The sequence below is a fragment of the Bradyrhizobium barranii subsp. barranii genome (genome assembly GCF_017565645.3).
Lineage (GTDB): Bacteria > Pseudomonadota > Alphaproteobacteria > Rhizobiales > Xanthobacteraceae > Bradyrhizobium > Bradyrhizobium barranii.
Map to the genome: position 1 here is coordinate 5,650,680 of NZ_CP086136.1, position 57,280 is coordinate 5,707,959.

General features: G+C 63.4%; 49 protein-coding genes and 3 pseudogenes (1 of these 52 running past the window's edge). 20 read left to right on the forward strand and 32 right to left on the reverse strand.

What is annotated here, in order from left to right:
* Positions 1-39 precede the first annotated feature (39 nt).
* The 7 genes from J4G43_RS27130 to J4G43_RS27160 all read right to left on the reverse strand — a co-directional run bounded on the left by J4G43_RS27130 (position 40) and on the right by J4G43_RS27160 (position 7,581).
* Positions 40-231 (reverse strand): hypothetical protein, encoded by a 192-nt coding sequence (locus J4G43_RS27130; protein ID WP_063983274.1) that lies wholly within the window; start codon positions 229-231, stop codon positions 40-42.
* A 203-nt stretch (positions 232-434) separates the two neighbouring features.
* Entirely contained in the window at positions 435-2,048 is a 1,614-nt protein-coding gene (locus J4G43_RS27135; protein ID WP_208086849.1) for an NAD(P)-binding domain-containing protein, read from the reverse strand.
* A gap of 621 nt (positions 2,049-2,669) precedes the next feature.
* On the reverse strand, positions 2,670-3,419 hold the full coding sequence (locus J4G43_RS27140; RefSeq protein ID WP_225005156.1) for a MarC family protein: 750 nt from the start codon (positions 3,417-3,419) through the stop codon (positions 2,670-2,672).
* Between the two features lie 177 nt (positions 3,420-3,596).
* Complete coding sequence (locus J4G43_RS27145; protein WP_166096581.1) at positions 3,597-3,773, reverse strand: hypothetical protein; 177 nt, start codon at positions 3,771-3,773, stop codon at positions 3,597-3,599.
* A gap of 49 nt (positions 3,774-3,822) precedes the next feature.
* Entirely contained in the window at positions 3,823-4,173 is a 351-nt protein-coding gene (locus J4G43_RS27150) for a phasin (RefSeq protein ID WP_071913875.1), read from the reverse strand.
* A 27-nt stretch (positions 4,174-4,200) separates the two neighbouring features.
* Positions 4,201-5,064 carry an alpha/beta fold hydrolase gene (locus J4G43_RS27155; RefSeq protein ID WP_208086850.1) on the reverse strand — a complete coding sequence of 288 codons (864 nt, stop codon included), beginning with the start codon at positions 5,062-5,064 and terminating at the stop codon, positions 4,201-4,203.
* Between the two features lie 9 nt (positions 5,065-5,073).
* Complete coding sequence (locus J4G43_RS27160) at positions 5,074-7,581, reverse strand: alpha/beta hydrolase (protein ID WP_208086851.1); 2,508 nt, start codon at positions 7,579-7,581, stop codon at positions 5,074-5,076.
* 132 nt (positions 7,582-7,713) lie between these two features.
* Here J4G43_RS27160 and J4G43_RS27165 point away from each other — a divergent pair, with 132 nt between their 5' ends.
* The 5 genes from J4G43_RS27165 (at position 7,714) to J4G43_RS27185 (ending at position 11,100) form a co-directional block, all read left to right on the forward strand.
* Positions 7,714-8,640 (forward strand): alpha/beta fold hydrolase, encoded by a 927-nt coding sequence (locus J4G43_RS27165; protein WP_208086852.1) that lies wholly within the window; start codon positions 7,714-7,716, stop codon positions 8,638-8,640.
* Positions 8,637-9,233: a hypothetical protein gene (locus tag J4G43_RS27170; RefSeq protein ID WP_208086853.1), complete on the forward strand. Its 597-nt coding sequence runs from the start codon at positions 8,637-8,639 to the stop codon at positions 9,231-9,233. Before J4G43_RS27165 ends, J4G43_RS27170 begins: the two co-directional genes overlap by 4 nt.
* A 92-nt stretch (positions 9,234-9,325) precedes the next feature.
* Positions 9,326-9,973, forward strand: a complete 648-nt coding sequence (locus tag J4G43_RS27175) for a CoA transferase subunit A (protein WP_063983266.1) — start codon at positions 9,326-9,328, stop codon at positions 9,971-9,973.
* A gap of 4 nt (positions 9,974-9,977) precedes the next feature.
* On the forward strand, positions 9,978-10,628 hold the full coding sequence (locus tag J4G43_RS27180; RefSeq protein WP_208086854.1) for a 3-oxoacid CoA-transferase subunit B: 651 nt from the start codon (positions 9,978-9,980) through the stop codon (positions 10,626-10,628).
* Between the two features lie 13 nt (positions 10,629-10,641).
* Positions 10,642-11,100, forward strand: coding sequence for a MaoC family dehydratase (locus J4G43_RS27185; protein WP_208086855.1), 459 nt, complete (start codon positions 10,642-10,644; stop codon positions 11,098-11,100).
* Between the two features lie 6 nt (positions 11,101-11,106).
* On the opposite strand, the gene fabI is transcribed toward J4G43_RS27185, so the two are convergent.
* The 4 genes from fabI to J4G43_RS27205 are packed head-to-tail and all read right to left on the reverse strand — an operon-like array spanning position 11,107 to position 16,326.
* Positions 11,107-11,895 carry an enoyl-ACP reductase FabI gene (fabI, locus tag J4G43_RS27190; protein WP_071913861.1) on the reverse strand — a complete coding sequence of 263 codons (789 nt, stop codon included), beginning with the start codon at positions 11,893-11,895 and terminating at the stop codon, positions 11,107-11,109.
* Positions 11,892-13,106 carry an acetate/propionate family kinase gene (locus J4G43_RS27195; RefSeq protein WP_208086856.1) on the reverse strand — a complete coding sequence of 405 codons (1,215 nt, stop codon included), beginning with the start codon at positions 13,104-13,106 and terminating at the stop codon, positions 11,892-11,894. Before J4G43_RS27195 ends, fabI begins: the two co-directional genes overlap by 4 nt.
* 5 nt (positions 13,107-13,111) lie before the next feature.
* Positions 13,112-14,074 carry a phosphate acetyltransferase gene (locus J4G43_RS27200; protein WP_208086857.1) on the reverse strand — a complete coding sequence of 321 codons (963 nt, stop codon included), beginning with the start codon at positions 14,072-14,074 and terminating at the stop codon, positions 13,112-13,114.
* A gap of 29 nt (positions 14,075-14,103) precedes the next feature.
* Positions 14,104-16,326, reverse strand: coding sequence for a DUF3141 domain-containing protein (locus tag J4G43_RS27205; RefSeq protein ID WP_208086858.1), 2,223 nt, complete (start codon positions 16,324-16,326; stop codon positions 14,104-14,106).
* A 152-nt stretch (positions 16,327-16,478) separates the two neighbouring features.
* On the opposite strand from J4G43_RS27205, the gene J4G43_RS27210 reads away from it, so the two are divergent.
* The gene (locus tag J4G43_RS27210; RefSeq protein WP_208086859.1) at positions 16,479-17,000 is read left to right on the forward strand and encodes a GNAT family N-acetyltransferase; all 522 of its coding nucleotides are present in this window, start codon (positions 16,479-16,481) and stop codon (positions 16,998-17,000) included.
* Between the two features lie 349 nt (positions 17,001-17,349).
* Here the strand turns inward: J4G43_RS27210 and J4G43_RS27215 are convergent, their stop codons facing one another.
* The 3 genes from J4G43_RS27215 to J4G43_RS27225 all read right to left on the reverse strand — a co-directional run bounded on the left by J4G43_RS27215 (position 17,350) and on the right by J4G43_RS27225 (position 20,817).
* Positions 17,350-17,673, reverse strand: a complete 324-nt coding sequence (locus tag J4G43_RS27215; protein WP_085401524.1) for a hypothetical protein — start codon at positions 17,671-17,673, stop codon at positions 17,350-17,352.
* 222 nt (positions 17,674-17,895) lie between these two features.
* A complete protein-coding gene (ilvD, locus tag J4G43_RS27220; protein WP_085401525.1) occupies positions 17,896-19,746 on the reverse strand; it encodes a dihydroxy-acid dehydratase in 1,851 nt (616 codons plus the stop codon).
* A gap of 201 nt (positions 19,747-19,947) precedes the next feature.
* Positions 19,948-20,817, reverse strand: a complete 870-nt coding sequence (locus J4G43_RS27225) for a VOC family protein (RefSeq protein WP_225005158.1) — start codon at positions 20,815-20,817, stop codon at positions 19,948-19,950.
* A 917-nt stretch (positions 20,818-21,734) separates the two neighbouring features.
* Here J4G43_RS27225 and J4G43_RS27230 point away from each other — a divergent pair.
* Together J4G43_RS27230 and J4G43_RS27235 are read left to right on the forward strand one after the other, a co-directional pair.
* A complete protein-coding gene (locus J4G43_RS27230; RefSeq protein WP_208086860.1) occupies positions 21,735-23,981 on the forward strand; it encodes a TOMM precursor leader peptide-binding protein in 2,247 nt (748 codons plus the stop codon).
* A gap of 95 nt (positions 23,982-24,076) precedes the next feature.
* A complete protein-coding gene (locus J4G43_RS27235) occupies positions 24,077-25,453 on the forward strand; it encodes a SagB/ThcOx family dehydrogenase (protein WP_208089424.1) in 1,377 nt (458 codons plus the stop codon).
* Between the two features lie 33 nt (positions 25,454-25,486).
* Here J4G43_RS27235 and J4G43_RS27240 read toward each other — a convergent pair whose 3' ends face one another.
* The 12 genes and pseudogenes from J4G43_RS27240 to pncA form a co-directional block, all read right to left on the reverse strand.
* Positions 25,487-26,347, reverse strand: coding sequence for an ABC transporter permease (locus J4G43_RS27240; RefSeq protein ID WP_208086861.1), 861 nt, complete (start codon positions 26,345-26,347; stop codon positions 25,487-25,489).
* Positions 26,344-27,273, reverse strand: coding sequence for an ABC transporter permease (locus J4G43_RS27245; RefSeq protein WP_014495224.1), 930 nt, complete (start codon positions 27,271-27,273; stop codon positions 26,344-26,346). Before J4G43_RS27245 ends, J4G43_RS27240 begins: the two co-directional genes overlap by 4 nt.
* The gene (locus J4G43_RS27250) at positions 27,273-28,265 is read right to left on the reverse strand and encodes an ABC transporter ATP-binding protein (protein ID WP_208086862.1); all 993 of its coding nucleotides are present in this window, start codon (positions 28,263-28,265) and stop codon (positions 27,273-27,275) included. Before J4G43_RS27250 ends, J4G43_RS27245 begins: the two co-directional genes overlap by 1 nt.
* A pseudogene (locus J4G43_RS27255) lies at positions 28,262-29,249 on the reverse strand (ABC transporter ATP-binding protein). Before J4G43_RS27255 ends, J4G43_RS27250 begins: the two are co-directional and overlap by 4 nt.
* Positions 29,250-30,887 carry an ABC transporter substrate-binding protein gene (locus J4G43_RS27260; RefSeq protein WP_208086863.1) on the reverse strand — a complete coding sequence of 546 codons (1,638 nt, stop codon included), beginning with the start codon at positions 30,885-30,887 and terminating at the stop codon, positions 29,250-29,252.
* A gap of 30 nt (positions 30,888-30,917) precedes the next feature.
* Positions 30,918-31,733, reverse strand: coding sequence for a sugar phosphate isomerase/epimerase family protein (locus J4G43_RS27265; RefSeq protein ID WP_063983251.1), 816 nt, complete (start codon positions 31,731-31,733; stop codon positions 30,918-30,920).
* A gap of 526 nt (positions 31,734-32,259) precedes the next feature.
* A complete protein-coding gene (locus J4G43_RS27270; RefSeq protein ID WP_208086551.1) occupies positions 32,260-33,603 on the reverse strand; it encodes an IS1380-like element ISBdi2 family transposase in 1,344 nt (447 codons plus the stop codon).
* 450 nt (positions 33,604-34,053) lie between these two features.
* The gene (locus J4G43_RS27275; RefSeq protein WP_225005160.1) at positions 34,054-36,603 is read right to left on the reverse strand and encodes a Ulp1 family isopeptidase; all 2,550 of its coding nucleotides are present in this window, start codon (positions 36,601-36,603) and stop codon (positions 34,054-34,056) included.
* A gap of 380 nt (positions 36,604-36,983) precedes the next feature.
* Positions 36,984-38,327 (reverse strand): IS1380-like element ISBdi2 family transposase, encoded by a 1,344-nt coding sequence (locus tag J4G43_RS27280; RefSeq protein WP_208086864.1) that lies wholly within the window; start codon positions 38,325-38,327, stop codon positions 36,984-36,986.
* A gap of 227 nt (positions 38,328-38,554) precedes the next feature.
* Positions 38,555-40,588 carry an NAD(+) synthase gene (locus J4G43_RS27285; RefSeq protein ID WP_208086865.1) on the reverse strand — a complete coding sequence of 678 codons (2,034 nt, stop codon included), beginning with the start codon at positions 40,586-40,588 and terminating at the stop codon, positions 38,555-38,557.
* 151 nt (positions 40,589-40,739) lie between these two features.
* The gene (locus tag J4G43_RS27290) at positions 40,740-41,855 is read right to left on the reverse strand and encodes an alpha/beta fold hydrolase (RefSeq protein WP_208086866.1); all 1,116 of its coding nucleotides are present in this window, start codon (positions 41,853-41,855) and stop codon (positions 40,740-40,742) included.
* A 16-nt stretch (positions 41,856-41,871) separates the two neighbouring features.
* Positions 41,872-42,498: a bifunctional nicotinamidase/pyrazinamidase gene (pncA, locus tag J4G43_RS27295; protein WP_208089426.1), complete on the reverse strand. Its 627-nt coding sequence runs from the start codon at positions 42,496-42,498 to the stop codon at positions 41,872-41,874.
* Positions 42,499-42,755: 257 nt separating this feature from the next.
* Between pncA and glk the strand changes: the two genes are divergently transcribed.
* The 3 genes and pseudogenes from glk to J4G43_RS27310 all read left to right on the forward strand — a co-directional run bounded on the left by glk (position 42,756) and on the right by J4G43_RS27310 (position 44,385).
* On the forward strand, positions 42,756-43,742 hold the full coding sequence (glk, locus tag J4G43_RS27300; protein WP_208086867.1) for a glucokinase: 987 nt from the start codon (positions 42,756-42,758) through the stop codon (positions 43,740-43,742).
* A 139-nt stretch (positions 43,743-43,881) separates the two neighbouring features.
* A pseudogene (locus J4G43_RS27305) lies at positions 43,882-44,079 on the forward strand (hypothetical protein); the annotation flags it as partial.
* 150 nt (positions 44,080-44,229) lie between these two features.
* Positions 44,230-44,385: a hypothetical protein gene (locus J4G43_RS27310; protein ID WP_208086868.1), complete on the forward strand. Its 156-nt coding sequence runs from the start codon at positions 44,230-44,232 to the stop codon at positions 44,383-44,385.
* A gap of 95 nt (positions 44,386-44,480) precedes the next feature.
* On the opposite strand, the gene J4G43_RS27315 is transcribed toward J4G43_RS27310, so the two are convergent.
* Positions 44,481-44,858: a response regulator gene (locus J4G43_RS27315; RefSeq protein WP_208086869.1), complete on the reverse strand. Its 378-nt coding sequence runs from the start codon at positions 44,856-44,858 to the stop codon at positions 44,481-44,483.
* Between the two features lie 96 nt (positions 44,859-44,954).
* Positions 44,955-45,758 carry a Spy/CpxP family protein refolding chaperone gene (locus J4G43_RS27320; RefSeq protein ID WP_208086870.1) on the reverse strand — a complete coding sequence of 268 codons (804 nt, stop codon included), beginning with the start codon at positions 45,756-45,758 and terminating at the stop codon, positions 44,955-44,957.
* Positions 45,759-46,241: 483 nt separating this feature from the next.
* On the opposite strand from J4G43_RS27320, the gene J4G43_RS27325 reads away from it, so the two are divergent.
* The 6 genes from J4G43_RS27325 to J4G43_RS27350 all read left to right on the forward strand — a co-directional run bounded on the left by J4G43_RS27325 (position 46,242) and on the right by J4G43_RS27350 (position 52,394).
* Positions 46,242-47,582, forward strand: a complete 1,341-nt coding sequence (locus J4G43_RS27325; RefSeq protein WP_208086871.1) for an ABC transporter substrate-binding protein — start codon at positions 46,242-46,244, stop codon at positions 47,580-47,582.
* Positions 47,583-47,730: 148 nt separating this feature from the next.
* On the forward strand, positions 47,731-48,669 hold the full coding sequence (locus J4G43_RS27330) for a carbohydrate ABC transporter permease (protein WP_085399008.1): 939 nt from the start codon (positions 47,731-47,733) through the stop codon (positions 48,667-48,669).
* Positions 48,669-49,580: a carbohydrate ABC transporter permease gene (locus J4G43_RS27335; protein WP_063983243.1), complete on the forward strand. Its 912-nt coding sequence runs from the start codon at positions 48,669-48,671 to the stop codon at positions 49,578-49,580. Before J4G43_RS27330 ends, J4G43_RS27335 begins: the two co-directional genes overlap by 1 nt.
* A gap of 20 nt (positions 49,581-49,600) precedes the next feature.
* A complete protein-coding gene (locus tag J4G43_RS27340) occupies positions 49,601-50,701 on the forward strand; it encodes an ABC transporter ATP-binding protein (RefSeq protein WP_208086872.1) in 1,101 nt (366 codons plus the stop codon).
* A 34-nt stretch (positions 50,702-50,735) separates the two neighbouring features.
* A complete protein-coding gene (locus J4G43_RS27345) occupies positions 50,736-51,725 on the forward strand; it encodes a hydroxyacid dehydrogenase (protein WP_166341316.1) in 990 nt (329 codons plus the stop codon).
* 168 nt (positions 51,726-51,893) lie between these two features.
* Positions 51,894-52,394 carry a hypothetical protein gene (locus tag J4G43_RS27350; protein WP_071913817.1) on the forward strand — a complete coding sequence of 167 codons (501 nt, stop codon included), beginning with the start codon at positions 51,894-51,896 and terminating at the stop codon, positions 52,392-52,394.
* Here the strand turns inward: J4G43_RS27350 and J4G43_RS27355 are convergent.
* Positions 52,391-52,894, reverse strand: a complete 504-nt coding sequence (locus J4G43_RS27355; RefSeq protein WP_135213857.1) for a DUF1993 domain-containing protein — start codon at positions 52,892-52,894, stop codon at positions 52,391-52,393. The two genes, J4G43_RS27350 and J4G43_RS27355, sit on opposite strands and share 4 nt — an antisense overlap.
* A gap of 114 nt (positions 52,895-53,008) precedes the next feature.
* Between J4G43_RS27355 and J4G43_RS27360 the strand changes: the two genes are divergently transcribed.
* Entirely contained in the window at positions 53,009-53,791 is a 783-nt protein-coding gene (locus J4G43_RS27360; RefSeq protein ID WP_208086873.1) for a transporter substrate-binding domain-containing protein, read from the forward strand.
* 16 nt (positions 53,792-53,807) lie between these two features.
* On the opposite strand, the gene J4G43_RS27365 is transcribed toward J4G43_RS27360, so the two are convergent.
* Positions 53,808-54,701 carry an alpha/beta hydrolase family protein gene (locus J4G43_RS27365; protein ID WP_321576271.1) on the reverse strand — a complete coding sequence of 298 codons (894 nt, stop codon included), beginning with the start codon at positions 54,699-54,701 and terminating at the stop codon, positions 53,808-53,810.
* A 317-nt stretch (positions 54,702-55,018) separates the two neighbouring features.
* Here J4G43_RS27365 and J4G43_RS27370 point away from each other — a divergent pair, with 317 nt between their 5' ends.
* Complete coding sequence (locus tag J4G43_RS27370) at positions 55,019-55,906, forward strand: DUF2147 domain-containing protein (RefSeq protein ID WP_208086875.1); 888 nt, start codon at positions 55,019-55,021, stop codon at positions 55,904-55,906.
* A gap of 180 nt (positions 55,907-56,086) precedes the next feature.
* Positions 56,087-56,443, forward strand: coding sequence for a hypothetical protein (locus tag J4G43_RS27375; RefSeq protein ID WP_208086876.1), 357 nt, complete (start codon positions 56,087-56,089; stop codon positions 56,441-56,443).
* 141 nt (positions 56,444-56,584) lie between these two features.
* On the opposite strand, the pseudogene J4G43_RS27380 reads toward J4G43_RS27375, so the two are convergent.
* Positions 56,585-56,984 (reverse strand): annotated as a pseudogene (locus tag J4G43_RS27380) ((R)-mandelonitrile lyase).
* A 23-nt stretch (positions 56,985-57,007) separates the two neighbouring features.
* Positions 57,008-57,280: the 3' portion of a ribonuclease activity regulator RraA gene (locus J4G43_RS27385; protein WP_071913810.1), read on the reverse strand. 426 nt of this gene lie beyond the right edge of the window; the window shows 273 of its 699 coding nt (coding positions 427-699); its start codon lies beyond the right edge, outside the window; the stop codon is at positions 57,008-57,010.

Below are 57,280 nucleotides of genomic sequence, written 5' to 3' on the forward strand. Positions count from 1 at the left end.
GCTCAACATCATGCCTGACGTAAATTGATCAGCGTCCGATCAACGCCTTCCCTTCGCCCGCTTTCCGGACTTGCCACCTGTTCGTTCAAGTTTGCTAAGGGCGCTCTCGACATCCTTGATTGCCTTCTTGAGCTGCTTCTCGCGCTTTCCAAGAATGCTCTTGAGCTGTCTTCGCTGCTCGGCGGTCAATGTCGTAAAATCGATCACCTTCGTAAACGCGATGAAGGCCATTGCTTACCTCCCGATGGTGGTGGTCGTTAGGCGTGATCAATATGTGCAAGGCAGTGAAAAAAATATTCTCCAATATCATCGACCTATAGTCAAACGGCATTTCTTCCAGAAATACTCGATCGGCCTTCCGACCCACGGGCCCTCGTGGTGAGCGCGAGAGAAAGCGGTAGCAACTGACATCGCGCTACCACGCCGTCGTTATTTCACTTCCGCTTTTTGTTCTTGAGCCGCGCCGGTCGCGAGGTGCGCTTCGTGCGACCGAGTCGGGAAGACCTTACAGTCGGAGATTTCTCGTGGGGCCTTGATCGCTGCAACAAGGCGCGGAGCGTGGCAAACTGGCGTTGATCCAGCTGATTGGCGAAGCTCTCGAAATCAGTGGCGTCACTGCCAAGCTGGCTCAACCAGACAAATGCACTGTCCAAGGTGCGCAACTCAGGCGTCTGGTATGACAGCAGATCTCGGTAATAAGTTGCCGACTCCTCGCAAAACAGATCACGCGCGATGCCATTTACGAGCCGCCGCACTCCATATTTTATCCCCGTGATGGCCGCTCCTGATATTCCATGGCTCAGCATCGCTCCGAACGTAAAGTTGTGTAGCCCTCGCAGAAACGGAGCAGTGCCGCGGTGCCGCTCGGTGAATTCAAAGGCTTGGCCCAAATAGGGATAGCGCGCGAGGGCCTCGCTTTCCTCGCCTGATGGAGGCGTGAAGCGGTCGCGCCAAAGGGCTATTTGTTCAAAGAATAGGGCGAGCTCGGGACGCGCCGAGAGATCCGCCTCAACGCCGCTCGCAAAAATCATGAAGTCGAATTCGAATCTACGATTGCTGCTTCGAACCCTTGCAATACCGCAAGCTTCGTCGATGAAACTCCATCCGCAGTCGGGGTGCCAGGCGAAATTCTCAAACTCGCGGCATCGCCAAAAAGCGTCCTGTGTAGGCGGGACCGGAAGCTCCTCAAGAATGTGACGCATGAATCGCCAGCGGTCCAGGTCCGTCAGATCGCCGAAGTGGCCCAACATACCGGCAAAATTCATCCAAGTGAGTGGGTTGACCCGCGGCATCTCCGAACGGCGGAAGCAAAGGTCTACTCGCGCGGCGCCCGCCTCAAGTGCGAGAGCTGCGTTGTCAAAGGCGGATGCCCCGGCACCAAGGATACCAATGCGTTTTCCTGCAAGCTTGCGAAAATCGATATCATCGGCCGAATGTGCGTAAAGATCTGCCGACAAATGGGCGACCAGAGACTTAGGAGCGCCCCACCTGCCACTTCCCTCAAAGCCTGTCGCAAGAATGATCTTTCTTGCATACACCCGCTCAATTCCTTCGGAACGACGGAGATGGGCAAGGAAGATGCCATCCGCCGGCTCAATCAACATTAGTTCGACCTCGTTCTCAACCGGGAGGTCCAGGACGTCTCGGTACCAATCCAGATACGAGCGCCACACCTCCCGAGGGACGGTATCTATGCGACCCCATGCTCGCCGCCCAAATTTTTCCTCGTACCACGCCCGCACCGTTAGACTCGGGACGCCGAAATCAATCCCAGTCACCTCCTTCGGAGTCCGCAACCGTTCCATCCGAGCGAAGCTGCGCCAAGGTCCTTCGAAACCGCGCTGGCAACGATCGATGATCCTGAAGTTTGCTATGCGCTCAAGCCTCAAGCCGAACGCGATACCCAGCCCGCTCTGTCCAGCGCCGACAACCAGCACGTCCAAAACCGGCACTCCGTCCATAAATCGCGGGACGGTCCACTCCCGAGCCGGATAGTCCAAATAAGTAAGCTCGCGTCGAACGCGCTTCGTGAGTTGGGAGACGCTCATGGGACATTCCTGCCGCTGCGCTCTTGTTAGAAATGACTTTTGCCATTCGGCTTACTGTCCCATTACCACAGGTCTGATTGCAGAAAAATCGACCGCCCGACCGCCATTGGGTTTCGCACAGAGCGATTTTGGCCCGCAAGACAGCGGGCTATTATTCTAGCGCTCACTCAAATTCCGATCCGCTCGACGATCGAGCCATCAGTTGCCTCCGATCGCGAGATACGCAACATCGACAATCAACACGCCTATCGGTGACGGTCTGAGCGTCAATCGACTGAAAGACTCAGGCTAGCTCGCCCATCAGGCAGCCTCATAGCGGCACGCTTAGCCGCGTTCCTGACGAAGTCCCCTGCCCGCCCAATCGGCGTAGTGCCGAATTTGCGCGGGTCCATTCGTAGCTCGTCACCGTAGCATTGTACGCGAGCTCCGCGCGGATCGTCAGAATTTGCAATGGGTTCAACTTCTTGGCTGGCGTTGTTTGGAGGAGCGGTGACAGATTACTGACCGCGGCTTTTGACCGTAGGTTCGGAGGACAGTTTTTTTTCCTGAGGAATGGCTGGAAGGCTCAAACCGCTCGACGTAGAGCGCCAAACGCCGATGGAGACGGACTCTACCTGATCATCACCGGACCAACATCGGAGTCGCATTGGCCGATTGGTGTTGCGGTCCGCGTGTTTCCACCGATTGGATAGCGCGCGGAGCACTGTCCAATATGGACCGAGCGACCTCGGATACGCCGGTGAGGATGATCTGCACGCCGATGCAGACCAGTAGGAAAGCTGACAGTTTCGTCACCACGCTGGTGCCCTCCTCCCCGAACAGGCGCGCCATTGCGCTCGATTTCCGGTAGGCGTGATAGATCGCGGCAGTCACGGCGAACGCCACCAGAAGCGAAACGATCGATGACTGGAACATCGCGTCGAGGCTGCTGGTCCGGCTAATCCCGATCGCGATGGCTGTCGCGATCGTTCCCGGCCCGGTCGTCAGCGGAATTGTGAGGGGAAAGAAGGCCATGCGCTTCATGGTCGCATGATCAGGGGACGAGACCTCGTGAGGTCCGGCTGGGCCCGAGGGCGCGTGGAGCATGGACCAGCCTGTCGCTGCGACTACGAGGCCGCCGGCAATCCGAAGCGCCGGGATCGTCACGCCGAAGAAGTTGAGGATCTGGCTGCCCAGAAACAGCGACACCAGCAGGACCACGAAGGCATATCCAGCAACCCGCAGCGCAAGGCTCGCGCGCTCGTCTTCAGAAAGACCTCTCGTCTTGTCGAGGAAGATGAAGGCCAGTCCGTAGGGATTGATGATCGCGAACAGCGCGCCGAAGCCGAACAGGAAATCGGCAACGAGCCCCGATGTGGCGATATCACGCATGCTGCGCCCGCTCCGCTCTTCGGCTTACGGGCATGTGAAGCCGGGCGCTTTGAAATCGGCCAGATTGTCGAGCGTCTTGCGCGCAGAACCTCGAACAGCACGGCCGCCGACCAGCTGTTGACGACACTGGCCAGCAGCCGACGAAAAAACCGGGGCATCATCCGACGATACCGGATCTCACTTGTCCTTGCCGGGTGATCGCTCAAGACGCGATCTCTGCGCGCGCATGCGCTTGATCTCCTCCCTGAGCGCCTCAGCTTTTTCGTCTCGTTGCTCGCTCGCCGTTTCCAAGGGTTCGTCGCGAAGCAACTTCTGGAGTGCCTTTTCGACAGAAAGCTTGTTGGTCTCGGCCATACCAGACCTTTCTGACGCTACCGCGTCTGTCAGTACCGTGGTTGCAGTCTCAGCTCTTCGGACTGAACATGCCGCCGGCCGCCTTCATCGCCGCCTCACCCATGGTCTTGGTCTGGTCGGTCAGGGCCCGCATCTGCTCCTGGAAGAAATCGGCTTGAAGCTTGAGCGCGTCCTGGACGTCCTTGGCATGGATCAGCTTGTCGCTGAGGTCCAGGGTCGCTGTGACATTGCGCTGCATGAAACTGCAAAACTCCTTCGCCTGGTTCGCGATCGGCAGTGGCGACGAACTGATCCCTTTCTCCAGCATCTCGAAATAGTCGGCGTTGGCCTTACGCAGGCGGCCAAGTGCCTCGGTCAGCGCCGCACGGACGTTATCTGCGGATAGATTGATCTCTGCCATGACGTCTCTCCCTTCAGGTGTTAGCAGTTACGCGGTAAGTCCTCCGAACCAAGCGCCGAAATAGCCGGCGTAGAGCGCGGGTACTTCGAGATTCATCGAGTGCCCGACGCGAGGCACGATCACGAGACGGCAATCCGGCATCGCACCGGCCATGACGTGAAGATCGGCTGGCAGAATCCAGCCGTCCCATTCGCCCCATAGCACCAGATGCGGATGCTTCAGCTCCGGCATGCGGCGCTCGAGCTCTCTGCTCTCTCTTTCCTTCGTGAGGTTGACCGGCGTTCCGATCCAGATGCCCTCGGAGACGCCAAAGGTCTGCTCGATGATGCGGTCGAACAACGCCTGGATATCCTTCAATCCCTCCCGAAATCGAGGCACGGCATTCGGCGCCATGCTCTCGGGCACGAACAGCGAGGACGCCGCGGTCGCCATGATCGTCCGTGTCAGATCCTTGCTCGCCATCATCGCCCGAAACAGACCGATCTGGTCGGCATTGAAAGTCATGCCGAGCGGCGTCACCGGATCGAGTGCGAACACGCGCCCGAAACGCTGCGGCTGCATCAAGAGCATGCGGGCAGCGATGATGCCGCCGGTCGAATGCGTCGCGAGATGGCAATAACCGATGTCGAGCATATCGAGTGCCGCCAGCATGTCCTCGGCATGCTGCTGCATGGAGTAGTTCGAATAATCGGCGGCAGGCTTCGGCCGGTCGCTGTCCCCGCAGCCGCGCCAGTCGATGGCGATGACGCGCAGGCCCGTTGGAAACAAGGGCGCAGCCAGCTCGATCCAGTCCTTGCTGGCGAGATTGCCATGGATGAAGACGACGGTCACTTCGCCTCGGCCCCACTCCCGCCAGCCAAGCTCGATTTCACCCGCCTGCACCCGTGGCATAGACCGATCCTATTTGTTGAGACCGGCGGTTGGTGCCGCACCGGGAGGTGTTGGCGCCACTGGCAGGGCGGATACCACGGAACCCTTGATCATGCGATCTGTGCCGAGGGGCGATGAGGTGTCGACGGTTCCCTTCGTGACGAAGTCCACGACGTCGGCGGAATATTCCACCGGATTGTCGGTATGGATGAAGTGCCCGGTCTCCGGATAGATTTTCAGAATCGGCCGGTTGCCCGCATTGGTCATGCGCGTCATGAACGGCGTGATGACGTCGCGTCCGAGATCGGTCAGCCCGTTGAAAGCCGGCGTCGGGATGAACGGCTCCTTGTCACCGAAAGCGAGGAAGATCGGCGCCTTGATCTGGGTAACCCGCTCGTAAAGGTTCTTCGGATCATCCTGCTGGAGCTCGGCTCCGATCGTGTAGATGTCGAAGATGAAGACGTTGCACCACTGTTCGAGCTCCTTGGGGTTGCCCTTGGTAAGCCCGACGCGCTGCTCGGTATGGAAGCGCGCATATTCGCTGTCGCTGAAGAAGTAGCCGCTCTTCGCCGCCGACACCACGCCGGTGTCGGGGTTGCGCTTCTTGAAGTAGAAGAAGTCACGAATGCTCTGCTCGTCGCGGGCCTTCTCCGCCGCCAGGATGCCGGTCTGGTCCCAGATCTGCTTCCACTTGTCGAAGTCGCGACCGAGTCCCGGTTGGAACAGAGGTGCCTTCTTGTCTTTCGCGATCGTAATGTCGCGCGGGTATTCCTCGAGTCCGGACGGTGCTTCGAGCGCGAGGCCCTGCACCGCATCTGGCCAGGTCAGGGCGTACCCCGTGACGAACTGGCCGCCCAGCGAGTGGCCGAGATAATAGGCTTTCTTGACGCCAAGCTGGTTTACGACGAGGTCGTAGATGACCTCGCGCATATCCTGCATGGTGCGCGCCGGGCTCTTGTCGAGATTACCGGGCCCGGACATGCCGTAGTTCGGCAAGTCCGGCACGATCACACGCAAGCCACTCCGCAGCGCATATTGCATGATGTTGCCATAGTGCCCGCCGAATGCGCCCTTGCCGTGGATGATGACGAGGACCTTGGGATCTTTGTCGGTGCCGGCATACTCATCCATGTAGCCGATCTGCCAGGTGTTGCCGATCTTGTCCTTGGCGTTGGCGTATTTGACCGGATAGGGATAGGTCACGAAGTCCTTCCAGAAGGACTTGCTCGGATCGATGTTTTCGGCGACGCCCGGTACGCGATAATTCTTGTCGACGAACATCCCCGCGCGATCGAGGGCCGCGACGTCGTCCATGAAGGCGACGAACTTCGGATCGTTCTTGCGCTGGTTGATGATCGGGAACACGCCGTAATGGGCGACCGGGCTCTCCTGCGCGATCAGGTCCGCGCCCGGCACGCGATCCACGGCTTTTTGCGCCAGCTTGAAGTTCAGCCAGAGATCGTTGGTGATGTGCATCACCAGCGTGCGCGACTGGATGCGGCCGAGATAGGGATTGACGTTATGGGTCTCACCGACCCGGTTGCGCCAGACGAGATCGACGGCGTCATAGAGCTTGGCACGGTTGGTGACGCTCAGACCGGCCTTCTCGTTCGGCGGATTCCAGTAGAATATCTCGGGCTGGACCGCGGCCCAGTTCTGGGTCGTGCGGAAGCCGAAGTCGTAGCCCGTCATGCCCAGGATCGACCAGCCGAACGCCACACCCGGCATAGGGTGCTTCTCCTTGGGCAGATTGTAGTAGTCACCCTTGGTCGCCTGCCAGACCGGATCGCCCTCGATCGCGGCCATCATCATCTGGAAGGTCCAGTTGCCGACGGGGTCTTCACCGTCCGACTGCGTGGTGCCGCCGATCGGCATCAGGGCGCCGATATATTCGGGATGCATGACCCCCCACACATAGGTCTGGGTGCCGCCCATGGAGACGCCCGTGACAAGCGCGACACGCGCGACCTTCAACTCGTCGCGCAGCAGGCGGTAGTTCGCCTGCACCATGTCGTAGTAGCTGTACTGCGGAAACTTGATGCCGAGGCCGTCGGACGGTTTGCTTGCGCCCCACGTGCCCAGCGGGTCGACCATGATGACGTAGTAGCGGTCGGTGTCGATCGGCCGTCCGGGGCCGATGATCGGGACGCCGCCCGACAGGGCCGCGCCCTTGACCCACTGTTCGTACATATCGGTGGAATCGCCGGAATAATAGGAATTGATCACGACCGCGTTGGTGATCTCACCGGCGGCATTGCGCCGCGCGTTGCCGACCGCGATGTATCCGGTACGCAGCTTGCCTGCCCCGAGCGATTCCAGCGTCACGCCGCCCTCGCCGCCATTCTCCCATTTGGAGGGATTGGCCAGGTCGTACTTGCCGCCAAGCCGGAAGTTCGCGATCTCATAGGTCTTTTTGAGCCCGTCATGCTGCATCTGCGACGAGCGCCGCGTGAATGGCTGGGCGACCGCGAGCGCGGTGCCGACCAGCAACAGGATCAGGCTAACGAAGCAACGCTTGAGTGCGCTTCTCCCGTTCATGACGAACTCCCTCCTGGCGGTATTTTGCGCGAACGCTAGGCTGCACCTCCTCCTGAGGTTTGATTTAGCTCAATGGAATCCTTGAGCCTGCGTTGAGGATCGTGGTCATCGTCACGCTGGCCGGTCCCCGCAATGCCCTTCCTCAGTCATGGCTCATATCGTATCCGCTATGAGCTCGACGGACCGGCGAATGCGCCTGCCTATGTGCTGGTCAACGGTCTGACGCAGTATTCCGAGCTTTGGGGCGCGTATCGCGACACGCTGATCGCACGGCGGTTCCGGGTCGCTACCTTCGACCTGCTCGGCCAGGGCGCCTCCGACAAGCCCGCGCTGTTCATCGATCAGGACGACCACATCGCCGTGCTGCATCGCCTGATCGGCGAACTTGGCGACAGTCCGGTCTTCCTCAGTGGCATCAGTTTCGGTGGCTTGATCGCGCTGCGCTATGCCATCGAGCATGGCGCGCGGCTGTCGGGCCTTGTGCCGATGAGTTGCTTTGCCGAGCTTTCGCCACAACTGCTTCTGATCGGCAACGCCTTGCGCACCGGCCTCATCCTGGGCGGCACCGGCTACCTCCAGGATCTGCTGCTGCCGATGAACCTGTCCGACCAGTGGCTGAAGCCGCTGCTGGACAAGCTCGACAGCGTGAAGCGGCAGGGCTGGCTGGTCAACGACGTGTACGCCCTTCAGAACCTGATGGAGTCTTTCCTCGACTTCAAGCCGCTGACGCCGCAGCTCTCCTCAATATCCGTCCCGACCATGATCCTGAACGGTGAGTTCGACTTCCTCACGCCGCGGGCGTTGCACGAGACGTTGCGTGTGGAAATTCCCGACAGTGCGCTCGTCATCATCCCGAGGGCCTATCACGCCTTCACACTCGAAAAGGCCGCACTAACAGCCGACCTGTTGGCGCGCTTCGCCGAGGACGTGATGGCCGGCCGCTGGCAGGGCAACAAGCAGGTCTTGATCGCGCCGGAAGATGCCGGCGGAGACTTTTCCCCGTTTCCCGCCGGCTATGACCATCTGCGCGCGATCCCGGTCCTGAGGCCAGCGACATGAGCGCGTTCTTCGGACCGTTGCAAGCCGACGGGCGCGTGCCGCCGCGCCAGCAGACGCGGGTCGCCGCATTCCTGGTTTCTGCGCATGGTGCGCTGGCACGGCAATTCGCGGTCGCCCTGCCCGCGAGATTCGATGCCGCCTGGCAGACCGAATTGAACGCGCAGTTCTATCGCGAGAGCGAGATCGTCTCGCTTCTCATGCGCGCGACCGCCTGGGTCCCGGACCTCGCGCTGGGCCCGATGGCGGCATCCTGGGAGATGGCCTGGCTCCCCGCCCTGATCGACGGCATCGCCGATCACACCCGCGCGCAGACCATTCACCTCGCGACGCTCGCACATGCGGTCCATGCCGGGATCCGGCCGGCGGCCCTGCTGCCGACGGAAGCGAACGCGAACGATCCCTTTGTGATGGCGCTGCGCCGCATCGAGTTCGAGAGCGGCCGGCTGTTGCAGGCGCAGATTCTGTTCCTGAAGGGCCCGGACCTCCTACCTTTCCGGGACGCCGTCAGCGCGACGCTCGAACGGCGGCACGCCGAGGTGCGCAGGCTCTGGCACGAGACCCTAGCAGGCGTCGGCGTTGACCTGCGCGAATGACCCGGCAACCTTGACGCAGATCAAGGCCGAGAGTCTGCCCGCCCCCAACATCGATCCAGTATTCACCTGCACCTCCGACCGGAGTTCCGCCCATGAAGGCCGTTTCCGTCGAAGAAGCCGTTGCGATGATCCCGGCCGGTGCGAGCGTTATGGTCGGCGGCTTTATGGGCGTCGGAACCCCGGAGCGCCTGCTTGACGAACTCGTGCGCCAGAACAAGACCGGCCTGTCGCTGATCTGCAATGACGCTGCCACCCCCGGCAAAGGCGTCGGCAAGCTGTTCGACGCTGCGCTGGTCTCAAGGCTGACGGCAACGCATATCGGCCTCAATCCGAAGGCGCAGCAGCAGATGCTCGCGAACCAGATCGCCGTCGATCTCGTGCCGCAAGGCACCTTCGTCGAACGCATTCGCGCAGGCGGATGTGGCCTCGGCGGGGTGCTGACGCCGACTGGCGTCGGAACGCTGGTTGCCGAAGGCAAGCGTCAGATCGAGGTGGATGGCAAGCCGTTCCTGCTGGAGACGGCATTGCGGGCGCAGTACGCGCTGGTTCACGCGTTTCTCGCCGACTATCTCGGCAATCTCGCTTACGCACTGACCTCCCGCAATTTCAACCCGGTCATGGCGATGGCTGCCGACACGGTCATCGTCACCGCAGAGAACATCGTGCCCGTCGGTGTCATCGCGCCCGATCACGTCGTGACCCCGGCGCCGCTCGTCGATTACCTCATTACCAACGGGTGAGATCATGGACCCGCAGATCATCATCGCCCGACGCGTCGCCAGGGAGTTGAAGAGCGGAAACCTTGTCAATCTCGGCATCGGCATTCCGACCCTGGTTGCGAATTACGTTCCGGCCGATTTGAAAGTCTTCTTTCAGTCGGAGAACGGACTGATCGGCACCGGGCCGATTCCCGAACAAGGCATGGCGCATCCGACACTGACAGACGCCGGCGGCCGCCCTATCAGCGCGCTCCCGGGTGCGGCGACCTTCGACAGTGCGATGTCGTTCGGACTGATCCGCGGCGGCCATGTCGACGTCACCGTGCTCGGCGGCCTCCAGGTCGATGCGCATGGGCTTCTCGCCAACTGGATGATCCCGGGCAAGATGGTGCCGGGCATGGGCGGGGCGATGGACCTCGTCAGCGGTGCCAAGCGGGTCATCGTCGCCATGCAACACGCCGCGAAGGGCAAGTCGAAGATCGTCAAGACATGCAACTTGCCTCTGACTTCGGCGCGCCCGGTCCATCTGGTCGTGACCGACATGGCGGTTATCGGTTTTGCGGACGGCAAGGCGACGCTGCTCGAGACCGCTCCAGGGGTCAGCGTTGGCGAGGTTATGGCGGTGACAGAGGCCGAATTGGTCATTCCTGACAACATCCCGGAAATGACGATCTGACGAGGTCACGACCATGCGGATATTCAGCGACTTCAACGAGATCAAATCCGCGGTCGGCACCGAGATCGGCGCGAGCGACTGGATCGAAGTGACCCAGGATCGGATCAATAAATTCGCCGAGGCAACCTGTGACGAGCAATGGATCCATGTCGATCAGGATCGCGCCAGGAAGGAAGCGCCCGGCGGCACCACCATCGCTCACGGCCTGCTGTCGCTCTCGCTTGCTCCACTGTTCATTCGATCCGTGATGGGTTTGAAAGGGCTGCGCAATACGCTGAACTATGGCGCGGACCGCATCCGGTATCTGGCGCCGGTGCCGGCAGGCTCAAAGCTCCGCGGCCGCGTCACCATCGCCGAAACCGAGGACGTGCCGCCGGACGGCTTGCGCGTCAACTATCATCTCGTGATCGAGATCGAGGGCGGCAAGAAGCCCGCTTGTGTCGCCGAGCTGATCGCCCTGCACTATCGCTGAGGGCGGTCAGTCGATGATGTGATACCCGCCATCGATATAGAGAACGCCCCCGGTGATCAGCTTGGCGCCATCAAGCGCCAGGAACGCGGTGGCATTGCCGACGTCGTCGATGCTGACCAGGCTGCGCGCCGGCGCTTTGGACTGCGCCTTGTCCATGAGCTCGTCGAACTCCGGGATACCTGACGCCGCGCGGGTGGCGAGCGGGCCGGGCGAGATCGCGTGCACGCGGATCCCCTTTGGACCAAGTTCAGCGGCCGCGTAGCGGACGGCCGCTTCAAGCGCCGCTTTCGCCACGCCCATGATGTTGTAGTTCTCCACCACCATCTGGCTGCCATAGTAGGTCATGGTGAACATCGTGCCGCCGTTCTTCATCAGCGGCTCGGCGAGATGCGCCATGCGCAGGAATGACCAGCAAGAGACGTCCATCGTCTTAAGGAAGCCATCGCGGCCGACGTCCACCACGCGGCCATGGAGCGCCTCCTTCGGCGAGAAGGCGATCGAATGCAGCAGGAAATCGAGCTGTCCCCATTCCTTCGTAATCCGCTCGAACACCGCCTCGGTCTGCCCTTCCGTCATCACGTCCAGCGGCATGAAGATCGGCGCCTCCAGCGCCAGCGCGAGCGGCTCGACGTGCTTCTTGGCACGATCGTTGAGGTAGGTGACGGCCAGATCGGCCCCAAGCGCACGAAATGCCCTCGCACACCCCCAGGCAATGGACTGGTCGTTCGCGATGCCGACGACGAGGCCCTTCTTGCCCTTCAGGGCAACCTTTGTATCCGGGAACACGGGGATCATGACACCCTCTCTGGCCTTGGATTGGTCGATTGTCCGTTCATCAACAGCGACAGCGTATGCTGTGCGATCATCAGTTCCTCGTCGGTCGGCACGACGTAGACGGGGATGCGGCTGTCGGAACGCGAGATCAGTCTGGAATTACGCGCGTTCTCGACGGGATCTAGCGTGACGCCGAGCCATCCGAGCTGCTCGACCACGCGCGCGCGAATGTTCGCCGAATTCTCGCCGATCCCGGCCGTGAAGACGAAAGCGTCGAGGCCCTGCAAGGCCGCCGCGAGCATGCCGGCACTGAGACCGATCCGGTAGACGAAATAGTCGACGGCGAGCTTCGCCTTGGGGTCGGCGCTCGCCTCCAACTCGCGCATGTCATTGCTGACACCGGAGAGCCCCTTCAATCCGCAGTCGCGATAAAGGAAGTTCTGCACGTTTGAGGCGGACATCCCTTTCTCGGAGATGAGATAGATCACCACGCCGGGATCAATCTGCCCTGGACGCGTTCCCATCGGGAGGCCATCGAGCGCTGTGAAACCCATGGTGCTCTCGACGCTGCGTCCGTCCTTGAGCGCGCACATCGACGCGCCGCTGCCGAGATGGGCAACGATCACGCGCCGCTTCGCGATATCGGGCGCCACGCCCGGCAGCGTCCGGGCGATATATTCGTAGGACAGCCCATGAAAACCATAACGCCTGACACCCTCGGCATGAAGTTGATGGGGAATGGCATAATGGTCGGCGACGGCATCATGCGTGCGGTGAAATGCGGTGTCGAAGCAGGCAACCTGTGGCAGCGTCGGGAAATTCGCCAGCAGCGAACGGATCGGCGCCAGATTGTGGGGCTGGTGCAGCGGCGCCAAGGTCACAAATCGTTCGAGACGGGCCACGACGCCGTGGTCGATCAGTACCGGCCGCGAATAGTCCGGCCCACCATGCACGACCCGGTGACCGACCGCGATCGGCGTGACGCGAAGTTCGTCGCGCAGCCAGTCGCCGGCAACGGCCATCGCCGCCGGAACATCAGGCACAGCCTCGATCGGATAGGCCCGATCGGCCATCGGATCGCCGCTCGGGCCACTTGCCCGCAGCCGCGGTCGGCTGCCGATACCGTCCATCTGTCCCTTGATCTGACGACGAAGCGCACCGTCGCCTTCGATCGCATAGACCTGAAACTTCACACTGGACGAGCCGGCATTGACGACGAGGATCGTATCCATGGCGATCACGCGGCAACCGTCGGCGCCTTCTGGCGCCGGGCACGAGCATAGAGCGCGGCGACGGCACAGGACGCCATCCGCGCACGTGGCGAATCCGCGCGCGAGGTCAGCACGACGGGCACGCGCGCACCGAGCACGATGCCGGCGCCATCGGCCTTGGCGAAATAGGCGAGATTTTTGGCGAGCATGTTGCCGGACTCAAGGTCCGGAACCATCAGGATCTGGGCGCGGCCGGCGACCTCGGATGTGATGCCCTTGATCCGCGCGGCTTCGAGATCGATGGCATTGTCGAAAGCCAGCGGGCCGTCGAGGATGCCGCCGGTGATCTGGCCGCGATCGGCCATCTTGCACAGGGCCGCGGCTTCGATGGTCGAAGGGATTTTCGAGGTCACCGTCTCGACGGCAGACAGAATCGCCACCCGCGGCGTCTTGCCGAACCCTGCCTGGTTGTAGAGGTCGATCGCGTTCTGAATGATGTCGCGTTTGGCGTCGAGATCGGGGAAAATGTTGATCGCCGCATCCGTCACGAAGATGGTCTCTGCATAGGCAGGCACATCCATCACGAAGACATGGCTGATACGTCGGTCGGTGCGCAAGCCTCCGGTCTTGGCGGTGACGGCGCGCATCAATTCGTCGGTGTGCAGGCTGCCCTTCATCAACAGCTCGCCTTTGGCGGCATGGATGAGCTCGACGCCCTTGGCCGCGGATTCGTCGCTGTGCGCGGCATCAACGATCTCGAAGCCGGACACATCGATATCGCACCGGGCGGCAGTATCCTTGATCTTCCGCTCGGGCCCGACGAGCACAGGCCGGATAATGCCGGCGCTTGCGCTATCGATGGCGCCGCGCAGCGAGGTCTCGTCGCAAGGATGCACCACGATGGTCGACGTTGGCGGCGCGCTCTTCGCCGCCGCAATTAACCTATCGTACTTGCTGCCGGGCTGGGTTTGCGTCGTGTCGGCCGACATGATGTCACTCCCGATCCTGCCAATCCGCGTTACGACGCCCGTGCCTTGGGATCGAAAGGGGCGACGTTCGATGTCAACTCGCCCTCTCCGTCCAGACCGAAGAGCGCGGCGACGCGCTTCAGGCGATTGGCCCGCTCGCCGGTGATGTCCTCACTCGCCGATAGCACCTCGCGCATCGCCACGAAGGCCGCACGCCGCTGGTTGGTGTCGTCGGGCAACAATTTCGGGATCGCAGCGAGAGCACCTTCGCGATCGAGAAGCAGCATGAAGAACTGCTCACGCACCAGCTTCTTGAATTCCGACAGCGTCATGCGGGCGCCGGCATGGTCACGCCGAACCTGCCGCAACGCCTCGATGCTCCGCTCATCCACCATGCCGCGTGCGGAGCCAACATAAAGCAGCGCGCGGAGCGCCGCTTCGCGGAGCCCGCCCTCAGCGATGTGCGATTTCAGCTCGGCGATCCGTGCCGCGAGCATGGCGCGATGCTCCTGCGACATCTCCCGGTGGCGCGAGGGCACGGAATTAGGGTCGACGCCGACCGCGGCCTGGAGCAGCGGCGAGCCGTAGAGGTTGAGGAAGACGGCCTCGCTCAGCGCCTCCTGCGCATCGCGCCAGCTATCCAGCGTGTGCACGATCTGCTTCGACATTTGTTCCTGGAATGCCAGGAATGGATTGTCCTTTGAAGCCGGCTTGCGGTCTGTCTCGACACGATCGGCAGCCGATTTGACCGTGGACATCCAGGGGTTCTGGCTGCTGAACGCCTCGTATTGCAGCCGCAGCGGATGCATGTTGCGGGCCCATTCCGCGAGTTGGGGCGTCACCATGCCCTTCACCCACGGCCGCATGAATTTCTGATAAGCAGCGAGATTGAGCTCCGAGACACGCTTGGCCGCAGCAAAGCGCCGCTCGTCCTCGGGCGAATTTCCGCCCATCGCGCGGATATCATCCAGCGTGCGGGCCTCGCAGCGCATCACCCACTGGCCTACCGCAAGATCCGCATTGAGCGTCTCGTTGCCACGGGCCTCGAACGTGGCCTCGTAGAGTCCTGGCGGCAGCACGTCGATCAGGTCGATGTTGCTGGAGAACTCAGCGTGCTCCTTCTTGGCCACACCGCCGGATACGAAGATGCCGAGATGGCCGATGCTCTCGTGAACGGTATAGACGATGGTCTGGCCATAAGCTCTGATCTCGTCGACGTCGGCGTAGCAGTCCAGGATCCAGTCCAACGCCTGCTGCGGCGGGGTGACATTGTCGCCTTTGGAGCAGAACACCACGATCGGCGAGCGAATGTTGCGCAGATCGACCTTCTGGCCATCGGACATATCGATCTTGCCGGCTGCGAGATTGTTGCCGATGAAGAGCTCGTCGACGATGAACTGGATTTCCTCGGCATTGAGATTGACGTGTCCGCCCCACCAGCGCTCGAAATCGAGATAGCGTTCCGCCTCGGTATCGACCTTGGAGTAGACGTTGTACTGCTTGGTCCAGAGCGTATTCGACGGGTTCTGGTTCTCGAAATTCTGCACCAGCCAGGCGCCGTCGAACTTGCCGGCACCGAGATCGCTCGTGAGCGCCGTGAGCCAGCTTCCGCCCAGCAGGCCGCCGGAATAGCGCATGGGGTATTTGCCGTGCACGCCTGCCCAGTAGGCCAGCGGTGCACCGGCGATGATCAGCGGCCCAAACAGTTCCGGCCGCAGTGACGCCAGGATCATGACGGCCCAGCCGGCCTGGCAATTGCCGATCACACAGGGGTTCCCGTCAGCGTCCGGATGACGGCTGATGACGGTCTCGATGAAGATGGCTTCCGCGCGTGCAATGCGTTCGATGGTCTGCCCGGGCATCGGCTCCGGAAGGAAGCCAATGAAGTAGCAGGGATGCCCCGCCTTCATGGCGACGCCGATCTCGCTATCGGCCTTGAAGCCGCCGATGCCGGGTCCATGGCCGGCGCGCGGATCGACCACGATGAACGGACGCCGGCTCATGTCGATCTCAACATCCTTCGGCGGAATGATGCGCACCAGTGCGTAGTTGACGGGCTCGTCCAGCTTCCGGCCGTCCGTGATCAGTTCGGCGGCATATTGCAGGACGTGCGGCGCGGTCTGGGCGACGTGCTCGCGGTACTGGTCGCCGCGCTGGCGCATGATGTCCAGGAACAGGACGCTGCGCTGTCCCGCATCGACCATGTATTCCACGGCCGAGGCGACCAGCCCCGACATTGGGCCATCAGGCAGCTTTAAGTCTTTGATCGCCATGTTCGACCTCGTCGTCGCGCGAGGTCATTCAATTAAGGTCGGCGGTCGCTGACGTTGATTTAGGTCAACGGTTGGCGACGGTGTTCGCGTCAATCGGGATCGACCAACTGCCCCGCGGGGGCGCGCCGCAATCGGGCCGCGGGAGAGCTCAAGTGCCGGATGCCGCAAATTACAGCCGCCAGGAGAGACTTCGCGACGGACGATTGGTCGATATCCGGGCGCTTCGCCCCGAGGACGAGCCCGACATGCTTGCCGCGCTCGAGGAGACCAGCGCTCAATCGCTCCAACGCCGCTTCTTTGTGACGAAGCGTCATTTTTCCGAACGGGAGCGCGCTTTCTTCATGGAACCCGATTTCAGAAACCACGTGGCGCTGGTTGCGTGCACGGAAGAGGCGAACCGCAGCATGATCATCGGCGGTGGTCGCTATGTCATATTCGAGCCTGGACGGGCCGAAGCAGCTTTCGTCGTGATCGATGCCTGGCAGGGACGTGGCGTTGGCGGGCTGCTGACGCGCCATCTGATCGCTATCGCCCGCGAGGCCGGATTGACGGAGTTGACCGCGGAAGTGTTACCGGAGAACGCGGCGATGCTCCGCGTCTTCGACAAGTTTGGCTTCAAGCCAGCAACGACCCGCGAACCCGGTGTAATTCACATGGCATTGAAGCTGTCCTAATACGCGGCCGGCACGAGAGCTCCAGCATCGAGAGAAATGGCGGCGGCGCGTCGCGCCACCGTCCGTTGGTACCGGCACCTCCAAACGCGCGCCCTCACCCCAAGCCTGAATTTTCCGCCGCGCGCGATCTGTCAGGCGAGCGTCAGCCTGTTCGTCTAGCTTCGCAACATGTCGGCCGCCGACACACGCCGCCCCTCAGCAATCCCGGACACTGGCGACACCGCCCAGGGCGTCGCTGGTTGCGAGGCCCGGTTGGATTCGCGTCCATTTCCGGGCCTCGTTTGCTGCCTCAAAAGAAAACGGCGCCCCCAAAGGAGCGCCGCCCGAAACTCTTCGTCGCTGCGTTGGCTCAGTAGCCGCAGGACGCGCAGCCCATCTGCACCGGCGCGTAATAGGAATACCCCGGCGAAACCATCTCGACGCGCTGGCGCGTGGCGTATTGCGGCGGGATGCGTTCGTACTGGACGCTCGGCGGTGCCACCATCACGGTCTGCGGCACCATCACGGTGCGGTACTGCGCCGCCGTGCGGTGTGCGACGGTTGCGCCGGGCGACACCATCACGGTCTCGTCGACGGTGCGGTATTGCGGCTGCACGTATTGCTGCTGGTAGCAGGTCTGGCACGGCGGCGGCGCGTAGCAATTGTAGCAGCCGGCAGAGGCCGCGCTCGTCATGGAAATCGCGGCGACGACTGTTGAGATAACGATAGCGAGAGTACGAGACATTGTGGTGGTGCCCCAGTTGCCCAAAATGGATTTGCGAAGGTCGCGAGCAGTATACGCTGCAACATCCCGAGTTGCCGAACTTCGTCGAGGCATCCTTAATGCGAACGGCCGGCTTTCGCCGGCCGTTCAGAACTTGTTGACCATGCGCGCGAGGCGCGGACGGTACAGCGCTTACTTCGTGCGCCGCTTTACCTCACGCACCGCACCGCGTGCGGCGCTGGTGGTGAGTGCTGCGTAAGCCTGAAGCGCGGTCGAGACGTTGCGCTTACGGCCCGTCGCCTGCCAGGCGGCATCGCCCTTGGCCTCTTCCGCCGCGCGGCGCTTGGCGAGCTCCTCATCGGAGACCTCCAGGCTGATGCTGCGGTTCGGGATGTCGATGGCGATGCGGTCGCCGGTGCGCACCAGACCGATGTTGCCGCCTTCGGCCGCTTCCGGCGACAGATGGCCGATCGAGAGGCCGGACGAGCCGCCGGAGAAGCGTCCGTCGGTGACGAGCGCGCAGGCTTTGCCGAGGCCCATCGATTTCAGGTAGCTGGTCGGATACAGCATCTCCTGCATGCCGGGGCCGCCGCGCGGACCTTCGTAAATGATGACCACGACCTCGCCGGCGACGACCTTGCCGCCCAGAATGCCTTCAACGGCCGCGTCCTGGCTCTCGAACACGCGTGCCGGGCCGGAGAACTTCAGGATCGAGGCGTCGACGCCCGCGGTCTTCACGATGCAGCCGTCCTGCGCGAGGTTACCGTAGAGCACGGCGAGACCGCCATCCTTGCTGAAGGCATGCTCGAGGTTGCGGACCACACCCTTCTCGCGATCGCTATCGAGCTCGTCGTAACGGCGCTCCTGGCTGAAGGCGACCTGGGTCGGAATGCCGCCGGGCGACGCGCGGAAGAACGTGCGGACAGACTCGCTCTTGGAGCGCTTGATGTCCCAGCGCTCCAGCGCGTCGTTCATGGTCGGCGCGTGCACGGTCGAGACCGAGGTGTCGATCAGGCCGGCGCGGTCGAGCTCGCCCAGAATGCCCATGATGCCGCCGGCGCGATGCACGTCCTCGACATGGACGTCGGCGACCGATGGCGCGACCTTGCACAGCACGGGCACGCGGCGCGACAGCCGGTCGATGTCCTGCATGGTGAACTCCACCTGCCCTTCATGGGCCGCCGCCAGCAGATGCAGCACGGTGTTGGTCGAGCCGCCCATGGCGATATCCAGCGTCATCGCGTTCTCGAACGCCTTGAAGTTGGCGACGTTGCGCGGCAGCACGGAGGCATCGTCCTGCTCGTAATAGCGGCGCACGATATCGACGATGGTGTGGCCGGCCTCGACGAACAGGCGCTTGCGGTCGGCGTGGGTCGCCACCACCGTGCCGTTGCCGGGCAGCGCGAGGCCGAGCGCCTCGGTGAGGCAGTTCATCGAATTGGCCGTGAACATGCCCGAGCAGGAGCCGCAGGTCGGACACGCCGAGCGCTCGATCACCTTGACGTCCTCGTCGCTGACCTTGGAGTCGGCGGCCGCCACCATGGCGTCGATGAGGTCGACGGCCTTGGTCTTGCCCTGCAGCGTGACCTTGCCGGCCTCCATCGGGCCGCCCGAGACGAACACGGCGGGGATGTTGAGCCGCAGCGCGGCCATCAGCATGCCGGGCGTGATCTTGTCGCAGTTGGAGATGCAGACGAGGCCGTCGGCGCAATGAGCGTTGGCCATGTATTCGACGCTGTCGGCGATCAGCTCGCGCGACGGCAGGCTGTAGAGCATGCCGTCATGGCCCATGGCGATGCCGTCATCGACCGCGATGGTGTTGAATTCCTTGGCGACGCCGCCGGCCTGCTCGATCTCGCGGGCAACGAGCTGGCCGAGGTCCTTGAGGTGGACGTGGCCGGGCACGAACTGGGTGAAGGAGTTGACGACCGCGATGATCGGCTTGCCGAAATCGGCATCCTTCATGCCCGTCGCGCGCCAGAGGCCGCGGGCGCCCGCCATGTTGCGGCCGTGGGTGGTGGTGCGGGAGCGATAGGCTGGCATGGCGGTTTCCGTCCTCGGTTGGGTCAGCCGGGCGGAAAAATGGAAGCCGCCTCAGGCCTTTCCGGCCGGATAGCGCACGGGCTGGGCGCGCGCAACGGGAACTTGCCCCGAAACGGCCCGGATCGGCCCCGCGCAGGCCTCCCCTGCTCCGGGCGCGGGTTATTGCAGGGTCGCGCCAGCGCCGGACGAACGCCGCAGCAGCTAGCGCTTCGGCTTGGGCAGCACAATTCTCCCCTGGGAGGCGATGCCGCCCCACTTGGCGGACCACCCGACTTCCGAGGCCGAGAATGGCTCGATGCCTGCATGACCCCCGGCACCCTGCAGTGCAAACAGGGCGCCCTGGGGATCCACACATCGTGCGATCCAGCAGCCATCAGGCAATTCGATCGGACCCTGGAGGATCCGGCCTCCACCAGCATTCACATGCTTCGTCGCAGCGCCGATGTCGTCGACATTGAAGTAATGCAGCCAACATGGCTGCGCTACGCTCGAAAGTTTCGTCAGCATGCCGCCGACCGTTTGCCCCCCCGCCGAAAACAATTGGTACCAGTCCGCTGGATCGGTTTGAGCGTCAGCCTTCTGCCAACCAAATAGTTCTCTGTAGAAATCGAAGATCACGGTCCGGTCGGCGGCCAATAGCTCATGCCAGCCTACGCGCCCGGGCTCGTCCAGCCGGCCCGGTTTCCATCGGCCATATGTCGGTTTCTCGATCAGCCCGAACGTCGCTTTCTGCGGATCGGCAGCGACTGCTATTCGGCCAATATTGGTGTCGGTCGGCGGCACAAAGATCGTGCCTTCGAGACGCCTGATCTGCGCGGCAGCCCCGTCCAGGTCGTCGACAGCGACGTAACCCATCCATCTCGGCGTTGCCCCTGATCTCCGCCCCTCTTCCGGGATGTCCATAAGGCCGCCCAGCGGGGTGCCGCCGCTACGAACCACCGTGTAAGGCAGTTCCGGAGTCGATTCATCCGTCACGCCCCAGCCGACGACCTTGCGATAGAATGCGCCCGCCGCCGCGACGTCCGTGGTCAGCAGTTCGTACCAAGCGAAACGTCCGAGTTGATCCGCCACGCCGATCTCTCCGTTCAAACCTGGATGCGATTGCGGCACTGCACCAAGTTGCACTCGCACCGAGAGCGTGGATCGTTGACGCGTTGTGTCAACCGGCCGTGCCGATTGCCGTTCATGAAGATGAATACATCCCGAACGTGCAGCGCCGCGCTTTTGTGCGCGTAATTGTTGCCCGCGTTATTTCCTGGGCGTAGACTTACCGCGGGTGGGATACTTCTTGCAATGCTCGGAGGTTCGACCATGCGGCAGGCGAAGAAGACTTCTAAAGGGAAGAAGCGAGTAAGCAAAGTCGCCGTGCCGGCGTTCGGAGCCGCAGGGTTGACGTTCTCGCTGGCGGGAGGCGCATCGGCGTCCGCCGTACCGACACCCGACGTACAACAATTGCCGCACCTTGGAACGGGCCAGGCAATCACGCTCGATGAAGAGGAAATGGCTGACGTCAGCCTGGCCACCTTCCATCTCTTCGACAAGGAAAACGCCGGTAGCCGCGTGCAGCTGGCATGGCGCGGATGCGGCGGTTGCCGCGGCTGCGGAGGCTGTCGGGCTTGCCGTGGCTGCCGATGTGGCGTCGGTTGCCGATGTGCGGGTTGTGCAGTTGGCTGTGCTGTCGGCTGTGGCGTTGGTGTGGTGGGATGCGCCGTAACATGCGCGGGTTGCTGCGCATCGTGGGGCCGCTGCCGCGTGTGCTAGACCCCGGCGCGTTCCGAATGTCAAATTCACGGGTCGATAGGTCATTGGCCGGCCTCAAGAAAGGGTCCGGCCAATTGCTTGATTTCGCTACGACGCCTGCATCGGCGGCTTGCGGGTGACAGCTGAATTCGTTTCAATTCTCTGGGAAAATGCCGGCGCGCGGTCGCGACGATCCATCTTGCGCCGGGTATCTAGCGTGACGGCAACAGGATCAGCGTGCTGACTCAATGACTGCAACTCGCAAGACCCGCGTTGCGCGGCAGATCCGCAAAGACATTCTCCGATTTGCACCGAACTTCACCGCTTACTTGCTGCCTCCCGATGCGGTTTGTCTCTATTCCGAGAACCGCAAATTCTTCCTGCACGGCGAGCTCTACTGCGCCCTCGCCACTGCGATCGGGCAACACGGCAAGACCGGGTCGGAGATCATTCGCCAGCTTTCGAAGCACTTCCCGGCCGACAAGATCGAGGAAGCAATCAAGCGGCTGCTCGATCGCCGATATGTCGTTGCGCGGACCCCGAAAGCTTTCGACGACGCCGTCGGCGGTTTCCTGGCAAGCCTCGGAATGCCCTTGGATATCGCGGAACAAAATCTTCGCAATTGCCCCGTGCGGGTCGAGTCGATTGACGTCAAAGGCGCCAAGGAGCTGACCGCGGCGTTGGGTAAGCTCGGCGTTCAAATCGCCAAGCGCTCGCCGAAGCTCACGATCACGCTGGTGAACGATTATCTTGACGGGCGACTTGCTGAACTGAACCAGGAACGTGTGGCCGGCAAGACGTCCTGGTTGCTGGTACAGCCGTCCGGCGCGTTTCCGCTGGTCGGGCCCATGTTCAAACCGGGCGAGAGCGCCTGCTGGACCTGCCTGTTCGATCGCATGATCCGCAACCGGGAGATCAAGGGGTTTCTTGACCGGGGACCGGCGCGTGCGGTTGCCATATCGCCTCTCGTCAGGGAAAGCGTCGGCAAGACTGGAATCCATTTTGCGGCGGTCGAGATCGCCAAGGCAATTGCCTCGGATTTTCGCACCGATTTGTGCGATCACATCGCAAGCTTCGACCTGACCGGCGCCGCCATCGCCAAGCACTACGTGACGCGACGTCCACAATGTCCGACCTGCGGCAGCAGGAAGCTGAACAACCCGCGCCGATCTCCGGTCCTGGTCGAGATTGCCGAGGGCAAGAGGCTCGTCATGACCAGCGGTGGATATCGCACCGTGACGTCGCGGTCGACGGTGTCGCGCTTCCGCAAGCATGTGAGTCCACTGACAGGGGTGGTGACCCGACTCGAGCGGATCGACGTTGATCTGCCGATGAACACCAATTACTTCGCCCAGCACAATTTCTCCGCGCCGGCCCACAGCATCGACCAGCTCAGGTCCGGATTGAGTGGCGGCAGTTTTGGCAAGGGCTCGACCGCCGAGCAGGGTGAAGCCAGCGCGCTGATGGAATCGATCGAACGCTATTCGGGCATTTTCCAAGGCGATGAGATCAGGACGACGCGCCGCTTCGTCGATTTCGCGCCTGGCGACGCGCTTCTTCCCAACGACGTGCAGCTCTTCAGCGACACGCAGTTCAAGACCAGGTTTCTGCAGCAGCAGGACGATCCCCATCCGGTGCCCGAGCCGTTCGATCCCTCGACGAGGACCGAGTGGTCGCCGGTCTCGTCGTTGCGCGACAAACGCTTCAAATATCTGCCGACCGGCCTCCTGTACTTCTTCTATGGCGGCTTTCATACGGATTCCAACGGCTGCGCGGCCGGCAACACCCGCGACGAAGCCATCGTTCAGGGCTTCCTCGAACTGATCGAGCGCGATGCCTACGCGATCTGGTGGTACAACCGGGTGCAGCGCGCCGAGGTCGATCTCGGGCAATTCGACGATTTCTATGTTCGGGATCTCCAGGCTCAATTTGCGGAAGCCGGGCGCAAGCTATGGGTGCTCGACATCACCACGGACCTCGGCATTCCGACTTACGTGGCGATCATGCACTGGATGCAGAATGGACATGAGAATATCGAGTTCGGTTCCGGCGCGCATTTCGACCGCCATATAGCGCTGCTGCGATCCCTCACCGAACTGACCCAATTTATGTCCGTCGGCATGATGGGCGGCGCAAGCGGCGAGAAGCCGACCCTCGACGGTGTCACGCCGCTGCGCCTGGAAGACTACCCGTTCCTGACACCGAGCGACCACCCGATCGTCCCCCCAGCGCCGAGCCTCAAGCTTCACGACAATACGCGTGACCAGGTCATTGCCTGCGTCGAGATCGCCGCCCGTGCAGGCTACGATTTCCTCGTCCTCGACCAGACACGTCCCGACGTCGAGGTTCCGGTCGTCAGAGTGCTCGTTCCCGGCCTGCGTCATTTCTATCGCCGTTTCGCACCGGGGCGCCTTTACGATGTGCCGGTGAAGCTCGGATTGTTGGACCGGCCGCGACCGGAAAGCGATCTGACTTCATTCCTTCCACACACCTGAAGGGCTGCTCTTTCGTGCGCGCTCCCCGGAAAAAGCCGACCAGGAAGATCGCGCCAGACATTGCCGCCCGGTTGAGCCATCATTTCTCCCTCCAGATGCAGCCGGACGGAAACATCGCCGCCATTCTGGGCGATTATTCCGTCAACCTCGGACAATTCAGCGCGGCCGCGATGGACTGCGCGCGACATCTGAGCACCGGCCTTCCGCTCGCGTCCTTTGCAGGCAAGAGCGCCCTCGCGAGAGACGTCGACGCCCTGGTGCGTCGCTTGGCCCGGCAGGGGCTTCTGGAATACCGCCTCTCCTCTTCGCGTAACACGCAGGACTTCGTGGTCATCGAGCCCCAAGTCCCCGAATACTGGCCGCGGCGCGCGAAGCTGGGCAGTCGTGACACCATCGTGCTATCGCGCTTTGCCTTTCTGCGCCGGCGCGGCAACGAGCTGGTGCTGGAATCGCCACGCGCCGGCGCGTTGTTCCGGATTGGCGATCCCGCCATCGCCGCCACCCTTGCTGCGCTGTCGCAGCCTCGCAAGATCGGCGAGCTGAACCAGAAGATAGCTTCCTCCACCCTCCATCTGCTCGAACTGTTGCTGGACAGCCAGATCCTGCTCAAGCTCGATGCGAAAGACGGACAAGGCCTTCGGGTGAATGAAGGCGATGGCAATCTCGTTCTCTGGGATTTCCATGATCTGGTGTTTCACACGCGGAGCACGGAGGGTCGGCAAGCCAATCCGGTCGGCGCCGCCTTCACCTATGCCGGCATCGTTCCGCCGTCGCCGGCGGTGCGTCCGCCCTGGACCGGCAGCAAGATTGACCTGCGCAAATTCTCCTCCCCGGAGCCGAACTCCCGCTTCCCGAAGCTGTTGCGCGAACGCCATTCGACGCGGGAATTCGACGACAAGAATCCGGTCACGCTCGGCGAACTCGCGCAGTTTCTCGACACCAGCGCGCGCGTCTTGTCCGAATGGAAGAGCGAGCCGTATTTCGAAGGCGGTTCCGACGTCACCTACAGCACAAGGCCTTATCCGTCGGCGGGCAGCGCGTACGAGCTGGAATTGTACCTTACCGTCGCGAACTGCGACGGGCTTGCGCGCGGGCTCTACCACTACGATGCAGGGAGCCACGCTCTCGTCGCGATCAGCGCCTCCCCCCAACAACTCCAGGCGCATTTGGCGGCTGCCCAGTTCGCCATGGACGCGCCGGGTCAGCCGCAAATCCTCATCACGATCGCGGCGCGTTTTGGGCGGATCTCCTGGAAATACAGCTCAATCGCATATTCGCTGATCCTGAAGGATGTCGGCAGCCTGATTCAGACGCTTTACCTGGCGGCGACCGATATGGGCCTCGGCGGCTGCGCCATTGGCAGCACCAACATCGATCTGTTCGCGAAAATGACGGAGTTGGAATTCCATATCGAGGGCCCGGTCGGTCAATTCGCGCTCGGGCGCGGCAGGACGCCGGAGGTCCAAGGCTAGAAGCGGGTGTCCGACGGCGTCAGGCCAGTCGCCCTATTGCAAGGTCGGATCGAGCCGGTCGCGCAGCCAGTCGCCGATCACGGAGACGGCCAGCGTGGTGATCACGATGGTGGTCGCCGGCGCCAGCATGATCCAGGGCGCCCGGGTCAGGTACTCGCGGCCATAGCCGACCATGTTGCCGAGGCTGGTCATCGGCGGCTGCACGCCGAGGCCAAGGAAGGACAGGCCGGATTCCATCAGGATCACCTCGGGGAAGACGAGCGTGGTCGAGACGATCAGGGTCGAGGCGATGTTGGGCAGGATATGCCTAAGGTAAATCCGCGACGGCGTCGCACCGAGCTGGCGGACGGCCGCGGCATAGCCTTGCGCATTGGCGGAGATGGCGAGGCCGCGGGCGATGCGGGCATAGCGCTCCCAGCCGAACAGCCCCATCAGGCCGATCAGCAGCGGCAGCGAATTGCCGAAGAAGGCCAGCACCGCGAGCGCCATGATCAGGAACGGCATGCTGGCCTGGAAGTCGGTCAGCATCAGCACGAACTGCTCGACGGCCCCGCGGAAATGCGCGGCGAGAAAGCCGAGCGTGGTGCCGACGATCGCCGAGATTGCGGTCGCGCCGAAGGCGATCAACAGCGAGATGCGGATCGAGACGAGGAGCCGCGACAGCACGTCGCGGCCGAGCTCGTCCGTGCCGAGCCAGTGCGCGACATTGCCGGGCGCGGCCAGCCGGTTGCGCAGGTCGAGCTGGGTGAAGCTGTAAGGCGCGATTTTCTCGGCGAACGCCGCGATCACCAGCATGGCGACGATCCAGCTGATCGCGAGCGCGACCGAGACCGGGATCGCGGGAAGGCTGATGCGGCGGCGGACAGCCGTATCCTTCAGCGTCGTATCGGTCATGCATGCGCCCCTTTGGCGCGCAGGCGCGGATCGAGGAAGCCGTAGAGGAAATCGACGATCAGATTCGACGTGACCATGGTCATCGCGACCAGCAACAGGATGCACTGCACGACGGCGAGGTCGCGGTTGGCGACGGCGACGACCAGCAGGCGCCCTACTCCGGGCCAGGCAAATACGCTCTCGACCACGACCGCGCCCGCGATCAGCGTGCCCACCATGAAGCCGAGAATGGTGACGGTCGGGATCGCCGCGTTCGGCAGCGCATGCGACGTCACCACCTTGCGCCACGGCACGCCCTTGGCCGAGGCGGTGCGGATATAGGGCTGGCCCAGCACCTCCAGCATGGCGCTGCGGGTGAAGCGCGCCAGCACCGCGGCGCCGCCGAGGCTGAGTGTCACGATTGGCAGGATGGCGTGACGCCAGCTGTCCTGCCCGCCCGACGGCAACCAGCCGAGCTGAACGGCGAAGACGAGCACGAGCAGCAGCGCAAGGACGAAACTCGGCACGGTGAAGCCGGCGACCGCCGTCATCATCACGGCGCGATCGATTCCCGAGCCGCGGTGCAGCGCCGCGTAGATGCCGGCGGGAATGCCGAGGGCCACCTTGAAGAAGAAGGCCGGCAGCGTCAGCGCGAGCGTTGCCGGAATCCGCTCCAGCACGAGCTCGATCGCCGGCCGCCCGTCGCGCATGGAGCGGCCGAGCTCGCCCTTGGCAATGGCGCCGAAGTAGTCGAGGTACTGGAACCAGATGGGATCATCGAGCCCCCAGGCCTTGCGGAAAGCAGCGAGCACTTCCGGCGGCGCCTCCGGTCCCAGGATCATCAGCGCAGGATCGCCGGAGAGCCGCAGCACCACGAAGGCGAAGGTGACGACGAGCACGATCGTCAGCGCCGCGCGTCCGATCCGAATGGCGAGATAGCGTCCCATCAGGCCGCGTCCCGCGTCTCGGCCTGCCGCCCCGTCACGAGATGGCAGGCGACTTGCCTGTTGCCGCCGACGCCCGACAGCGCCGGCACCTCGCTCGCGCAGCGCGCGATAGCGCGCGGGCAGCGCGGATGGAAGGCACAGCCTTGGGGCCGCGCCGCCGGGTTCGGCGGATCGCCCGCCAGCACGATGCGGCCCGCGCTGCGGCGGCCCGGTGCCGGCGAGGCCGAGACCAGCGCCTGCGTATAGGGATGTTCGGGACGCGCGAAGAGATCGTCGGCGCTGCCGATCTCGACGATGCGGCCGAGATACATCACGGCGACGACATTGCTGATCTGCCGCACGACGCGCAAATCGTGGCTGATGAACAGTCGCGTCAGCCCGAGCTGCGCCTGGAGATCGCAAAGCAGGTTCACCACCTGCGCCTGGATCGAAACGTCGAGCGCGCTGACCGGCTCGTCGCAGACGAGGAAATCGGGCTTTGTCGCCAGTGCCCGCGCCAGCACGATACGCTGACGCTGGCCGCCGGAGAGCGCGCCCGGATAGCGCGCGCCATGCGCCGGTGTCAGCTCGACGGCGCGCAGCAATTCGCGGACACGCTCCTCGCGTTCGGCCGGCGTGCCGAGACCGTGAATGTCCAGAGGCTCGCGGATTTGGGCCGCGACCGGCAACCGCCGGTCCAGCGCCCCCAGCGGATCCTGGAAGATCATCTGCATGCGCGCCCGCTGCGCGCGCCACGCCTTCGTGCCTGGCGCGGCCATCGCCTTGCCGTCGAACCGCACCTCGCCGCGATCGGGCGGCTCGAGACCGAGCACGATACGACCCGTGGTCGACTTGCCCGAGCCGGACTCGCCGACGAGGCCGAGCGTCTCGCCCTTGCGGATCGCAAGTGACAAGCCGTCGACCGCGTGAACCGCCGTGCTGCGGCCGAACATCCCGGAGCGCATCGCGTAGCTGCGCGAGATCGAGGACACCTCGACAAGCGGCCCGCTCATTCGGCGGCGATCCCGAGCAGCGCGCGGCGCGAGGCCTCGGCACGGATGCAGGCAACCACGCGATCGTTCGCGATCGGCGCGAGGCTCGGCACGGCAAGTCCGCACGGCTCGGCCGCCAGCGCGCAGCGCGGCGCGAAGGCACAGCCGCTTGGCATGTGCGCGGGATCGGGAACGGTCCCCGGAATGGCCGTGAGACGCCGACGCGGTCCGTCGAGCGGCGGCAGTGCGCCGATCAGGCCCTGCGCGTAGGGATGCACCGGATCGGCAAAGAGCTGATTGGCGGGCGCCTGCTCGACGATGCGGCCGGCATACATCACGGCGACGCGGTCGCAGTTTTCCGCGACGACGCCGAGATCATGGCTGATCAGCACCATCGCCATGCTCATCTCGCGGCGGATGGTCGAGAGCAGCTCCAAAATCTGCGCCTGGATGGTGGCGTCGAGCGCCGTGGTCGGCTCGTCCGCGACGAGGAGATCGGGATTTCCGGCCAGCGCCATCGCGATCATGATGCGCTGGACCTGGCCGCCCGAGAATTCGTGCGGATAGGCCTCGAGCCGCCGCGCCGCATCGGGAATGCCGACGAGATCGAGCAGCCGCCGCGCTTCGGCCTTCACCGCCTCGCCCGAGAGATGGCGATGCAGCGCCAAAGCCTCGCAGAGCTGCTTGCGAATGGTGAGCACCGGATTGAGCGCGCTTGCGGGATCCTGAAAAATCATGGCGACCCGCCCGCCCCGCACCCCGGTCAAGCTCACCCGCGGCTGCGCCGAGGATTTCGCGTCCGTCGAGCCGCACGGAGCCCGAGACTTTTGCATGCCGCGGCAAGAGGCCGAGTGCAGCAAGCCACGTCACTGACTTGCCGGAGCCGGACTCGCCGACGAGGCCGAGCGCCTCTCCCTTCTGCAAAGCGAGATCGACGCCGCGCAGGACCGCTACGCCGTTGAAGGCGACGCTGAGGCCCTGGATGCTGACCAACGGCGTCGCCACTTACGCCTCGAAATTGCCGGCGCGGAAATCCATCGCGAATGCCGGCGACGCCTTCCACTTGATCGACTTCGGCTTCGCGGTGAAGGTCGCGTTCTGGTGCAGCACAGTGTAGGCGGGATCCTCGCGCTCGGCGATCTCGAGCATGCGGCGGAACGCCTTCTTGCGGGCGGCCCGGTCGGTCGAGGTCTCCAGGAACTCCGAAAGCTTGTTCAGTTCGGCGTTGGTCCACTCGCCGATCTGCTGCTGCTGGCCGTTCGGGCCGTGCTGGGCGACCAGCGACGAGACGGGATCGTTGAAGGCAGCCGAGTTCGACCAGTCGCGTACCGCGCGGGTCGGCGCGCGTTCCATGATCTGCGACCAGTTCTCCTTGGTCTCGATCTGGACGTTGAGGCCGACCGACTTCCACATCTCGACCAGCACCTGCGCGGTCGCGACCTGGTTGGTGTAGTAGTTGTTGAGCAGGCGATACGGAATCGGATCGCCCTTGTAATTGGCCTGCTTCAACAGATCCTGCGCGAGCTTCGGATCGTAGGCCGGCACGCTCCAGTCGGCGTTGAACATGTCGCCGTAGAATTCCCACTGCAGGCCCTTCGGCACGCGGGTACGGCCCGCCCACAGGCTGTCGACGATCGCCTGGCGGTCGATCGCGTGGGTGAAGGCGCGCCGCACCAGAGGATTGGCGAGCTGGGCGTGGTTCTTGTCGAATACGGTCAGGCGGTGATTGAGGATGGTGCCGCCCTGCACTTCGAACGCCGCGTTCTTTTCGATCCCGGCAATCTGGTCCGGCGGGATGTCGCAGGCGAACTGGTATTCGCCCGACAGCAGCCCGTTGATGCGGCTCGCGACCTCGGGCACTTCGAGGAAACGGATGCGCTTGAGCGGCGGCCGGCCGCCCCAATATTCGTCATGCGCCTCGAGGGTCAGCGACACGTCGGGCTTGAGCTCGACGACCTTGTACGGGCCCGTCGTGATCGGCTTGCGCGCCCAGTCGAGATAGCTCGCGGATTGCTCCCAGGCACGGCGGTTCATGATGTCGGAGCCGTAGCGCGACAGCCGGCCCTCAATCGTGACGTCGGGCGTCGCGTTGTAGAAGCGCACCGTGTACTTGTCGACGGCATCGACGCGCACGAGGTCCGGCCAGATGCGGCGGGCGACCGCCGGCACATCAGGCGGCAATTCCTTGCCCGGGCGCGGCGTCGGGATCTTCTCGAAGGCCTGGATGGTGGAGCGGCTCTTGGCCTCGGTCTCGCCGAACATGCGCTCGCGGCTGAACGTGAAGACGACGTCTTCGGCCGTCAGCTCGTCGCCATTGTGGAACTTCACGCCCTGGCGCAGCTTCACCTCGACGGTCTGGTCGTCGATGCGGCGCCACTCGGTGGCGAGGCCCGGCACGGCCTCCAGGCTGCCACGCCAGTTCTTGGAGATCAGGCCCTCCCAGATCGAGGAGAAGAACACGCGCTCGCCGACGTTCGATTGCTCGCGCAGCACGTCGAGCACGTTCGAATTCGTCACCTTCTGCACGGCAATCGTCACCGACGGACGGTTGTCCGCCTGCCCGATCGCGAAGCGCGGCAGGAGAAGCGTGCCCGCGGCAACGCCGCCGGACTTCAGGATGGTGCGACGGGTGAGTTTGCTCATGACGATAAGCCCTGACCTTTGTGATGCCGGTTATTCAGCGAGACCGAGCGCGGCCAGATGGGCTGCGCCGGCGCGAACGTCGTCGTGATTGCGGAGTTCGAGGATCAGCCGCGGGTTGGAGGTCAGCCGGCCCAGAGCGCGGAACACAGCCACCCACGGGATGTTGCCTTCGCCCGGCGCCCAGTGCCGGTCGGCAAAGCCATCGGTGTCCTGGAGGTGCACATGCGTCAGCATGTCGCCGGCGGTTTCGACGTAGTAATCGACCGGCGGAGCGCCGGTGGAAATGTGGGCATAGTTGGCGTGGCCAGTGTCGAGGGAGACGCGGACCTTGTTGCTTTCGAGCGCCTTGGCGAGGCGCACGCGGTCGCGCGGATCCTTGTCCTCGATGTTCTCGATGACGACCTCGCATCCGATCGTCTCGGCGCGCGCGATCACCTCGGCAAGCGTCGTCTTGACGCGTTCGACGAGATTGCCGCGGTTATCGGGATAGAGGTCGAGATTGTTGTGGTCCCAGGTCGTGAACGGTGAATGGATCACCATCTGCGTCGCGCCGAGGAATTCCGCGGCATCGAGGCCCTGAAGCAGGCGCTTCGTCACCGCCTTGCGGATCAAGGGATCATGGCTGTCGATCTTGAAACCCCAGAACGGGCCGTGAATGCCGAGCCGGCCGGTATGGCCCGAGAGCATCTGCTTGATCTCGCTGGCTGCACTCCGCCAATCGCCGTCCAGCAAATCCGCGCGGAAAAAATCCTGGATTTCGAGATCGCGCTGCCGTTCCAAAAGCCAGTCGCGGTGGGCAGGGATCGATTTGATGGACAATGCTGCGCCCAGCACCGGCTTCGACATGGCTTGCTCCTTGACCGTCAGCGATGACGGGAGCAGCGCTAGACCAGTTAAGTGACAGGCCCGTGAAATGCAGGTGCCGCGGCGATGCGCCGATGTGGACATCCCCGCCGATCGCCTGCATCGAATTCAGGCAGCAGTGATCGCATCAGATGCGGACGAATGCACCCGTGTGCAGCATCAAGCGCGTTTGTGTCCGTAGTGATCCGGAATGGAATCCTAACCATACTTCGCGTACATCGCGCGCATCGATCGGCGGCCTTCCAGGGGCATCACCTTCTGATCGCGCTACATGGGGTTGGGGGACCGCATGGGGCGGGGGGATCAAAGGCTGGGGCAAGGTGACGAGGTCCGGACTCCTAGCCCGTCCTATTCGTGAGAGTGCGGCTTTTGGGCCCGATTGATGCGGCCGCACATCTTGTCTGACGAGGCGCACAGGGTTGCCTTCGGCTTTTCGCCGCCTGACGACCGGTACTTTGCAACGCGCTTGAGGGATGGGTTGGGCGAACGGGGGCGGACGCCCCGCCGGTCAAGGACCGAGCGGCAGCAGCGCGCCGGGCAAGCCGCAGATCAGGTCGGCTTCGGGACATGCCGCGGCAAACGCAAGGCGAATGCGGCTCGTGGTCTCGACGACACGGGCGGCGATTTTCAAGAGACGAAGACGCAGCGTCGCGAACTCGGCAGCGGCCAATTCCCGGGCTTTGGGAATGGCGTCGCGCACGGTCAGCATCAGCCAATAAGCGGCCGTATGGAGCACGAGACGGACCTGGTTGGCGAGCGCCGAACGGCAGCTGGTGCGATCGGAGGCGAGCTGCGTCTTATGCAGCTTGATCAGATTCTCGGCTTGGCCGCGCGCGCAATACAGGCTGTCGTAGATCCACTCGGCCGAGCCGACATCGAGGCTGGTGACGACGAAGCGGATGTCGAGGCCGAGCATCGTCGCCTCAATACGGGCGACAGTGCGCCGTTCGCGATCCCAGGACTTTGCCTTGTGGCGCGTCTCGGTATAGCCACGCAGAACCGGCAGGTTCTCGATGGCGCGTCGCGTGCGGATGTCGTCGGCGACCTCGTCGACTTTTCTGGCGAGAGGCTTGGTGCCGGACAGACCGAAGATGTAGTCGATGCCGTTGGTCTCGCACCACGCCATGGCCTCCGGCCGGGCATAGTGCCCGTCGCCACGGAACGTAATTTGCGTGTTGTGCCATCGCGTCCGGATATGCCGTACCAGGCGGCGCAGATGGGCACGCACCTCGACGCCGCCCGGCGTCTTGCCGGGCCGCAGCACGACGGCCACGGGCCGGCTCTTCTCCGTGTCGTAGACGTGGATCGGCAGAAAGCAGCGTTCATCATAATGAGCGTTGAACAGCGAGAGCTGCTGATGGCCGTGGACGACGTCGCAGGTATCATCGATGTCGAGCGTGACGGATGCCGGCTCGTGGGGGTAGCTATCCATCCATGCGTCGACCAAAATGTAGGTCAGTCGGATCACGTCGCGCAGGCGCGGAGCATTCTCCAGCCGCGACAGCGTCGGCTGGGAACACAAATCCCGGCCCGTGTCCGGTAGGCGACCGCAGGCCAGCTTGAATGCCGGATCGGACCGCAGATGATCGAGGTCGTCGGCGTCCTCGTAGCCGCAGCAGATCGCGAACATGCGCGCGCGGAACATATCGACCAGGCTGTGCACGACCCGCGTCGGATCGCGCCGATCCGGGAACACCCGGGCCAGATTGTCGGCCAAACCGAGACGCCGCTCGGCCATCGCCAGAAGCATCACGCCCCCGTTCGAGGTCAGGCGCCCACCATCGAAGGCAGCTGTGACTTTCTTGGCGTGAACGGCTGGAAACGAGAAGGGCGGAATCGTATCATCGGTCATGGCGGGCGTGGCGTTCGCGGTTGAAGGTGATGGGGTGGCTTCGCAACCGAATCCTACGCCGCATCAGCGCTTTACACCACGCTCGCCAGCCCTCAGGCGCACTCTTACGAATAAGACGGGCTAGGACATCCATGATTTGCCGTCTTCTGCGCTGTAGCAGGCAGCACCCTGCAGGTGATCGCAATAATTCGTCACGATTCGCGCTGAACTAACTCCGGCAGAATGGTCTCTCCAGGAACCACCCGCCGGCCCGACGCACAGCACGATTTGCTTTTATAGCCGCTGGCGGCGTTGTGAACCCTCTTCACTGCCTTTTTAACGGCGTCGACCCTTACAGGTCCTCCTGCATTCAGCTGATTTCGTGCGCTTGCTCGCGGCGACAGCGGCCGGTCCTGAAACGCCGCCGAAAACCCTGGAGATCGACACGCCTACCGGACGGGCGCATCGCCATCAACCCCTAAGCCGGTCCCGGAGTTCCTGCCGATTGGCGACGAGGTTGTCGAGGTGCAGCGGCTCGGCTTGTGGCCGCTCTCCTTGCGCCAATCGTCGAACCAGCTCCCGTGTGCCATCCACCACGAACACGCCGCAATCATAGCTGTTCTGCTGCGGGGCCATTCCGGCTCGCTGCAGAGTCAGGCCCAGCCGTTCTGCGAGCCGTTCTGCGGGCCCGTCATTGTGTCCCTCGACGGAATCGTAATGATAGGCGACCGGCACTCCTCGCGTGCAGCGATCTACGAGTAGCAGCGACCAATGGGTGCCGTTAGGATGTGTTGGACTGGCATCGGTCACTGGCAGGAATAGGAAGTCGGCTACATCATTGTCATGATCATAGACGATGCGCTGCAATGCGCTGAGCGCGTCGCGCTCGGCGCCCCAACTCAACCGAAAGGCAATGAGAGGATCGACGAACCGCGTTCGGGCGGCAAGATTCGGATCATTCATTTGCAACTCCTGCGTCAGGAGCTCGTAGTCCCTCTGGATATGCTCGTCGCCCAGCCACTGCATGGGGTCGAGAGCCCGCCCGCTACGGTCGTGGGATGAGGCCGCCGGACCCGACGCCCCGATCTCGGCACCGGAGTGTATGCGCGGGAACGCCGACAGATAGTTCGCGTAATCAGGCAGCTCCTCCGGTGTGGACGGCAAATCAAGGACGTTGTAGACGTCTGACGGTGCCGCTGGCGCAGCTTCATCAGCAACTCGAGGATGATGGATGAGGTGAACGTCGTTGGGTCCTTTCGGTCCCAAAACGGCCGTGTAGCGTTCGCCGCCAATCTCGTAGTTCATGATTGGATGTTCCGCGACAGGCAAGAAGTCCCACTTGCCCAACGTGGACAGCATCATGTCGGGCGCCGGCTGGGTGCGATGAGAAAAATCCTTGGGAACGGCGAACGAAACATCGAATGTATCGCCGACAGCGGGAGACCGCAGGTGAATGAGCCGAACATCATCGGGCCCTCCCGGTCCCAACACGGCCGTATAGCGTTCACCGCGAATGTCGTAGGTCTTTACCCGCTCTGCCACATCCGGAAACTGACCCCAGCGGCCCAACCTGGACCGCATCATACCCGGCGCAGGCTGGGTGCCGTGGGAGAAGTCCTCGGGAGCGGACAAAGACGCATCAAAAGTCTCGCCGAGCGCTGGGAACACCGCCTCAGCCCGGTCGGACGCCGGCGCGGCTTGCTCCATCCTGCGTGAAGGCAGTGCTGGCGAGGCTTGATTCCCCGACGGCGCGCTGGGCTGCGGAGCGTTTTCCGATCGAGGATGGAGCGGGAAGCTCTGCCTGGTCATCCCCGCGGGCACCAACAACGCCGTGTAACGGTCAGTGTTGATCACGAAGCTGGTCGGTCGGTTGTCCCCGCTCGGGAGGACGCTGCTCCTGCTCGGTGCAGCAGGTTGTTCATGCCCGCTCTGCTGCATTGTGGGCTGCCTCTCCAATTCGTGGAGGGAAGCCCGCATCAGCACGCCAGCGTCTGCATTGAGGTCGTTTGGATTGACGAAGACTTGCGGCAGGGCGGAATGATCATCCAGCAATCGGCGAACTTTCGCAGGAGGGGACTCTGGATTAAACGTGAATCCCTCTGGCTCTACGGAGAAGGGCGGCTGAGCGGGGTGGTCGCCTAGCCGTCCCTGAATTTCCCCGCGAAGCTCATGCTCCAGCCGCTCAAGTTCCGATGGATCGGCCGGCGGCTCCTCGGCCTCATCATCGAACAGGCCCCAGACTTCCGCCGGAACCCCGCCTGACCTGGGCGACGGGACACCATCGCCCCCGGCTTCCCGAGGGCCGCCCGGACCTGAAACTTGTTTCGCGTCGAGCTGGTCACCCAACGTCCCCAACGCGGAGATGAGAGTTGCGTGCGTCGGAAGCAACCTACGAGCGAACGCGACTCGCGAATCCTGATCCAGTTCAGATATCGTCTGGCCCTTGCCCTTGAGTTTGTCAGAAAATTGGCGAAGAGCATTCTGATATAAACCAAAGGAACTCTCGTTGAGTCCGCCGGGATTAGTCAGATGCTCTATGAGAAGGGCGTCTTCCGCTGAGGGGGCAGCGCGTCGCGCGCCATAAGCTACATGGCCCGGCTCATAATACGCACGAAGGATGTTCAACCCCGTTACGATAGCATTGTCTAACGGAAAGTAAGCTTTGGCGTGCTCGGCCAGGGATTGGTGATCCCTTAGATCGGTCGATTGGCCACGACCGCGGATTTCGTTTATCAATCGACGGAGTCCTCGAGCATACTGATAGACCGTTGTCGGTTTTCGCGGACCTGCATATTGAGCAATCGCCTTGTCGATAATGTCCCGATCTTCCGTAGAGAGATTGGGATGGTGGCTCCGGCTCGCCCCCCTAGAGACAGGAGCCGGATCAGGCGGGCGCGCCTCGGCCAAGTGCTGCTCAAAGCCCTCTTGCCCGGCCTGGCCGGCGTGCGTCTCTTCCGAGACGTCGTGCTGCACTTGCGACCAAGCTGTTACGTTGGATGGATCAAAGTTCTGCCGGTCCACGCTAGCCTCACGTCCAAGATCACTTGAGCAGACCTATAGTCGCGCGAGCTTTCGAGAAGCTGACGAGGCCGCGTAGAGCCGCGGCAGGATGTTGCTCGGCTTGCCCGGGGTGCGTCTGTATGGCACCTTACGGCTCGGTAGGGCGCGCCCAACATGGCCCCCACCGCAGTCTTGAGGGGCGGCCCTCTAAAAGGGGGGCGCGGGTGCGTCTTAGCCCGTCCTATTCGTGAGAGTGCGGCTTTTGGGCCCGATTGATGCGGCCGCACATCTTGTCTGACGAGGCGCACAGGATTGCCTTCGGCTTTTCGCCGCCTGACGACCGGTACTTTGCAACGCGCTTGAGGGATGGGTTGGGCGAACGGGGGCGGACGCCCCGCCGGTCAAGGACCGAGCGGCAGCAGCGCGCCGGGCAAGCCGCAGATCAGGTCGGCTTCGGGACATGCCGCGGCAAACGCAAGGCGAATGCGGCTCGTGGTCTCGACGACACGGGCGGCGATTTTCAAGAGCCGAAGACGCAGCGTCGCGAACTCGGCAGCGGCCAATTCCCGGGCTTTGGGAATGGCGTCGCGCACGGTCAGCATCAGCCAATAAGCGGCCGTATGGAGCACGAGACGGACCTGGTTGGCGAGCGCCGAACGGCAGCTGGTGCGATCGGAGGCGAGCTGCGTCTTATGCAGCTTGATCAGATTCTCGGCTTGGCCGCGCGCGCAATACAGGCTGTCGTAGATCCACTCGGCCGAGCCGACATCGAGGCTGGTGACGACGAAGCGGATGTCGAGGCCGAGCATCGTCGCCTCAATACGGGCGACAGTGCGCCGTTCGCGATCCCAGGACTTTGCCTTGTGGCGCGTCTCGGTATAGCCACGCAGAACCGGCAGGTTCTCGATGGCGCGTCGCGTGCGGATGTCGTCGGCGACCTCGTCGACTTTTCTGGCGAGAGGCTTGGTGCCGGACAGACCGAAGATGTAGTCGATGCCGTTGGTCTCGCACCACGCCATGGCCTCCGGCCGGGCATAGTGCCCGTCGCCACGGAACGTAATTTGCGTGTTGTGCCATCGCGTCCGGATATGCCGTACCAGGCGGCGCAGATGGGCACGCACCTCGACGCCGCCCGGCGTCTTGCCGGGCCGCAGCACGACGGCCACGGGCCGGCTCTTCTCCGTGTCGTAGACGTGGATCGGCAGGAAGCAGCGTTCGTCATAATGAGCGTTGAACAGCGAGAGCTGCTGATGGCCGTGGACGACGTCGCAGGTATCATCGATGTCGAGCGTGACGGATGCCGGCTCGCGCGGGTAGCTATCCATCCATGCGTCGACCAAAATGTAGGTCAGCCGGATCACGTCGCGCAGGCGCGGAGCATTCTCCAGCCGCGACAGCGTCGGCTGGGAACACAAATCCCGGCCCGTGTCCGGTAGGCGACCGCAGGCCAGCTTGAATGCCGGATCGGACCGCAGATGATCGAGGTCGTCGGCGTCCTCGTAGCCGCCGCAGATCGCGAACATGCGCGCGCGGAACATATCGACCAGGCTGTGCACGACCCGCGTCGGATCGCGCCGATCCGGGAACACCCGGGCCAGATTGTCGGCCAAACCGAGACGCCGCTCGGCCATCGCCAGAAGCATCACGCCCCCATTCGAGGTTAGGCGTCCACCATCGAAGGCAGCTGTGACTTTCTTGGCGTGAATGGCTGGAAACGAGAAGGGCGGAATCGTATCGTCGGTCATGGCGGGCGTGGCGTTCGCGGTTGGAGGTGATGGGGTTGGCTTCACAACCGAATCCTACGCCGCATCAGCGCTTTACCCCTCAGGCGCACTCTTACGAATAAGACGGGCTAGGCACTCCGGACCTCGGCACTTTCTAGATTGAACGCAATTTCGCGCCGCCGGCTTTATGAGCCGCGCGGCGCGAAGTCGTTCTGGAGCTACCCTGCCCGATCAGCAGTCTTGCTCAATCACTTCGGAACGTTCCGCTCGAGATCCTCGAGCCATGCCGCCGCGCTTGAATCCGACGGCGCGCGCCAGTCGCCGCGCGGCGACAACGAGCCGCCGGCCGAAACCTTCGGCCCGTTCGGCATCGCCGAGCGCTTGAACTGGCTGAAGGCGAAGAAGCGGCGCAGGAACACTTCCAGCCAGCGCCGGATCTCCGGCAGATCATAGGCCCTGCGCTTGTCGGTCGGGAACGCCGGCGGCCATTCGCCCTTGGCGACATCATTCCAGGCGTGCTGCGCCATGAACGCGATCTTGGACGGCCGCATGCCGAACCGCAGCGTGTAGAACAGGTTGAAATCCTGCAGCTCGTAGGGACCGACGGAGGCTTCCGTGCTCTGCGGCTTCTCGCCGGGCTTGACCGGAACCAGCTCTGGCGAGATTTCGGCGGATAGGATCGACGCCAGCGTCCCGTTGACGTCGTCGCTGAACTGTTTTGAGGCGATCACCCAGCGGATCAGGTGCTGGATCAGCGTCTTCGGCACCCCGGCGTTGACATTATAATGCGCCATCTGATCGCCGACGCCGTAGGTGCACCAGCCCAGCGCAAGCTCCGAGAGATCGCCGGTTCCGATGACGATGCCGCCATGATGGTTGGCGAGCCGGAACAAATAGTCCGTGCGCAGGCCCGCCTGCACGTTCTCGAACGTGATGTCGTAGACCTTCTCGCCCTTGCCGAAGGGATGACCGATGTCCTTCAGCATTTGCGTCGCCGTGGGACGGATATCGAGCTCCTGCCACTCCGTCTGCAACGCCTTCATCAACGCCAGTGCGTTGGTCTTGCTCTCGCTGCCGGTGGCAAAGCCCGGCATCGTGTAAGCCAGGATGTTGCTGCGCGGCAGTCCGAGCAGGTCGACCGCCTTGGCGGCGACGATCAGGGCGTGGGTGGAATCGAGCCCGCCCGAGACGCCGATCACCACGCGCTTGGTTCCGGTCGCGCGCATGCGCTGCACGAGACCGGCGACCTGAATGTTGTAGGCCTCGTAGCAATCCTGCTCGAGCAGGGCTTCGTCGCTCGGCACGAACGGGAAGCGCTCGATCTTGCGCAGGAAGCCGATGTCGGTGGCCGGCGCCTTCAGGGCAAAGGTGATCCTCCGGAAAAAGGCTTCGCGTTGCCGGCGATTATCGTCGAACGTGCCCATCAGTGCGCGTTCCTGCCTGAGCAGATCGAGATCGACGTCGGCCAGCGTGATCTGGCCGTCCTGGCGGAACCGCTCGCCCTCGGCCAGCAGCACGCCGTTCTCATAGATCGAGGTCTGGCCGTCCCAGGCCAGGTCCGTGGTCGATTCCCCTGCCCCCGCGGCGGAATAGACGTAGGCCGCAAGACAACGCGCCGACGTCGATTGGCACAGCAGTGCGCGCGAGCGCGCCCGACCGATCGTGATCGGGCTGCCGGATAGATTGATCAGCACGCTGGCGCCGGCAAGCGCGAGTTCGGAAGCCGGCGTCACCGGAATCCACATGTCCTCGCAGATCTCGACGCCGATGATCAGGCCTGGAACATCCTCGGCCGCGAACAGGAGGTCAACGCCGAACGGTGCGTGCAGCCCGCCAAACGCGATCGTCTCTCCGGCGATGCCGGTGCCGGAGGCGAAATGCCGTCCTTCGTAGAATTCGCGATAGGTCGGCAGATAAGACTTGGGCACGACGCCAAGGACGTTGCCGCGATGAATGACGACGGCGCAATTGTAGATGCGATGACCGAAGCGCAGCGGCGCGCCGACGATCAGGACGGTCATCAAGGCCGAGGAGGCCTCGACGATTGAGGCGAGCCCGCGCTCGACCGCATCGAGCAGCGGGTCCTGCTTGACGAGATCCTCGATCGCGTAGCCGGACAGGCACAGCTCCGGAAACACGGCAACCGCCACCGACTGTTCATGGCAAGCGCCTGCCGCCGCCAGGATCGCCTTCGCATTGGCCGCGGGATCGGCCACATGGGAGGTGGTGACGCAGGCCGCCACGCGCGCAAATCCGTGGGCGTAGATCGAGTGGAAGCTCATCGAGCGCGGTACCCTTAATCTTGTCGCGGCCGCAGCCGCCAGTTCGCCATGATATGTAACCCATCGACCGGGCCCCGTGCAGGCCATCCGCCGTCATGCATAACGGATTTGCGTGTTCGCCGGCCCGGCCGGGCCAAGGCAGCTGACAAGGTCAGGCGCTGCGGGCCAGCACTCCGGAGAGGTCGTTGCGCAGCCACTCGGCGATCCGGGGCCAGGCATGGGCGTGGGTGCGCGCGCCCATGAACAGGCCGAGATGATTGCTGGGCTCGGAGGCCGCGGCAATGAAGGCCGGCGGCGTTCCGAGCAGACCGGCGGTCGCAAGCGCCTGTCTGGCCGGCACGACGTCGTCATCGAGCCCGGCCAGCAGGAAGACCGGCGCCTTGACGTCCCTCAGATCAACCTCGCGGCCGAGCGCCGTGAAGTTTCCGCCGGCAATCCGATTCTCCCGGAAGATTCGGTTGACGATCTCCAGATAGTACGTGCCGGGCAGGTTGAGCGTCTCGGTATTCCAGCGATCGAAACGCGCGAGCAGTGCCGCGCCCTCCTCGTCCGAAAGATCCCTCTGCAATGCCGCCGCGATGTCGTCGCGGCTCGGCGCCTTCGTCCAGAAGCGCAGCATCTCGTCGCCGCTGACATTGCCGCCGCCGCGCGCCACGAGCTGGTCGTAGAGCGCCTCAGGCGCATTGCGAGCTAGCTGGGACAGCGCGGAGTCGATCGAGAGATCGACGGGCGCCCCCACCAGCACCAGCCGCCGCACCTTGGCGGGAAAGCGCGCCGCATAGAGCAGCGACAGCCAGCCGCCCTGGCACAGGCCGACGAGATCGATCGGCGCGCCGATTTCGTCGACGGCGACGTTGAGATCGCCGAGATAGCTGTCGATCGAGAGATAGCGCATGTCCGGCGAGGCCGAGCGCCAGTCGGTGAGGTAGACCCGATCGATGCCGCCATTCTGCAGCGACTGCACCACGCTGTGGCCCGGTGCGAAGTCGGCGATCAGGGCCCGATGCAGCGCATAGGGCGCGCAGACCAGTGCCGGCTGGCCGGATTGCGTCCGCGTGCAATCGCGCAGGCGCATGGTCGCAAGCTCCAAGGCGACCGTGTTGGGCGTCGTCCACGGCAGATCGCTCGCGTCCTGTTCCGGCGGACCGCGTTCCAGCCACCAGAAGCAGGCGTCCATCGCGAGCCGCGCCGCCGCAATCGGCCATAGCAGTGGATCATCCGGAGGACGATTCGATCCGACCAGCGGTTTTCCCCTCTTCTCCACCATGACTATCTCAAGGTCCTCACAGCAAGGCCTCCAGGCTGACGATCGAAATACCGCGCTCGCGAAAACTCCGATGGGTCGCGGCCACCGAGCCGTCGAGATCGATGCCGCGGCATGCGTCCTCGATGACGGCGACCTCGAACCCCGCCTTGCGGGCATCTTCCGCCGAGAACCGAACACAGAAATCCAGCGCCAGACCGGCGACGAAGACGGTCTTCAGCTCACGCTCGCGCAGATATCCGAGCAGGCCGGTCGGCGTGCGGTGGTCGTTCTCGAACAACGCCGAATAGGAATCGATGCCGCGACGAAAACCTTTGCGCACGACGAGGTTTGCCCTGGTAATTTCGAGCTCCCCATGGAATTCAGCGCCCACCGTGCCTTGCACGCAGTGCGTCGGCCACAGCACCTGGGTGCCGTAGTCGAGCTCGATGGTCTGGAACGGCTGCTTGCCCGCATGGTTCGGTGCGAACGAGACGTGATCGCCCGGATGCCAGTCCTGGGTCAGCACCACATTGGTGAATTTCGCGGCAATTCGGTTGATGGCCGGGACAACCTTCTCGCCGCCGGGAACGGCGAGCGCTCCGCCGGTGCAAAAGTCGTTCTGCACGTCGATCACCAGCAGCACGTCGCGGTCGGAAATCTGCATCGCAAGGTCCCGTTCCAGCCGTCCGGCGCGACGGGCGCCGAATGCTCCGTCCAATGTCGATCTTCCCGCGCGGCTTCGCAACCATCGACCCACGCGGCGATATCGCGCCCGTCGCACCTGGGATGCAACGGTTTGGCGTTGTCCGAGTTGACTAGGCTCACCCAAGGACGGATTCTAGAGACGTTCGCAAATTGCGGATCGGATGGAGCGGAGGGAACGGTTCCCGCGAGCCTGCACGGCGCGGCAGCCACAAGATCATGAGTATCGGCAAGACAGGACAGATTCTTCTCGCCGATATCGGCGGCACCAATGCGCGCTTTGCGCTGAGCGAAAGCGCATCGGACAGCGGCGACCAGGCCGGGCCCATCGACTATGTGAAGGTCGCTGACTTCCCGACCGTCCGGGAAGCCATCGCCGACGTCCTTGCGCGCCGGTCCGGCGGCAAGCAGCCCAAACGAGCCGTGCTGGCCGTCGCGGGTCCCGTGACCAACAACCGCTGCGTCATGACCAACAGTCCGTGGGTCATCGACGGCAACGAGCTCCAGCCGGCCCTCGGCTTCGAGAGCGTGCATGTGCTCAATGATTTCGAGGTCGTGGCCTGGTCCCTGCCCGCCCTGAAGCCTGCCGATTTGATCCCGCTCGGGGGCCAGGACGGCCTCCCGGGCGAGCCGCTGCTGGTGGTTGGGCCTGGAACCGGCTTCGGCGTCTCCTGTCTGGTCGAACGCCACGGCGCCCGGCTGGCGGTCGTCACCGAGGCAGGCCACGCGACTTTGCCGGCGGAGACCGAGCGCGAGGAGCGCGTGATCGCGGCCATGCGCCGACGTCTCGGTCATGTCTCCATCGAGCGCGGCGCGCTTTCGGGCTCCGGCCTGCAAAACCTCTACGAGGCGCTGGCGGAGGTCGACGGCGCCCAGGTGCCGCACCCCGACGCCGCCGCCATCACTAAGGCCGCCCTGGAGGGCAGTTGCGAACTGAGCCGCGCGACGCTGGAGATGTTTTGCGCCATCCTCGGCTCAGTCACGGGCAATCTCGCAGTGACCTTCGGCGCCCGCGGCGGCGTCTACATCGCCGGCGGGATCGTGCCGCGCTTTCCGGAGTTCCTAGCTGCTTCCGCGTTCCGGGCGCGCTTCGAAGCCAAGGGACGCTTCCAGGACTATTTGCGCAATATCCCGACCAGGCTGGTGACGAAACCCGACGCGAGCTTCGTCGGCCTGAAGATGTTCGCCGACCACAATCCGGATTGATGAGCCGCGATCGGCTTCGACGCCGTCCAGTCCGTTAACTATACACAGCTGATTGCAGCCAAGGCGCGGTTCCACGCAGGATCGTGCTTGCCCGACTGTGTCCGATGGGAAACAATTCCCGTAGTTGCGGGGGCGTGACATGCGTAAGCAGGACTTCGGTTTCGACTATCACCGCTATCACCGCCTGCTGACCGAGGCGGACGACGATGACAAGCGGCTGGCCCTGATCGAGCTCCTGATCGAGGAAAAGGCGCGCGACCGGCTGGCCGCGCAACGCGCCTCTGATCGCGCCGCCATGACGGCCCATACCATCGCCACCGTGCTGAAGAACGGCCGCAAGAGACTTGCGGGACCGCTTGCTACTCGCGCAAACACGCGAGCGATGGCGATTCCGTTAACGATCCCTCGCAAGCTCGCGTCAAACTTTTTGCTCTAAGAGCTTCCCCTACCTGATGCAATTCAGGGGTCAACAAAGGGGGGAATGAACATGAGCATGATTTCGCTTGCCGCGATCCCGGTCGCCGTCGAAACCCGTTCTGCCGATTCTTCGTTCAAGATCATCTTGCTGTTCTGCTGCATGGGCCTGGTCGCCTCGTTCGGCGTGATGGCGCGCGGCATCGACCTCAGCGCCGGTCTGATCTGAGAGCACGACACATTCTTTCGCCAAATGGCCGCCCCTCACGGGCGGCCATTTTCGTTGGCGATCTCAGTACGGCGCCTTCTCGGTGAGGAGCCTTCTCAGTGAGGAGTTTTGGCGACCGCGTCCGGAAACAGCGAATCGATCATCACCTTGAGCTGGTCGAGGGAAATCGGCTTGCGCAGGATCGGCCGCCGCCGGAGCAAGGACGGCAGCAGCTCCGGCCCGTAGCCGGTGGCGAACAGAAACGGCTTGCTGCGGCGCTCGATCAGGTCGGCAACGGGATCGACGTAGAGGCCCTTCAGGTTGATGTCGAGGATGGCGAAATCGTATTGCGCGGTCATCGCAAAGGCGCTCGCGTCCCGGACATTGTCCGCTTCCGCGACGACATGGTGGCCGAGTTCCTCCACCATGTCGGCGATCATCATCCGGATCAACGCCTCGTCTTCGACCAGGAAAACGGAGAGTCCGTCCGCCATATCAACCCCGCAGTCAGCTTACGAAGCTAACCATACCCGAAATGCGGAGAGGATTCACGAATTCGTGGCGGGCGCCGTTAATTCAGGCGCCCTTGATTAATCCAGCCCGCGCTCGTGGCTGAGGCGCACCATCTCCTGGATGAAGACCTGCTTCTGCTTGTCGTCGAGGCTCGAATACAGCGGCTCGGCGGCATCGGCGACGTTGCGCTGGTCGGCGGCGCGGTCGATCAGGAATTGCGATTCGTTGCGCATCTGCTCGATGATGTCGTCAGGCGGATCCCGCTTGGCGCGGGCGATCCGCAGGTTGAGCCGCTCCGCGCCATTATGCCCCAGATAGTGCATTGCGCTCGAGAAGCCGAACCAGTGCTTCTCCTGATCGGGCGTCAGGTTCAACTCGGTCTTGATCCGCTCGATATAGGAATCGCTGTTGGCGACGATCTGCTCGGCGGACTGTTGCGGCGCGCCGGGCTGGGTGAGGACGGTGACGTCCTTATTATCCTTGTTGTCCTGCGGCGCATTCCTGGCTTCCTTGCTCGCCTTGGCGCCCTTGGCCGCCTTGGCGGTCTCCTTGGCGCCCTTGTCCTTGCCGGCGCCCGGCTGCTTGGAATCCTTGCTCGCGTCCTTGCCGGCATCCTTGCTCGCGTCCTTGGCAGCCGGAGCCGGCTGGTTGTTGACGCCGAGCACGCCGGTGAAGACACCGACCACGCCGCCGATCGCACCGCCCAGCACGCCGCCAACGGGTCCGGCCGCCTTGTTGCCGGCCGCGGCTCCATCCTGAACGCCCTTGACCAGGCCTTGCGCCTGCGCAACGGCGGCGGCGCCCAGCAGCACCGCGAGCACGGAGCCCAGCGCGAACCATCGTCGCAGGTGAAGCCGCGCAGGCGGCGCCGGGTTGATCATTCTGGTCTCCATCGTCGGTCCGATTGTCCTGTCCGGGTGGGGGCCACCCGCCGGTTGCAACTCTACCGTTTTCGCCGCTTCGCGGTCCAGCCGCAGCCAATTGCTGTCCACGCCCGAAAACTGTTTGGCGCGAAGCGGTTATGAAGGCTTATTCGAAACTGCGGCGTAATTGCGCACGAGATGTCCTGCGGTCCTTGACCCGAAGTGTGCGTCGCAAAATGCGCCTCCGAGGTTCACCTCCGGCGCGCGTCGCGAGACGGCGCTGCCGCGTTCCCGGACGCAACGTTAGTTCTAGACGGCGAGCCGTTCGGCTTCCTCGACAGACGGGATCAATCATGATCTGATCGCGCTACCAATTTGCTGCACTTCGCGCGATTTCACGGCGAGGCGTAGCACCAAGAAACGCGAACAAAAAATCAAAAACAAAACTCGGAATGCCAGAGGAAACGCGAGAACAATAAAACATCCAGGTGAGGAAACGAGATGTCACGCAAGAAACTGACGCGACGTCAATTTGTAGCTGCCACTGCAATGTCCTCCGCAGCGCTGATCACAGCGCCCTATGTCCGCGGCGCTTACGCCGCCGGCAAACTCTCGATCGGCTTCTGGGACCACTGGGTGCCCGGTGCCAACGACGCCTCCACCGCCATGGTCAAGGAATGGGCTGAAAAGGAGAAGGTCGAAGTTTCCATCGATTACATCACCAGCAACAACAAGAAGATCGAGTTGACGGTCGCGGCCGAAGCGCAGGCCAAATCCGGTCACGACATTCTTCAGATGTACACCTGGTGGCCGCATGCGTATGCCGAGCAGTTTGAACCGGTGAACGACGTGGTCGAGGAGGCGATCAAGCAGAACGGTGAGGTCAACGACACGGTCAAATATCTCGGCAAGGCCAACGGCAAATGGCTTGCGGTCCCGGCAACCCCGGGGAGCCAGATCAAGGGGCCCTGCTCGCGCATCGACCTCATGAAGAAGCATGCGGGGATCGACGTCCAGGAACTGTACCCCGTCGGCGCGCCGCCCAAGGCCGATAGCTGGAATATGGATACATTCCTGAAGGCGGCGGAAGCGTGCCAGAAGGCAGGTTTCCCATTCGGAATCGGTCTCGGCGAGACCACCGACAGCGTCGATACCGCGGGCGCCATCTTCCAGTCGTTCGGCGCCGAACTCGTCAACGCCAAGGGCGATGTCACGGTGAAGACCGATGAGGTTCGCCAGGCGCTCGAATACTACAAGAAGCTGATCGCCTTCCTGCCGCCGGACGCACCGTCCTGGGACGATGCCTCGAACAACAAATGGCTGATCTCCGGCCGCGGCGCCCTCATCATGAATCCGCCGAGCGCCTGGGCGGTCGCCAAGCGCGACGCGCCGCAGGTCGCAGAGCAATGCTGGACGCACGGCTTCCCCTCCGGTCCTAAAGGCCGGTATGCGCCGTTCCTGCCCTATTTCTGGGGTCTCTGGAATTTCTCCAAGAACAAGGCATCGGCCAAGAGCCTTCTGGCATTTCTGTCACAGCCGTCATCGATCGAAAAGTTCGTCGCGGCGAGCGGCGGCTACGATTTGCCGGCCTATGCCAAGATGACGACGCTGAAGACCTGGGCCGAGGTAGGCCCGCCGAAGGGCACGCTCTATCACTATCCAAATCCCTACAATCATCAGACACTGTCGATTGCGGCCTCTCCGGCGCCGCCGAAGATCGCCCAGCAGATCTACGCACAGGCCACGCTGACCAAGATGGCGCTGCGCTTTGCGCAGGGCGAAAAGTTGGAGACCGCAATCGCCTGGGGCGAAGGCGAGTGTGAAGGCTTCATGCGAACCTAAGCCGGGGTGTGCCACGGCGGTTCACGCATCCCCGCGTGAGCCGCCAGGGCACCCCACCGTTCGATGGAATGAGCAGATCGAGCCGACACGCGGGTGCCGGCTCCGCCGTTGGACATTCCGCAAGGAAGCTTGACCCAAGGACACTGACATGGCCGATGTCGTCGTTGAGGACGGTCGCGTCGCCCGCACGGCGAGCGCGCGCAAACGGACGGGCCTGCACAATGCGTTGAAGCGGAAATCGACCGTGGCGTTCTTCCTGACGCTGCCGCTGATCCTGCTGATCGCGCTGTTCGTGCTTTACCCTGCCCTGTTCTCGATCCACCTCGCGACGCTGAACAAGTCGATGCAAAAATTCGTCGGCTTCGGCAACTTCACCTTCCTGTTCAAGCGCGAGACGTTCTGGATGGTGGTGGAGCAGTCCTGCATCTTCGCGATCACCGCCGTGTTCTTCAAGGCGCTGATCGGCTTCATCGTCGCGCATTTCGTGCACAACATACCGGCCAAGGGCCAGCGCAAATGGCGCGGCATGCTGCTGGTGCCCTGGGTGATCCCGCCGGCGATGAGCACGCTCGCCTGGCTGTGGCTGTTCGACCCCTCCTACAGCGCCTTCAACTACACGCTCTCCTTCTTCGGCATCGGTCCCATCAACTGGCTCGGCAATGCCGCCTGGGCGCGCTTTTCCGTCATCCTCGTCAACGTCTGGTACGGCGCGCCGTTCTTCCTGATCATGTACCTGGCGGCGCTGAAATCGGTGCCGGACCAGCTCTACGAGGCCGCCGCAATCGACGGCGCCAATTGGTGGCAGAAGATGTGGTACGTGACGCTGCCGATGATGCGCAACATCATCGCGATCACGACGCTGTTCTCGCTGATCGTCACCTTCGCTAATTTCGACATCGTCCGCATCCTGACCTCAGGCGGGCCTCTCGACCAGACCCAGATCTTTGCCACCTATGCGTTCCGGGTCGGCATCGAGAGCAACGACATTCCGCTCGGCGCCAGCGTCTCGCTGTTCATGGTCCCGATCCTCGCCGTCGCAGCGATCTTCATCCTGCGCGACGTCAATAAACGCGGGAACGAATCCTGATGAGCACAATAGCGATCGACAAGGCCGGCCCCCGGCGCAAGGTTAAATATGGCAGCATGAGCCGCGACCGTACCTGGGCGCTGCGCTGGTCCTATTTCTTCCTGGTGCTGTTTGCGATCTTCTTTCTGACGCCGCCGCTCTACATGGTGATCACCTCGCTCAAGAGCAGCGCGGAGATCTCGGCTGCGACCAATCCGTGGTGGGTGTTCCACCCGACGCTGGCGAACTATGTCGAACTACTGACGTCGAACCAATTCCTCCGGTTCTTCTGGAATTCGACCATCGTGTCGCTGGTGGTTGTGCTCGTCACGATGCTGATCAGCATCCCTGCCGCCTTCGCGCTCGCGCGGATGAAGTTCTGGGGCTCGACGACGCTCGCCACCGGCGTGTTCCTGACTTACCTGGTTCCGGACAGCCTCCTCTTCATCCCGCTGTTCAAGATGCTGGCGCTGGTTCAGGACATCACCGGCATCACGCTCCTGAACCGATGGTACGTGCTGCTATTCGTCTATCCGACGCTGACGGTGCCGTTCTGTACCTGGATCATGATCGGCTATTTCGCCTCGATCCCGAAGGAGCTCGACGAGGCCGCGATCATCGACGGCGCCTCGTGGCTTCAGACCCTGACGCGGATCTTTATTCCGGTCGCGCTGCCGGGCCTGATTGCCGCGACGATCTTCGCCTTCACGGTGTCCTGGGCGCAGTTCCTCTATCCCCTGGTGTTCACGACGTCCATCGACCAGCTCGTGCTGCCGGTCGGCATCACCACCACGCTGATCAAGGGGGACGTCTTCAACTGGGGGCAGATCATGACCGGGGCGCTGCTCGGCGCAGCTCCGCCGCTGGTCATCTACGCCTTCCTGATGGACTACTACATCGCCGGCCTGACCGCCGGCGCGACGAAGGGTTGATATCGAGGGGTTGAAGTGCAATGGCCGACGTTTCCCTGCGCAAGGTGATCAAGCGTTACGACGATGTCGAAGCCGTGCGCGGCATCGATCTCGATATCTCCGACCACGAGTTCATCGTGCTGGTTGGGCCTTCGGGCTGCGGCAAGTCGACGACGTTGCGCATGATCGCGGGACTGGAGGACATCACCGACGGCGACATCATGATCGGCGGCGACGTCGTCAATGACGTGCCGCCCAAGGACCGCGACATCGCCATGGTGTTCCAGAACTACGCGCTGTACCCGCACATGACGGTCGCGGAGAACATGTCGTTCGGGCTGCGCCTGAAGCACTTTCCCAAGGCCGAGATCAAGGCGCGGGTCACGGAAGCCGCCCGCCTCCTCGACATTACCGACCTGATCGACCGCAAGCCGAAGCAGCTCTCCGGCGGCCAGCGCCAGCGTGTCGCGATGGGCCGCGCCATCGTGCGCAATCCGAAAGTGTTCCTGTTCGACGAGCCGCTGTCCAATCTCGACGCCAAGCTGCGCGTACAGATGCGGATCGAGATCAAGAAGGTGCACCAGAAGGTGCGCACCACCACGGTCTACGTCACTCACGACCAGGTCGAGGCGATGACGTTGGCTGACCGCGTCGTTGTGATGAACAAGGGCCGCATCGAGCAGATCGGCACGCCCAACGAGCTCTACCACAAGCCGGCGACGCGCTTCGTTGCCGGCTTCATCGGCTCGCCCGCGATGAATTTCATCCCGTGCCGGCTGGAGGACGTCGGCGGTGCGCTTCAGATTCGTCTGACCGACCGCATCGCCTTTGCGCTGCCACAGGCTCGCGCCGCGCGCTACAACGCGCTGCCGCGCACCGACAAGCTGCTGCTCGGCCTCCGGCCGGAGCACCTCACCGAGTCGCATGCGCATCTCGGGCCCGGCGTCGAGACCTTCGACACCGTGCTCGACGTCACCGAGCCGATGGGGATGGAGACCCTGGTCTATTTCGGCCTCGACGGCACGCCGGTCTGCGGCCGCGTCGATCCCAACGCCGGCGCCAAGGACGGGGCACCCATGCGTTTGGCGATGGACCTCAACAATATGCACCTGCTAAACGAAGACACCGGCGTCGTGCTGTGACGCCGTCTCAAGAAACGCAAGCAGGCGGGGAGCGATGGCGACCAACAAGAAGAAGATTTTCGTTACACAAACTTTGTCGCAAGGGGCCCGCGCCCTCCTCACCCAGCGAGACGATATCGAGCTCGTCGAGTTTCCGAACCTGATCTCGGCCAAGGATTTCGAAGCCTTGCTGAAGAACCACGCGCCGGTTCACGGCGTGGCGCTGGGTGCCACCGCCTTCGGTGAGACCGAGCTCGAGGCCTCGAAGGACATGAAGGTGGTGACCCGCATCGGCGTCGGTTACGACGCCGTCGACGTGCCCGCCCTCTCCCGCCGCAAGGTGCCGCTGATGGTGGCGGGCAGCGCCAACTCGCCCTCGGTCGCCGAGCAGGCGCTGTTCATGATGCTGACGCTGGCCAAGCGCGCCAATGAGATGCACGCCTGCGTCAAGGATGGCCAATGGGCCAACCGGCTCGGCATGCTGCCGTTCGACCTCTACGGCAAGACCGTGCTGATCATCGGCTTCGGCCGCATCGGCAGTCGCACCGCCAAGCGCTGCCAAGCGATGGAAATGAAGGTGCAGGTCTACGATCCCTACAAGCCTGCCGCCGAGATCAAGGCCGCGGGCTGCGAGCCCGTCGCCGATCTCGACGCAGCGCTGCCCAACGCCGACTTCGTCACCATCCATTGCCCGAAGACGCCGGAAACCGTCGGCCTGTTCGATGCGGCGCGGATCGGCCGGATGAAGCCGAAATCCTATCTCATCAACACTGCACGCGGCGGCATCGTGAAGGAGGCCGCGCTATACGACGCCCTGGTCTCCGGCAGGATTGCCGGTGCCGGGATCGACGTGTTCGAGGTGGAGCCGCCGCCGGTCAGCAACACGCTGTTCGCGCTGCCCAACGTCATCATGGCCCCGCACGTCGCCGGCGTCACCGTCGAGGCGGTGAGCCGCATGAGCGAACAGACCGCTCGCAATATCCTGAGTGTGCTGGACGGCGATCCCATCCGGCAGAACATCATCAACCAGGACGTGCTCGGCTGAGCCGACCTCCGGGCGGGCGGTTATCCGCCCGCCTCCGGAACGCCAGAATGCGTCCCATTTTGGTGCAGATCGAGCCCCAACTCAGCCTTAATCAAACCCGCGTAATAAGTCCGGCCGCGGCGGCAGTGGGACAGACTTGCCGGCCGCGTCGAGCTGGAGGATGAACCCTTGTCAGAGATCGACCCGACCGACCACGCGCTGGCAACCATCGCCAGCATTTTGGAGCACCCCGAGCCCGTCCGCGAGACCGAGACCGAAATGGTGGTCGACGGTGAGCAGGTCGTCGCCGACGAGCATCCGATCGCCGACGAGCATGTGGTGGTCGACGAGCATGCGATGGTCGACGAGCACGAGCATCCTGTGGTCGAGGAGCAGCCGCTGGTGCCGGAGCACACCGATGCCGATGGCTACAGCAAGGTCGGTCCGGGGCCGATGGTGGCGATCCGTCTGAAATGGACGGTCCATCGCGGCGATGACGGCCAGTTCTACGTCCACGAGACCATCGGCGAGCAGTCCGCGCCCGTGGTCAGCGGCCCGATGACGAGCGAAGCCGCGGTGCATTTCGTCGACGCGCACGAGGACGAGGCACATCGGCGCTTCGAGGAGCTGCGCAGCGAGATCGCCGGCCGCAGCTCGCTCGCCGATTACGAGCGCAAGGGCGAAGCCTAGCGCTCGCGGGGGCCGAGAAAATCCCGCTTCACGAGCTCGACGCCGGCATGCCGGAGCAAGTCGTAGGACGTCGTGACGTGAAAGAAGAATTGCGGGACGCTGAACGTTAGCAGCAGCGTCCGCCCGGTGAAGGGCAGCTCGGTCCCGTTTTTCAGCCTGAAGAAGACATTCCGTTCCGCCGCACTATCGATCTCGGCGCGCGACAGGCTTTCGATGAACTCGATTGACGTCGCAATGCGCGCCTGAAGCCCGGCGATGTCGTGCTCCAGCGCCGGCAGCGTCACCGGCTCCTGGTCGGCCAGCAAGGCCGGCGCGACCGTGGCATGGCGGCACGCCTCCCCTATCTGCTGCGCCAGATCGTACATGTTCGGCGCCATGCGCATGCCGAGCAGGACGGCCGGATTGAACTTCCGGCTTTCGGCATAGGCGACGCCCTTGTCCAGCAGTGCCGACAGGTTGCGCAGATACGGCACGAAGACGCCGACCGAGGCGTCATACATCGAGATCGTCACCCCAAAATTCCCTTCAATTCCGCCTCGCCAGCGACGGGCATCTGGTCTAAATCCAAGTTTCAAGAGCTGCACAATGACAGCTCGGGCATGGGTGGAAAAGAGATGATCGTTCGAATCGTGGCGGCTTTGGCCGCGGTCCTGCTGGCGAACTTTTCGGCATATGCACAGCAGCCGGCGCCATCGCGCCTCGACGAGATCGTCAAGCGCGGCACTTTGCGCGTCGGCATGACCGGCGACTACAAGCCTTTCACCTACCTGGACAAGGCGACACAGCAGTTCAGCGGCTTCGACGTCGACATGGCGGAGGCGCTCGGCAAGGCGCTCGGCGTCAAGGTCGAATTCGTGCCGACGGCCTGGCCGAAGCTCATGAAGGACTTCGAGGCCGACCAGTTCGACATCGCCATGGGCGGCGTCTCGGTTACGCTCGACCGGCAGAAGAAGGGCTTCTTCTCGATGCCGATCATGCGCGAAGGCAAGACGCCGATCTCCCGCTGCGCCGACGTCGGCAAGTACCAGAGCATCGCCGACATCGACAGGAAGGGCACCCGCGTCATCGTCAATCCCGGCGGCACCAACGAGCGGTTCGCGCGCGCCAACATCAAGGATGCCGAGATCAACGTCTTCCCCGACAACACCGTGATCTTCGACGAGATCGCCAAGGGCAACGCCGATTTGATGATGACGGACGCCTCCGAGACCCGCTACCAGCAAAAGCAGCATTCCGGCGTGCTCTGCGCGGTACATCCCGAGAAGCCGTTCGACTTCTCGGAGAAGGCCTACTGGCTCCAGCGCGACATGGCGCTGAAGGCTTTCGTCGACCAGTGGCTGCACATCTCGATGGAGGACGGCAGCTACAGGAAGATCTACGCCGCCTGGTTCGACTAGCGACCGATCTTGTCCGTCACTTCAGATGCGTGCGGAAGAAGCTCACGGCCGCGTCGTTGAAGGCGCTGTGAAACGCTTTCCTGTCGAACCCGGGCGGATCAGTGCACAGGATCGGCGCGGCTTCGGCCAGCTTGGGCGGACATGGCGCAAGAAAGGAAAAGTGCGACGAGTTCGGCACGATCCGGAAGTCAGGGCGCGCGGGAAGCATTTGTTCCAGCGTATCGACTGAAGCGGGCACGACACCGTCGCCGCCGAGCGCCGAACGCCATACGAGAATCGGGATCGTCACATTGGCGAGGCGCTCCCGGTTGAAAAGGCCTTCATAAAGCGGCGGATCCGCCAGCACGGCGGCTCTGATGCGGGAGTCGTGTACGGCCGCCTCAGTTGGCACAAGGCCATCGCGAATGGCCTGGCATTTTGGCGTCGTGGCTGCATCTCCGTCGCAAAGCGGAGCGAGCGCGCCGAAATCGGGGTTGCCGCCGATCACGACGAGACTGGTATAGGCGCCGCGCGAGAACCCGAACAAACCAACCCGCTTGGGGTCCAGGACCGCCGCTTCCTTCCAGGCGCCGAGCATGAAATCCGTAAGCCGCTTCATGTCGGCGGGACGCTCGACCAGGACGGAGAACTCATCGGTCCGGCTGCTGTCCCTGGCAGTGTCGCCCGGGTGATTGATCGCGGCGACCACGAAGCCGGCATCGGCCAATGCGGTCGCAGTGTCGATGTGGCCCAAAAACGAGCCGCGCCGTCCGTGCGACACGACAATCAGCGGCAGTCGATTGCCCGCTACCGGACAGTCCTTCACGCCCGGCAGGACGACACCGCCGTCGAGAGCGACCTCGGAGGGCGGCGCCGCACAAGGTGTCCAGACCATGCCCGCGAGCGCGGGGCCGCCGGCGTCCGCCGGCACTTCGATAAACCGGAGCCCGGCCGTGTTCGCCGGCGTCGCAGCAAGGCAAGCGACTACGATGACAAAAAGTTCGGCAAGTCGCGGCCGTAGCATCAGCGTGTGCTTTCGGAAGCTTCAACCACGACGGTTGTACTTGCCCATCCCATACCCCGTCCAGAGCTGCGCCGCACCGCCGTCCAACTCTGGACGGAGTTCAGCGTTATTGAACCCGGAACCGCCGGACCACGACTCATACGGTGACAGTGATCTAGATCACTTTTTGCGATCGAACCGGCGCGTAAGCGTTGGTACGGGGACCAGCTGTTCAGGAGACGGAAATGAGGAAGCTGTTGGCCACGGCCGCATTCCTTTTGGCGAGCACCGCTGCGCAGGCGCAGTACACTTTCGAATATGGCGGGCGCACCATCCGCATCGATCCGGACCGCGGCACGGTGCAGATCCCCGGCGTCTACGACAACACCGGCCAGGGCAAGGCGAAGAAAGCCAAGAAGAACGAGACGACCCCGGGCCAGCAGGCGCCGCAACAGGCCAAGGTTGATCCGCAACCGCCGGCCGCTCCGGCGCCAGCTCCCGCCCCTGTCGCAGCGCCGCCTGCAACCGAACAGGCGCCGACCGCTGCAGTGCCGCCGCCAGTTCCGCCCCCGCCCGCTCCGCCGCCGTCTGCAAACGCCAGCAACGCGCCGGGCGAAACGGCCGTGTTGCCGCCGCCTGAACCTCCTCCGGCGCCCGCTCCGGTCGGGCAGCAGGCAGCGCCCGCCGTGGCGCCGCCGCCGGCCCCGACTGTGGCTGCTGCCCCCCCGGCGCCGCCTCCTGCGCCTGCCCCGTCACCCGCACCTGTTCAGGCGGCCGCCGTCGCGCCGCCGGCTCCCGCAGCCGCACCGATGCGCGATCTCAATTCACCGCTCGGCATCTGGCTCACCGAGGAAAAGGAAGGCAAGGTCCGCATCGAGCAATGCGGCACCAATCTGTGCGGCTATTCGGTCGACAGCAAATCGAACCAGAACGGCGAACAGGTCCTCATCAACATGAAACCCGCCAAGGACCAGAACAAGGATCAGAAATGGTCCGGCCGCATCCTCGATCCCAACACCGGCTCGACCTACGATTCCACGATCGCGATGAAGGGCACCGACCGCCTGCGCGTGCAGGGCTGCGCCTTCGGCGGCATGTTCTGCGGCGGCCAGACGTGGACGCGCGTGAACTGAGTCCGACTTCGACGTTCGAACCGAGACAAGGGGCCCGCGATCCGGGCCCCTTTGCTATTGTCCGCGATCTCTTTGCGGAGTGCGCCACCTCACAGAGCCCCTTGCGCACGTGACAGCCCTCACATCGCGGGTTCCGCGCTCATGCCACGATCCCCCCACGGTCAACCAACGGGGCGTGTCATGAACGGATTTCGCAAAGGTCTCTTCGCCAGCATTGTCGCCATCGCCGTCCCCCTGACGCAGGCGGGCGCGGCGACCTCCACCTTCGACGGCGCATGGAATGTCCGCATCTCATCATCGAGCGAGACTTGCGGTAACGGCGCAATGGTCTCGATCGGCATCAGCAACGGTCAGATCGCATCGAGCAGCGCTGTGGTTTCAGCATCCGGCCGCGTGGCCGATGCCGGCAGCATCAACGTCACCTTGAGCACCGGGATCAAACGCGCCGTCGGCTTCGGCCGGCTCAGCGGCACCTCAGGCTCCGGCACATGGCGCGGCCCCCTGTGCACGGGCACGTGGACGGCGGAACGGATGTGATTTGCCGTGTCCCGGACGCGCTGCAACGCGCAGCGTTGCTGCGCTGAGCCGGGACCAAGGGCTCTTGCTTTGAGGAAACTTGTGGGCCCCGGATCGGCAACGCAGCGCTTACGCGCTGCATTGCATCCGGGGCACGAGAGATTAGCCCAGCGCCGCGCCGTACTCCGCGTCGGTCACCGGCTCCAGCCAGGTCGAATAGACGCCGTCGAGCGCCTCCTGCATAGCGATATGGCACATGCTGTTGTTTGGCGCCGTGCCAGTGCAGTTCACCCGGCGGAATCCAGACGGTGTCACCGGGACGGATCTCCTTGACAGGGCCACCCTTGGTCTGGACGCGGCCGACGCCCGAGATCACGTAGAGCGTCTGCCCAAGCGGATGGTGATGCCAGTTGGTGCGCGCGCCCGGCTCAAAGGTGACGCGCGAGCAGTTCAGCCGCGCCGGCGCCGGCGCCATGATCACGGGATCCTGCAACACGGTGCCCGTAAAATTTTCCTTGGGCGCGCGGCGGGTCGGCCGCGTGCCTGCGACGGTGATTTCCATGGGATACCTCGTTTCCTTACCTGTTACTTCTTGCTGGCGGCGTAGCGCGCCTTGGTCTCGGCGTTCATGGGATAGAGGCCCGGCAACACGGCGCCGTTGTTCACCTCGTTGACGATCCAGGCTTCCATCCGCTCCTGCTCGACGCTCTCATTGAGCACGTGATCGAGCATCGCCTGCGGGATCAGCACGCAGCCGTCCTGGTCGGCGACCACGATGTCGTTCGGGAACACCGCAACGCCGCCGCAGCCGATCGGCTCGCCCCAGCCGACGAAGGTGAGGCCTGCAACCGACGGCGG

What these genes read in the sequence shown, in the direction of transcription:
- J4G43_RS27235 (WP_208089424.1), top strand. Translation starts at nt 24,077, where the DNA reads ATGCAGCCGGACGGAAACATCGCCGCCATTCTGGGCGATTATTCCGTC.
- J4G43_RS27160 (WP_208086851.1), bottom strand. Translation starts at nt 7,581, where the DNA reads ATGAACGGGAGAAGCGCACTCAAGCGTTGCTTCGTTAGCCTGATCCTG.
- J4G43_RS27340 (WP_208086872.1), top strand. Translation starts at nt 49,601, where the DNA reads ATGGCCGACGTTTCCCTGCGCAAGGTGATCAAGCGTTACGACGATGTC.
- fabI (WP_071913861.1), bottom strand. Translation starts at nt 11,895, where the DNA reads ATGATCCCCGTGTTCCCGGATACAAAGGTTGCCCTGAAGGGCAAGAAG.
- J4G43_RS27355 (WP_135213857.1), bottom strand. Translation starts at nt 52,894, where the DNA reads ATGTATGACGCCTCGGTCGGCGTCTTCGTGCCGTATCTGCGCAACCTG.
- J4G43_RS27130 (WP_063983274.1), bottom strand. Translation starts at nt 231, where the DNA reads ATGGCCTTCATCGCGTTTACGAAGGTGATCGATTTTACGACATTGACC.
- J4G43_RS27150 (WP_071913875.1), bottom strand. Translation starts at nt 4,173, where the DNA reads ATGGCAGAGATCAATCTATCCGCAGATAACGTCCGTGCGGCGCTGACC.
- J4G43_RS27180 (WP_208086854.1), top strand. Translation starts at nt 9,978, where the DNA reads ATGGACCCGCAGATCATCATCGCCCGACGCGTCGCCAGGGAGTTGAAG.
- J4G43_RS27265 (WP_063983251.1), bottom strand. Translation starts at nt 31,733, where the DNA reads ATGTCGAAGCCGGTGCTGGGCGCAGCATTGTCCATCAAATCGATCCCT.
- J4G43_RS27280 (WP_208086864.1), bottom strand. Translation starts at nt 38,327, where the DNA reads ATGACCGACGATACGATTCCGCCCTTCTCGTTTCCAGCCATTCACGCC.
- J4G43_RS27240 (WP_208086861.1), bottom strand. Translation starts at nt 26,347, where the DNA reads ATGACCGATACGACGCTGAAGGATACGGCTGTCCGCCGCCGCATCAGC.
- J4G43_RS27230 (WP_208086860.1), top strand. Translation starts at nt 21,735, where the DNA reads ATGACTGCAACTCGCAAGACCCGCGTTGCGCGGCAGATCCGCAAAGAC.
- J4G43_RS27285 (WP_208086865.1), bottom strand. Translation starts at nt 40,588, where the DNA reads ATGAGCTTCCACTCGATCTACGCCCACGGATTTGCGCGCGTGGCGGCC.
- J4G43_RS27170 (WP_208086853.1), top strand. Translation starts at nt 8,637, where the DNA reads ATGAGCGCGTTCTTCGGACCGTTGCAAGCCGACGGGCGCGTGCCGCCG.
- ilvD (WP_085401525.1), bottom strand. Translation starts at nt 19,746, where the DNA reads ATGCCAGCCTATCGCTCCCGCACCACCACCCACGGCCGCAACATGGCG.
- J4G43_RS27185 (WP_208086855.1), top strand. Translation starts at nt 10,642, where the DNA reads ATGCGGATATTCAGCGACTTCAACGAGATCAAATCCGCGGTCGGCACC.
- J4G43_RS27155 (WP_208086850.1), bottom strand. Translation starts at nt 5,064, where the DNA reads ATGCCACGGGTGCAGGCGGGTGAAATCGAGCTTGGCTGGCGGGAGTGG.
- J4G43_RS27325 (WP_208086871.1), top strand. Translation starts at nt 46,242, where the DNA reads ATGTCACGCAAGAAACTGACGCGACGTCAATTTGTAGCTGCCACTGCA.
- J4G43_RS27270 (WP_208086551.1), bottom strand. Translation starts at nt 33,603, where the DNA reads ATGACCGATGATACGATTCCGCCCTTCTCGTTTCCAGCCGTTCACGCC.
- J4G43_RS27195 (WP_208086856.1), bottom strand. Translation starts at nt 13,106, where the DNA reads ATGGATACGATCCTCGTCGTCAATGCCGGCTCGTCCAGTGTGAAGTTT.
- J4G43_RS27205 (WP_208086858.1), bottom strand. Translation starts at nt 16,326, where the DNA reads ATGGCGATCAAAGACTTAAAGCTGCCTGATGGCCCAATGTCGGGGCTG.
- J4G43_RS27250 (WP_208086862.1), bottom strand. Translation starts at nt 28,265, where the DNA reads ATGAGCGGGCCGCTTGTCGAGGTGTCCTCGATCTCGCGCAGCTACGCG.
- J4G43_RS27215 (WP_085401524.1), bottom strand. Translation starts at nt 17,673, where the DNA reads ATGACGAGCGCGGCCTCTGCCGGCTGCTACAATTGCTACGCGCCGCCG.
- J4G43_RS27245 (WP_014495224.1), bottom strand. Translation starts at nt 27,273, where the DNA reads ATGGGACGCTATCTCGCCATTCGGATCGGACGCGCGGCGCTGACGATC.
- J4G43_RS27345 (WP_166341316.1), top strand. Translation starts at nt 50,736, where the DNA reads ATGGCGACCAACAAGAAGAAGATTTTCGTTACACAAACTTTGTCGCAA.
- J4G43_RS27370 (WP_208086875.1), top strand. Translation starts at nt 55,019, where the DNA reads ATGAGGAAGCTGTTGGCCACGGCCGCATTCCTTTTGGCGAGCACCGCT.
- glk (WP_208086867.1), top strand. Translation starts at nt 42,756, where the DNA reads ATGAGTATCGGCAAGACAGGACAGATTCTTCTCGCCGATATCGGCGGC.
- J4G43_RS27310 (WP_208086868.1), top strand. Translation starts at nt 44,230, where the DNA reads ATGAGCATGATTTCGCTTGCCGCGATCCCGGTCGCCGTCGAAACCCGT.
- J4G43_RS27375 (WP_208086876.1), top strand. Translation starts at nt 56,087, where the DNA reads ATGAACGGATTTCGCAAAGGTCTCTTCGCCAGCATTGTCGCCATCGCC.
- J4G43_RS27140 (WP_225005156.1), bottom strand. Translation starts at nt 3,419, where the DNA reads ATGCGTGATATCGCCACATCGGGGCTCGTTGCCGATTTCCTGTTCGGC.
- J4G43_RS27315 (WP_208086869.1), bottom strand. Translation starts at nt 44,858, where the DNA reads ATGGCGGACGGACTCTCCGTTTTCCTGGTCGAAGACGAGGCGTTGATC.
- J4G43_RS27135 (WP_208086849.1), bottom strand. Translation starts at nt 2,048, where the DNA reads ATGAGCGTCTCCCAACTCACGAAGCGCGTTCGACGCGAGCTTACTTAT.
- J4G43_RS27165 (WP_208086852.1), top strand. Translation starts at nt 7,714, where the DNA reads ATGCCCTTCCTCAGTCATGGCTCATATCGTATCCGCTATGAGCTCGAC.
- J4G43_RS27320 (WP_208086870.1), bottom strand. Translation starts at nt 45,758, where the DNA reads ATGATCAACCCGGCGCCGCCTGCGCGGCTTCACCTGCGACGATGGTTC.
- J4G43_RS27330 (WP_085399008.1), top strand. Translation starts at nt 47,731, where the DNA reads ATGGCCGATGTCGTCGTTGAGGACGGTCGCGTCGCCCGCACGGCGAGC.
- J4G43_RS27175 (WP_063983266.1), top strand. Translation starts at nt 9,326, where the DNA reads ATGAAGGCCGTTTCCGTCGAAGAAGCCGTTGCGATGATCCCGGCCGGT.
- J4G43_RS27290 (WP_208086866.1), bottom strand. Translation starts at nt 41,855, where the DNA reads ATGGTGGAGAAGAGGGGAAAACCGCTGGTCGGATCGAATCGTCCTCCG.
- J4G43_RS27335 (WP_063983243.1), top strand. Translation starts at nt 48,669, where the DNA reads ATGAGCACAATAGCGATCGACAAGGCCGGCCCCCGGCGCAAGGTTAAA.
- J4G43_RS27360 (WP_208086873.1), top strand. Translation starts at nt 53,009, where the DNA reads ATGATCGTTCGAATCGTGGCGGCTTTGGCCGCGGTCCTGCTGGCGAAC.
- J4G43_RS27260 (WP_208086863.1), bottom strand. Translation starts at nt 30,887, where the DNA reads ATGAGCAAACTCACCCGTCGCACCATCCTGAAGTCCGGCGGCGTTGCC.
- J4G43_RS27200 (WP_208086857.1), bottom strand. Translation starts at nt 14,074, where the DNA reads ATGTCGGCCGACACGACGCAAACCCAGCCCGGCAGCAAGTACGATAGG.
- pncA (WP_208089426.1), bottom strand. Translation starts at nt 42,498, where the DNA reads ATGCAGATTTCCGACCGCGACGTGCTGCTGGTGATCGACGTGCAGAAC.
- J4G43_RS27145 (WP_166096581.1), bottom strand. Translation starts at nt 3,773, where the DNA reads ATGGCCGAGACCAACAAGCTTTCTGTCGAAAAGGCACTCCAGAAGTTG.